Here is a 52,292-nt window from a genome sequence, read left to right on the forward strand (position 1 = left end):
CCCGGCGGCCGCATCGCTCCCACCGGCAGCTGCATCCGTCCTGCCAGCGACCGGATCGGTCCTGCCGGCAGGCATGCGGTCCCGGCCGGAGTCGGCCGTCTCCCACCGGGAGGCACTGGCGCTGTTCGCCTCGGCACGGCAGCGGTTCGCCCTCGGTATCCTCGCCGGGGCCCTCGCGCTGGGGTGTGGCATCGGGCTGACCGCCACGTCGGCATGGCTGATCGTCCGGGCGTCGCAGCATCCACCGGTGCTGACATTGATGGTCGCGATCGTCGGCGTCCGGGCGTTCGGGCTCGGCCGGCCGGTTTTCCGCTATGTCGAACGCCTCACCACCCACGACGCGGCCCTGCGGGGTCTTGCCCGGCTGCGCTCGGAGGTGTTCGCCCGGCTCGTGCCGCTGGCTCCCGCCGCCCTCGGGACCCACCGCCGCGGGGACCTGCTGCGCAGGTTCACCGCGGACGTGGACGGGGTGGGCGAGTCGCTGCTGCGCGGCGCTGGCCCCACCGCGTCCGCGGCGCTCGCCTGCGCCGGCGCGGTGATCATAGTTACCGTCATGTTGCCGGCCGCGGGGATCGTCCTGGCGGCCGGGCTTGCTGTGGCCGCGGTGCTGGCCGGGCCGATAACCGCTCGGCGTACCCGGGCGATGGTCACGGCCACCGCCGTGGCGCGGGCCCGGCGGGATACCGAGATCGTCTCTCTGCTGGACGGGCTGGACGAGATCGTGGCGTTCGGCGCGGCGCGGGCGCGGCTTGCGCGGCTGCGCCACCGTGACGGCGAAATACTGCGACTGGTGGCGTCCTGGCGCAGGTCACCGGCATGGGGGAGCGCGGCCGCAACGTTTGCCGCGGGCCTGACCCTCGTGGCGGTCAGCATCGTCGGGGTGGCGGCGGTACGGCAGCAGGCGTTGTCCGGGGTGATGCTCGGGGTGGTCGTGCTGACCACGGTCGCCGCCTTCGAGCCGTTGGCGGGACTCACCGCTGCCTTCGCCGCCCTTGCCGACGCCCGGGCGGCCGCTGCTCGGGTGTTCGCGGTCCTCGACCGCGAGCCACCGGTCGGCGAGCCGGTCCACGCGCGGCGGTTGCCCGACGGGCCGCTCGACGTCCGCATGCACGGCATCGGGATGCGGTACAGCCCGGACGGTCCGCTGGTGCTCGACGGCTTCGACCTTCATCTGCCGGCGGGCGCCCGGGTTGCGCTCGTCGGCGCCAGCGGCGCGGGCAAGAGCACCGTCGTCGACCTGCTGCTGCGCCTGCGTGACCCGCAGGCGGGACGGGTCGAGGTCGGCGGCGTCGACCTGCGCGACGTCACCACCGACGAGCTGTACCAGAACGTGACCGGCATGACCCAGGACGCGCACGTGTTCGACGCGACGTTGCGGGAGAACCTGCTGATCGCCCGTACCGGGGCGACCGAGGCCGAACTCACCGGCGTCCTCGAGCGGGTCGGGCTCGGCGGCTGGGCTGCGGGCCTGCCGGACGGCCTGGCCACCCGGGTCGGAGCGAACGGGGAGCGGATGTCCGGTGGCCAGCGCCAGCGGCTGCTGCTTGCCCGTGCCCTGCTGGCCGATCCTCGCGTGCTCGTCCTGGACGAGCCAACCGCCCATCTCGACCCGGTGACCGAGGCCGCGGTGATGCGCACGATCCTGGATGTGACCCGCGGTCGGACGGTCCTGCTCATCAGCCATCGCACGGCCGGCTTCGAGGAGCTGGACGCGGTGGTGGAACTGGCGGGCGCCGCGCGGACGCCAACCCTGCGCTCAGCCGCCTGACGGACCGGTGCCGCTCGACCGGTCGGTGCCACCGTCCGGACCGGTACCGCTCGACCGGTCCCTGCCACCGCCTGGACCTGTGCCGTCGGAAGGATCCATGCCACCTGGCGGGTCCGGTGCACGGGTTCGGGCGGACCAGGACAACCGGGTGCCGGCGCCGAGAGGGGAGAACACGATGAACTTGCCCCCGAGCTCCTGCGCCCGGCTGCGCATGTTGACCAGCCCGCTGGAGCTGTCCCGGCCGTCCGGGTTCACGCCACCGACCCCGTTGTCGATCACGTCCAGCCGCACCTGACCGTCGGTGGACCAGACGGTCACGTACACCTGGGTTGCCGACGCGTGCCGGGCGACGTTCGACAGGGCTTCGCGCAGCACGGCCACCAGATGCTCGCCGACGACGTTGCACACGGTGGAGTCCAGCGCGCCCTCGAACCGCAGGTGCGGTGCGAACCCGAGGGAGACGGTCGCGTCATCGACGATGTCGAGGATCTGCCCGCGCAGGCTCGGGACGTCGTTACGTCCGCGCCGCCGCAGCTGGAAGATCGTTGTCCGGATCTGGCCGATGGTCTCGTCCAGATCGTCGATGTAGGCGGCGAGCCGGTCCTCCTGCTTTGCCCCGTCGGTGCGCGAGACCAGGCCCTGCAGTCCGATCGCCGTGGCGAAGATCCGCTGGATCACGTGATCGTGCAGGTCCCGGGCGATACGGTCGCGCTCCTCCAGGACGGCGATGCGGTCGCGGTCGGCTCGGGCCTGGGCCAGCTCGAGCGCCAGCGCTATGTGCCCGACGAAACCCGAGGCCATGTCGATGTCGGCATCGGTGAAAAGCCGGCCTTCGATCCGCCGGCCGAGCACGAGTGCCCCGACGCTTTCGCCCGAGGCGACCAGGGGAATGACCATAAGCGGGCCGTTCTGGCCGGCGAGTGGATCCGACGCGGGAACGACCGCGCCGACCAGACCGTCGGGGTATTCGCCGGTGGCGACCTCCACGATGAGTTCTTCGGCCGACTCACGGGGGAGCAGGACGGCGGAGAAGTCCGCGACGGCGATTTCCTGGGCTCTGCGCGCAATCAGTTCCAGCGGATTCGGACCCTCGGCCAGGAGATGGCGGGTGATGTCGGTGGACGCCTGCAACCAGCGTTGCCGGCGCTGGGACTCCTCGAAAAGCCGTGCGTTCTCGATGGCGACGCCGGCGCTTGCGGCCAGCGCCTGGACGAGTTCCTCGTCCTCGGCGGTGAAACGCGACGCGTTCTGCTTGTCCGTCAGGTAGAGGTTGCCGAACACCTTGGTGCCGATCCGGATCGGGACGCCGAGGAAACTGTGCATGGGCGGATGCCCGGCCGGGAAGCCGTCCGCCCGGTGGTCGGTGGTGATGTCGTCGAGCCGCAACGGGTAGGGCTCCCGGATGAGCAGGCCGAGGATGCCCTTACCCCGCGGAAGGTCGCCGATCCGGCGGACCATGCTCTCGTCGAAGCCGACATGGACGAACTGTTCGAGGTTCTGGTCGTGGGAGATCACGCCGAGTGCGCCGTAACGGGCATCCACAAGATCGCATGCTGCTTCCACGATGCGGGTCAGCACGACGGGCAGGCTCAGGTCCGAGGCAACCATGCGGCTCGCCCGCAACAGACCGCGCAGGCGGCTCTGGGTAACGATCAGGTCCTTGGCCTGGTCGACCCGATGAGTCACAAAATCATCACCATATGGTTGTACGGCGTTCCCGCCGCCAGTCTCTGCATCCATGACGATCTCAACGTATTACGCCTGACGGCCGCGGAGATCTCTCCGTCGGGCAACATCGCGCGAATCATCCTGGGCAGGACGATCGGCGCCCGGCCGTGGCCTTGCGACCTGCTGGTCCGCCAAACCTCCGTGATTTTTTTCACCAACGAATGTTTTCTCCGGCGGACGGCCATGAAAAGAGCTATATGCAGCGGTCAGCCGCGCCCCGACGTGCCGCGGGCTCCTCTGGTGATTGTGTCGACAATTCCGTCCGCGACGTCCGAGAGGTCTTCCTCACCTGTTATGCGCAGGTACTGACGACTGGCGAGGAGACTCGGGAGATGGTCGGGTTCGGCGTCCGAGGTGAGTACGGGCAGCACCATACGGTTGGACCTGTCGTCCAGGGTCTGGCGGATGAACCGATCGATCTCGTAGCTCTGCGCCCGGTCGAGGTAGGGGCCGTCGAAGAGAGCGACGAGATGCCGTGATCGGGCCAGCAGGGTGTCCATCTCACGCTGCCAGTCGGTGCTGATGCCGACACCGAGCTGGCGCAGCCGTGATGGCCTTACCACTCGCAGGGACCGGCGAGCCAGCAGGTCCTCCAGCGACGTCGCGAGTCGGTCGTCCTTACGGGAGCTGCTGATGAAGACATCGATCTCGTAGCCGTCGTCGTTGCGTGATCGCAGCCCCAGCCGGGTGGCCGCGTCCACGAACGAGTCCCTGCTTTCCACGAGCAGTTCGCTGCGGTCCAACCGGTGGGCGATCGTGGCCGCGAGGGTCTCCAGCGAATATCCGATCTTCTCCGGTGTGGGATCCTCCTCCTCGAGTGCCGGCAGGTCCTCGCCGAAACTCCAGTAGGAAACATAGGGGATCGTGAGGAAACCGAGCAGTCGCTCGATCGACACTCCCTCCACGGCCCAGTTCCGGAAAAGTGGAGCGAGCTCCTTGCTGAATCGTTCCTGCCAGTACTGGGCCCGGCGGTACTCCTCCCGGGAGTCGAATCGCGCGGGAACGGGGAGGGTCATCAGCAGGGAGCGATCATAGGGCAGGTCGTCGCGGGCCCTTTCGGCGCGGCGCACGACGTCGACAACCCCACGCAGGCTCTGCTCGTTGGCGGTGAAGAGTACGACCAGGATGTCAGGAAGTTGTGCCGTGCAGATCCCGCTGATATCTGTGATTCCGGTCCGGCTGTCGACCAGGACGAAATCGTAGTCCTCCAACCAGCGTTCTCGACAGTCCTCCAGAAAGGCGCCGAGATCCTTCTTGTCGTACAGGTCGGCCCAGTCGATCTTTTGGGCCTGGGGGACGTAGGAGGGGTCGGACGAGCCGGCGGGAAGCAGATCCAGGGGTATGTCCCGCCCCGGGAGGAATATCCGGCTGACATAGTCACCGACATGCGGATCCCGGCCTTGCGCGAAATCGTTGATAAAATCGACCAGGCCGGTCCTGGGTGGGGACAGCCGCCGGCTGAAGTAGAACGGGATGCCCGGCGCGTCGATGTCCCAGTCGATGCAGAGCGTCCGATAGCCCCACGAGGTGAGCAGCGCCGCGGTGTTGGCCAGGGCGAAGGTGCGCCCCACCCCGCCCTTGTAGGAGTAGAAGGTCACGACCGTGCCGCTCACGTGTTTCACATGTTTCATGTGTTTACAGCCTCGGTACGTCCGCGCGGTGGAGTGGTTCGGGGTCCGGACGCAGTACCGGGAAATCCGGGCGCCAGTCCGGCACCAGCTCCAGCTTCGCCGCCAGCTCCTCCGCGACCGTTCCCACCTGCTTTTCGAACCCGGCGTATGCGGGTGTCTGCTCGAAGGCGGGCGAGGAGACGTTCCACTCCTTCATGTCCTGCTGCTGGGTCTTCTTCGCGTCGCTCGGAAACCTGGTACCGTCCTTGAGCCGTATGGGATATACAAGGCGGCGTGCATCCGGCGCTGTGCTCAGATCGAACATCGCCTCACGGTGCTGCATGCTGCGCCATTCCGCGACGCACCAGTGAGAGCCGAAATAGGACGGAGTCCATACCGCCACCAGCAGGCGTGACCGGCTGTGGGCCTGGGCGAGTGTGTCCGGCCAGTGGTCCCCGACTTCGACCCCGTCGACATCGATGAAGATCTTCGGCCTGCGCTCCAGTTCGTCGGTCAGGCACTTCACGAGCATCCGGTGGAAGTGGTTGTGCACCCATGGCAGGACCGTACCCGCCCGCCGGTAGCTGAGGAACACGTCGAACTGGTAGCCCGACATGTTTCGGGGGCCTCCCTGAGGTGAGTCCCGCTGCTGGCCACGGCGTACGGGACAATAGGACATGACATGTGGGATGCGACATATGTCGGGCCCAGCATACCGTCCGGTTTCAGGGGGCCGGGACGCGCTCGAGTGAGCCGTGGATCGGCTGTGGGTTGATCAGCAGGTTCAGAATCGGACAGGTGCGTTCCACGGCCTGGTGCAGTTCGCTGATCTTCTCGTCGGACGCGGGGGAGGACAGCCGCACGGTGTAGCGGAGGTCGTGCGGGTAGACCGGCACGTGCTCGTACCCGGGTTCACCGGCGCGAGGGTCGAATGTGGCGGTGACGTCGATGTCGAGGGAGTCCAGGGGGACGCTGAGCACGGCTGCCTGGATCAGGAAGGTGTGGGTCAGGCAGCTGCCCAGCACCCCGAGCTGGATCTCGGGTGAGGTCGGGCCCAGATTGTGCCCGGCGAGATCCGGCCCGCTGTCACTGATGATCTGGAATTCGCGGGCACGGATGCGACGCACGCCCGTGCGTCCCTCCGCCGTGACGGTTGCCGAGACGGCCAACGGTTTGACGTCACCTGCGGCAACCTGCTCCCGCTGCGCGAGAACGGCGTCGCGCTTGCCGATCAGGTATTCACTCAAACCGCTCATCAGGCCGTCCTCTCATCGTCGATTGGTACGTCGGGCGTGGCACTGCCGGATCCCCGCGCTGCGTCCCCCCGTGCAGCGCGGGGAGTCCGTTCACCCCGCTCGATGATCTACACCCCTGGTGCCGGGCGCGCTCAGTGGCCAGCTTGCTGATCGAACAGGTCCGGCTTAGTCGAGCAGGTCCGGCTGTTCGGCGGTGATGATGTCCCAGTAGGGGATGAAGCTGAAGCCGCCGAAGGCACGGCTGCCGCCCAGTGGCTCGGCGACTTCGTGCCGGATGAGCTTCGGTGTGCCGGCGGCTTCGGCGAGAAGCTGTGCGTGCGCGCTCTGGTCGGCGGTGATGAACAACCACGCCGCCTCCTCCACGGAGCGTCCGACGGTGAGGAAGCCGTGGTTCTGCAGGATCACGAGCTTGTTCGGGCCCAGAGCCTGGGCGATGTTGCGCCCTTCCTCCTTGTCGAGGACCACACCGTTGAAATCGGCGTAGAGCGAGTGGCTGCCGTAGAACGTGGTGGCGTCCTGGGTGATCGGGTCGAGCAACCGGCCGAGGGAGGACCATGCCTTACCGGCCACGGCATGGGCGTGTGCCGCGGCGACGACGTCCGGACGGGCGGCGTGCACCTGGGAGTGGATGGCGAACGCGGCCGTGTTGACGGGACGGTTGCCGATCACGATGTCGCCGTCGTGGTTGACCAGTAGCAGGTCGGAGACCTTGATCTGGGCGAACGACACGGCGAGTGGGTTGACCCAGAAGTGGTCGGGTAGCTCCGGGTCACGCGCCGTGATATGACCGGCGATGCCGTGGTCGTAGCCGAACTTCGCGAACAGCCTGAAGGCAGCCGCCAGCCGCTGCTTACGGTGTAGCCGTATCTCCTCGACGGATCCCGCGGGTTCGGGGCCCTTCGGCAGCGTCTGGTCGGCCACGCGTAGCGGGGTCTGCCGGAACTGCTCGCGGATGCTGGTGACGAGATTGGTGCCTGTGGACATGCCCTGGTCTCCTTGACGTGACCTTGGAAAGGATCGTTGTCGGTTCACGCACACCGCCCGCCGGCATTTCCACGTGATCCGAACTCATCCGGAGAGCGGATTTTGATGCAGTGACTCCAGGAACACCAGAGTGCTGGCGGCCACTGTCCGGTAGCCGGGTCCGGCGATCACATCATGTTGACCCGGTACCACGGTGAGTTGCGCACGGGGTGCGGTACGAATGATCATCTGGGTGAGCGGTAGCGGGCTCACCTGGTCGTCCACCCCGTGGATCAGCAGGATGGGCAGGTCGGGCAGGGCCCGCGGAACCGGGTACACCGAAGCGCCGGCACTGCCGATATTGCCGGCACCGCCGTCAGCCGTGATGGGACGTTGCAGGAGCGGCAGCCCGAGGAGGACCACGCCGTCCGGGCGCAGAGCCGGGGAGCCCGCGAGGGTCAGCGCGCGCAGCCCGCCGATGTCGGAGCCCAGCAGGATGAAGGGTGCTTCGGGAATACGCGCTTCGGCCAGCGTTGACACGCTGTCACCGGGCTCCTCGGAGATGGTGATCGTATAGCCGTCGAGGGCCAGGCGGAGCCTGAGCCGTTCGAACGAGGCCGCTGTCTCGCCCCGACCGGTCAGGATGAGGACGGATCCCCGGCCGGGCGGCATATCGGGTGGCGTCTCGGACACCGTGGCCAGCGGTGTTGCGCTGCCGGCCGCATACCTGCGGATGCCGATGGGCGGCCGTCTCGACGCAAATGTTGCGGGCGGTGCGGATGTCATTGTGCATCTCCTGTCGTCGGATGGATGCTGTCGCGATGATCGGCGCGGATGCGCATCGTTGTTTTCTTCCGCGTCCCGTAGGGGATGGAAACGAAACGTGTGGGGAACACGTGGTTTCGGCCGGCGGAAGGGGCGCGACAGCCCGTGGGGTGGGTCAGGAAGCGTGCGGGTGCGCGCGGCTATCGACGGGAGGAAGGAAAGCCCGGACAGGCTGCTGAGGCGACCCGCAGCAGATCAATGTGGCCTCGGGTCACGAGCCGAGACTCGGTATGCACGCCGTCCACGATGCGTGTGATGTGGAGTGATGTCAATACTCGCCTCTGCCAGGCGCGGGACATCAGGGACATCAGGTGTCGGCGTTCCTGGCGGGCTGAGGGACTATGGGCCCCGGTGAGTCATGCTCCCATGGCGACCGCTTCCAGCAGCTGCTACTTTCAGTGACTATCGTTCCGGTGAGTGTTGCCTTTGGTTATGATCATCCGGCCGTATGCGACAGCCGTATGCGACAGCCGTATGCGACAGCCGTATGCGACAGCCGTATGCGACAGCCGTATGCGACAGCCGCACGTGACGGGAGGAAGGCGATGGGCGACTTCGTCGGAGCGGTCGACCAGGGCACCACGAGCACCCGTTTCATGATTTTCGATCACGATGGCAGCGAGGTCGCCCGCCGTCAGCTTGAACACGCCCAGATCCTGCCGCGCTCCGGATGGGTCGAGCACAACCCGGTCGAGATCTGGGAGCGCACGGCCGCGGCCGTCGAGTCGGCCCTGGCCGGCGCCGGCCTCGGCCCGTCCGACCTCGCCGCACTCGGCGTCACCAACCAACGCGAGACCACGATCGTGTGGAACCCGCGCACCGGCCGGCCCTACCACAACGCGATCGTCTGGCAGGACACCCGCACCGACCGGATCGCGGCCGCGCTGGAGCGCGACGGCCGCGGTCAGGTGATCCGGCGCAGATCCGGCCTGCCGCCGGCGACCTACTTCTCCGCGGCCAAGGTCACCTGGATCCTCGACAACGTCGACGGGGTCCGCGCCGCGGCCGAGCGGGACGAGGCCGTCTTCGGCACCGTGGACAGCTGGCTGCTGTGGAACCTCACCGGGGGAGTGCATGGCGGGCTGCACGTGACAGACGTCACCAACGCCAGCCGTACCATGCTGATGGACCTGCACACTCTGGACTGGGACGATGAGCTGCTGTCGTTCTTCGGCATTCCGCGGGCCATGCTCCCGGCGATCCGGCCCTCAGCCGACCCGACCGGCTACGGTTCGACCATTGCGTCCGGGCCGCTGCGCGGCGAGGTCGCGCTGACCGCCGACCTCGGAGACCAGCATGCCGCGACCGTTGGACAGGTCTGTTTCGCCCCCGGGCAGGCCAAGAACACCTATGGCACCGGCAACTTCCTCCTGCTGAACACCGGAACGCAGGCGGTGCCCTCCCGGCACGGGCTGCTCACGACGGTCGGCTACCGGTTCGGCGACGACGACCCAGTGTATGCGCTGGAAGGCTCGATCGCGGTCACGGGGTCGGCCGTGCAGTGGCTGCGGGACCAGCTCGGCATCATCAGCAGCGCGTCCGAGAGCGAGACGCTGGCCGCGACGGTGCCCGACAGCGGCGGCATCTACTTCGTCCCGGCCTTCTCCGGGCTGTTCGCGCCGTACTGGCGCTCCGACGCACGGGGCGCGATCGTCGGTCTGTCACGCTTCCACACCAGCGCCCATCTGGCCCGCGCCGCGCTCGAGGCGATCTGCTACCAGAGCCGGGACGTGGCCGAGGCGATGCGGCTGGACTCGGGTGTGGCACTGGATATCCTGCGGGTCGACGGCGGAGTGACCGCGAACGACCTGTGCATGCAGATGCAGGCGGACATCCTGGGCGTCCCCGTCAGCCGTCCGGTGGTCGCCGAGACGACGGCGCTCGGCGCCGCATATGCCGCTGGTCTCGCGGTGGGCTTCTGGAAGGACGCCGGTGAGCTCGCCACGCACTGGCGGGAGGACCGCCGCTTCGAACCCCAATGGTCGCCGGACCGGCGCGAAAGCGGCTACGCCGGCTGGCGCAAGGCGGTCGAACGCACCCTGAACTGGGTGGACGTGGACCCCGGCCGCCGGTGACCCGTGGTTTTTGGACTCGGCCGCACGCGGTCGCGGTGAATATGAACTTCCTGGATGGCGTCTGGTTGCGCGTCGAACATTCTTCTGACTGTCGGGAATAACTATGATTCCGCCCGCCGTCGAATAACCGGAACAATCGGGCCGGCGGCCTGGTGTGTGGTTGGCGACATACGGGCGTGCAGACGCTTTGTCGCAGCCTGGGACGGGTACAGCATACCTCGCGGGAAACGGGCCTCCGCATGGGCATGGCAGCGGTGACGGGTTGCGCCCGACCGGGTGCCCTCTGATTGAAACACGGCCGTTACCGTGTTACCTCGCTGCCGTGTGTCGCTTGTTGTTTCCGTCACGCAGCGGCGTCCCCGGGATCTGGTGCGGGCCACATGCTAACGTCGATCATGTGTTGCCGCCCGGTGCGGTCAACCAGCCAATAATGCAAGCTATCTCGCCGGCTATCTCGTGTACACCTATTCTTCTCCAAGTATTACTCGCGGAGGACCCGTGGCGAAGTCGCAATGGCAGAAACAACTCAAGAAACATGACAGACGGCTGCTTGAGGGTCAATCGTTCGGCGAGGAGCAGAAGACCGACTACCCGCTGGGCTGGTATTTCGCCCGATTCAGCGAGGACCTCGCGCCGGGCCAGGTGCTGCCTGTCGAGTTCATGTCTCACCAGTTCGCGCTCTTCCGCGGAAAGAGCGGCAGGGTCGGCATGGTCGACAGTCAGTGCTGCCACATGGGTGCCGACCTCGGTCGCTGCGGCACCGTGGTCGAGGACCGGATCAAGTGCGGCTACCACGCCTGGGAGTTCCGGACCGACGGTGGCTGCGAGGTCATTCCGGGGCTGGACCAGTCGAAGATCCCCCCGCGGGCGGGCCAGCGTTCGATCCCCGTCCGTGAGCACGCCGGAAACATCTGGTTCTGGTACGGCCCGGAACCGGCCGGTGAGTTCATCGAGGTGCCCTACGCCGACTCCAAGAAGTACCTGAACCTCAAGGGTCAGATCTACATTGCCCGGGGAACGCTGCTGCCGGTTGCGGAACATGTTTCCGACATCTATCACTTCCCGGTTGCGCACAAGGGTGCAGGGCGGCTGGAGTACTCCATCCTGGTGAACAAGGAGGACCGCCTCGAGTACCAGTTGCGGCCCGCCGACGAAACCGGCATGAAGAAGGTCCAGAAGTGGTTCAGGCCGTTCGCCTTCATCGAGATGATCGGGCCGTCCGCCTCGCTCTACCGGACGCAGAAGGACGCCACGGTCGACCGGTCCGGCCCACTGCTGACGATAGTTCTCGGCGGCACCCCCGTCCGCGACGACGTCATGTTCTTCGGGTACCGGGTAATCGTCCGTAAGATCGGCCCCGGCCCGCTGTTCGCACCCTTCAACCATCTGCTTGCGCGTATGATGTGGCTCACGGTCCGGCGGAACGTCTATGCCGACATCGACGTTCTGAGGTGGCTGCGGCATCCCGAGAAAACTCTCTGGGTGAAGCCGGACGGGCCGTCCGTCCGCGAGTTCCGCACTTTCTTCCAGCGCCGTATCGTGCCGGGCTGGCGTTTCGGCGACCCGATGCCGGAAGAATCCGTCGCCAGCGCGTAGACGGTGTCCGCGAAGCCCGCGGGTACCGGCACCGGTCGGACGTCGGGTCCCTGGTAGGAGTGACCGGATATCCAACCGGTGCCGGCGCGGGCCCCCGGACGGTGCGCGCCGACACGTCGACCGCAAGCCCGCATCGCGGCGCCATCTCGGTAAGCGTCATGTCTGTAAGCCGGCAGCCCTTGTGCGGCCACCCCGCGGCCGAGCGCGATCTACCTGCGCTAGAGTCGCTGACCACGCACATCTGGGCTGGGGGGCTACATGCGGGGTTTTTGTGGATTTCTGGTTGTTTTTATCATGATTATCGGATTTGTCGGCCTGATACGCGGTCACCTGCATCAGGCGCGGATCCACAACCGCCGGAGTGCCGGAATCGTCACCGCAGCGAGTTTCCTGGGGCTTGTCGTGCTGGCGGCGCTGGCTCCGAAGAGTGACCAGGCGGCCGCGTCGGCCGCTCCAAGCGCGTCCGTGAGCTCTGCACCCACCTCCGTACCGTCGATTATCAACGCTCTGCTGTCTTCGGCCGAGCCTCTGGCTGCCACCAGCCAGCCGGCGCAACCGCCTGCAGCCGTCGTGACGACCCCTGCCGCCGCGATCTCGACGTTACGACCGGTGCCACACACAGCCGCACCCGGGCAGACACCCGTACGGGCTGCCGCGGCCCCGGCGCGACCGGCGACCACCACGGCGGCTGCACCTCTCGTTCTCTGCAATCTGGCCTATCCAGACGTGTGTCTGAAGGACGGGATCGGTGACTACGACTGCGCGGGCGGTTCCGGGGACGGCCCCAACTACGTCACCGGACCGATCCGGGTGCTGTCCGCCGACCCGTTCCGTCTCGATACCGATCATGACGGCATCGGTTGCGAGAAGCCCTGAAGCCTGTGTGGCCAAGTTGGTCTGGACGGGGCCCACCCGTGGGTCCCGATCCTGCCTGGGCCTGATACATTCGGACCCGTTGCAGCACGCGACACGCGCCGCTAGCTCAATTGGCAGAGCAGCAGACTCTTAATCTGCGGGTTCGGGGTTCAAGTCCCTGGCGGCGCACCCGCTGGCTTGCCATGCTCGCCGATCTCTGATCGGCTTCGCCGAGGGACGTGATGTCTACCCGGGGGACGACCCCCGGACCCCCGGTGTCGCGCTCTGCGTGACCACCATCCACGAGGGCACACAACGTGGGTTCGAATACTACGTGCCGTGTACCAGGCGAGACATTCTGTGCCACCTGGCGGGGAGGGCTACATGCGGGAGTCCGAGCTGCCAGCAGCGCTCCGTGACGTCGAACTTGTTGATTCAACTGCCTGGCTCGACGCAGCGCTCGTGGAGGCGTCCAAGAAGGACCGCGCGCCGCTCTTACCCAGGTGAGCCTGGAGTGGCCCACAGCGCTGAGATCGGGGCGGCTCGCATGTGTGGGCCGAAGCGGAGCACCTCGCCGCCCGCGTAGAGGACGTATCCGGCGTGGAAGCGGTCGCCGGTCTGCTCCGCCAGTTGGCGGAGCCCGCGGAAATCGTCGGCGCGTACCGTCTCGGCTGCTTTTACCTCGATGCCGACGATTTCACCCGATGCCCGTTCCAGTACCGCGTCGACCTCGTGGCGATCCCGGTCCCGGTAGTGGAACAGCGACACCGGCTCCTCGGACCAGGTGAGCTGCCGGGCCAGTTCGCCGAGCACGAAGTTCTCGATGAGTGGCCCGACGGCGGCTGTCGGATGAGAAGCCCGCCGCAGCGACATGCCCGTCAGATGGCCGGCCAGCCCCGAATCGACAAATATTATCTTTGGTTTCGCGGTGGCGCGGGCCGTCAGGTTCTTCGACCAGGCGGGAACCCGTCGGACGATGTATATGAGCTCGAGCGCCGCAAGATGCCTTCGGACGGTGGTGACGGGTACTCCGAGGTCGTTGCTGAGCCTGGCAGACACGAGGATTCCCCCTGCCGTGGCGGCCAGCGCCTGAACAAGGCCGCGCAGTTCCGCGACCCGTTCGATCTCGGCGATCTGGCGGATGTCGCGTTTGATGAGATCCGATATGTACGAGTCGAAGAACCGTGCTCGCCGCCGGGCGTCGGCCCGGCGAACAGCCTCGGGGAAGCCGCCTCGGAGCGCGCGCGCCACGTAGTCCGTACGGCGCAGGTCACTGCGCGCCAGGGGCGGTTCGGCGTCGGTGAAGACCGCGTCGACAAAACCGTCGGGCTCGCCGTCGATCTCACCCTGGGAGAGCGGCCACAGCTCGACGGTCTCGGACCTCCCGGGCAGCAGGTCCGGAATGTCACGCAGTGCCCACAGCTGAGCGGACCCGGTGAGCAGAAAACGACCGGGGCGAGGACGCCGGTCGACCTCGTGCTTGATCGGAAGCAGCAGTTGCGGGACGCGCTGGATCTCGTCGATCATTACCAGGCCGTCATGGTTCACGAAGCCGGCGGGGTCGTACTCCGCGGCCGCCCGCACCGCGTCGTCGTCCAGGTAGAGCGCGAGCGCGTCGGCCCGTGCGTCGGCCGCCATCTGGGCGAGCGTGCTCTTGCCGACCTGCCGCGCGCCGCCGACGACGACCACTCGGGTGTCTCCAAGCGCCGCCGACACAAGGTCCGTGGCATGTCTCGGGAAGAGGCCAGGACTCGGCTGCCCGACTGCCATCCCGCCCTCCTCCGGCCGGCCCAAACACACGCTCGCGGTCAGTTTAACGCCATGGTCACGGTTGTTCCGCGACCATGGTCACGGTCAGTTTGAAGCCATGGTCGCGGTCGTTTCGCGGGCATGGCCGTGACGGCCGATCCGGTCGGACAGTCCGCCCGCGGGAAAGGACGCGGCCGTCGCTGCGATGTTGTAGGCGATGTACAGCGTGATCCCGATCCGGGTGGCCGCGTCCGTGCCGTGGCCGGCGGCCAGGAGATCGGTGGCGCGCAGGATCAGCAGGGTGCCTGCCACATTGCCGACCTCGAAGGCGCTGAACCCCGCCAGCACTCGGCCGAGCTGCCCGCGCAGCACCGGCCGGATCTGGAACCGCAACCGGCGGCGCCCGGTGGCCCGTGGCAGCTTTGCCTGCCGGATCGCGTAGACGATCGCGAGCGCCGCCAGCAGACCGGGAACGACCGAGATCAGCATGGCGGCGCGCACGCTGACCAGCGACACCAGACCGAGCGCCAGCAAGGGGCCGATGATCGCGCCGAGGTTGTCCATGGTCCGTTCAAACCCGTAGGCCCGGCCGTAGGCGACGGCGGGCACCACGTCGGCGAGCAGCGCGTTGCGGGCCGGTACCCGCAGTCCGCGGGCCGCCCAGGCGCCAGCCCGCAACATCCCCGCCTGGGCTACGGAGGTGGTCGCCCCGATCAGTGCGGAGAACACCGCCGTGGTGGTGTAGCCGCCGACCGCGACCGCGCGCCGCCGACCGCGACCGCGCGCCGCCGGCCGGGATCGTCCGCCAGCGCGCCGCCGACGAACCTGCCCGCCCCGGCCAGCCCTTCCGACACTCCTTCGATCGCGCCCAGTGCCGCGGCCGGCGCGCCCAGGGTCGTGGTGACAAAGTTCGCCATCAGCGAGGTCGGCACCTCATGCCCGACATCGGCGAGGAAGCTTGCCGTCCCAATCCCTCCGACACCTGGTGTCAACCACGGCCGCCGCCCCGAGGCGATAGATGTCTCGGCAGGAGTTTCGGCTGGCGCTGTGCGGTCAACTGCGGAGAGCCTGACTGGGATAGATTTTACGTTGTCCTTGCCGAAATCTTCATCCGTGCGGCTCATGCAGCATGCCGCAAACCTGGCAGGATCAGGCACAGCACTGCCGCGGCGGCGGCCGTGGCGGCGAAGGCGCCCACCGCCCAGGCGCCGGACACGTGCTGGACAAGCAGCCCAGCGGTCAGCGGCGCCAGCGCAGCCAGCGCGGTAGTCGCCATGACCACGGTGTTGATGACCCGGCCGCGCATTTCTGCCGGTGCACTGCGGAGCGTCACGGCAAACAGCGCGGCGTTCACGGCCGGCGCGAGCAGCAGCGCTATGGCGATCGGCGCCGCCACCAGCGGCGACGGGAGAAGCGGTGCCGCAGCGCCGAACAGCAGGGCCCCAGCCAGGGTGATCGTGGTGGCCAGGGCTCCCAGGCGCATGCGCCCCTGCAGCCGGGGTGCCACTATGGCGCCGAGCAGCCCGCCGGCCGCGATGGTCGCCTGCACCAGGCCGATCACCGCAGTGGAGGTACCGTGATGACGCAGCGCGAGCGTGACGGTGAAGGTCACGCCGGTGAAGGCGAAGTTCATCAAGGGTGCCGTTATCGCTACCGCGCGCAGGATCGGCACCTGCCAGACGAACTGCAGGCCATCGGCCACCTCACGCCACAACGCCTTGCGCTCGGCCGCGTTCTCCGGTCGGAACTGCCCCCGGATCCTGTTCACCGTGCCGAACGAGACAACGTAGGAGACGGCATTGGCGAGGAACGGGACGGCTTGGCCTAGCCCGAAAAGAGCCCCGCCGAGCGCCGGGCCGGCCAGGGCAGCAGCGTAGGTCCTGGCCTCGGTGGCGGCCGACGCCTGCTCCAGTTGCCCGTCCGGCACGATCCCCGGCAGTGCCGCGGCAGCCGCCGGGTTGAAGATGGCGCCTGCGCCTCCCTCGATCAGGCACACGACCAGGACGACCGGCCAGGACGCGAGATGGGTCACGATCAGGATGCCGAGCAGGGCCAGCAGGACCGCGCGCATGGTGTCACAAATGATCATCGTCAGCCGCCGGTCGAACCGGTCAGAGAGCGCCCCGGCGGGCAGCTGCAGGCACAGCAGGGTAATTGCCCGCGACGTCCCCACCACCCCGGCGAGCACCGCCGAGTGGGTCAGCGCCAGGATAAGCAGCGGGTAGGCGAGCAGGCCGATCCCTGAGCCAGTATCGGAGAGCAGCTGGCCGATCCACAGCATACGGAAGCCCTCGTTGTGCCGGAGAGGAACCTCTTGTTGCACATCGGCGTCTGTCTCGATTCCGGTGGCATCGCTCACCTTTGGAACAGTATGCGCCAAGGGTCAGGAGCAGCGTTTTGATCGTGTACTCGGGGTCGGCGGCACGGCCACGGCGACCGCGGAGCCGGTGGGTGGCCCGGCGGCGGACGTCGCCGACCGCCTTGTTCGCGAGCTGGGCGACGTGGAATGGGTCGACCGCGACCATCGGGTGCGGTAGCGCGGCCCGCGCGGCGGTCCGGTAGACGGTGGACATGTCGATCGTCACCGCCCGGACGTCGGCCCTCCATGGTGTGCTCGACGGTCTCCTGGAAACTCCCCCGCGCCCCTACCGGCACGACCGCCGCGCCGAGCCGGTCAAGCAGGACACCCAGCGCCGGGTCATCGCTGCCCGCCAGCCGGTACACCCTTTCCGGCTCCAACAGGCGCGCCGCGGCGATCGCACCCTCACCGGCGACCCGCGCCCGCCGCCGGTCCGCCATCGTGATCACTCCGGCATCCGCCAGATAGCGATAGGCCCGCACCACCGTCGACGACGTCGTTCCCGGCGTCCGGGCGTACTCCCGCACGCCGGGCAACTCGTCACCCGCCGTGATCTCCCCTGACCGCACACGACGAGCCAAATCATCGGCAATCTGCGTATAACGGGCCATGGCTGCCAACTCTATGATCATCGGGCCGTCCGAGGCGCCGGCACCGGCGCGCGACGAAGAAGCCCCGCCGATCAAGGGTTGCTATGGCATCTGTTCCCCCTGAAATCGAAGGATGTGAGTCCAGCGCTGTCACAGCAGCACTGGACTCATATCCTTCGATGCCCGCCGACCCGATTTGACGAAAGTCAGCAGACGGCCTTCTGGCACCCTTGAACCGGCTGGCTGGAATGACCTTTCCGTGTACATGGCATGCCTATACCCGGCAATTGATCGCAGCTGTCCCAGAGTATAATAGATGACAGCTTTTGAGCGCAGGCCGTTGCTTCCGGCTGGGCGCAGAGTTCAAACTCAACCGCGTACAGGGAGAACGCCAGACCCCGCAGCCCCACACAGGCGTAAGGGTCCCGTGATTTCGACTCCTGGCGCCCGGAGTTCGACGCAGGGTGGCATTCCCGTCATGACAATGGGTCAAAGCTGACGTCGTACCGTTCGGTGGTCGTGTTCGGCCAGGACAGCCTGCGTGAGGTCGTGCAGCCGGCGGGCCTCGGTCGCGTCCCAGGCGCTCGGCTCCAGGGCCAGGCGCAGTCCTTCCCGCACCGCTGTGAGGCGGTCACCGCCGGGCCGCAGGAAGGGCAGGATCTCCGCGACCGCCTGGCTGACCGGCTTGCCGACGACGCGAAGCTCCTCGACCTGGCTCGCGGTGACCGGGGAGTGCTCGTATTCCCCGGCAAAGCTCGTGACAACGACGCCGGGCAGATTGATCACATACCTGATGTCGGTGTCGGCGTGCCGGTCGAGGAAGTCCACGGCGAGCAGGTCGTTGAGCCGGCCGGCGTGGCCCATCGCGCTCACGCCGTGATACCCGTGCTCCAACTGAAGATCGTCCCATCGGATCGGTGTTGTCAGGCCGGCGCCACCGAAGTTGAGCACGACCGGGTGCTCGGCTCGGCGCAGCGGTCCGGCCAGCCCGTGGCTGAACAGGAACCTGCTCAGGTAGAACAGCGCGAAGTTGCTCTCGATACCGTCGCCGGTCACCGTCCTGGCCGAGCGGTGGTATCGCGCGCCCAGCACGAGCACATCGATCTTCGGGAACCGTTCCGCGATCTGCCCGATGACCCGGCGGTTCGCCTCGATCAGGCTCAGGTCCGCCGGCAGGAAGTGAGCATGCTCGCTCAGGCTCGCGAACGCCTCGCCCTTCGCTTCGCTCCTTCCAACGACGAGCACGTCGTACCCGTCATCCAGACAGTGCTCGGCGAGCCCGCGGCCGATGCCGTCGGTGCCTCCGGTGATCACGATGGTCTTCATGGGGGACATCCTGAACCAGCGCGGGTCGAGAACCCGACTACCGCCCAGGGAATCGCGTCGGCCGTCATTCAGGAGAGCCGCTTTGGCGAAAGTCGGCAGACAGCTTCTAACGCTGGGTGCCGCCGGGGTCGGGTGGGGTGGTCCGGGGGTCGGGGTGGTGTCGGCCGGTGATGATCCAGGTGCCGGCAACTGTCAGGAGGGCGAACAGCAGGAGTCCGGCGCCGAGGAGGACGAGGAGGAGCGCGCGGTCGCGCAGGGGCAGGGTGCCGGTGAGGGTGATCTGGAGTGAGCCGACGGCGAACGCGATGGCCGCGGTGAAGACGGTGACGAGTTCGACGGCGCGGATGGCGGAGGTCTGGAGGGTCCGGCGGAGGTCCCGGTTGGCGGTGTCCTGGTCACGCCAGCGGGTCTGCTGGTCGCTGGTCCAGGCGGCGCGGTCGAGCCCTTCCAGGATCGTCGCCCGCTCCCGCAGGTACTGCCCCTGGAGCAGTTCGTGGCTGATCCTGGCGCCGATCGCGGGCAGGAGCCGCAGCGCGGTGTCGATGGTGGCCAGCGCGTCGGTGTAGTCGCCGCATATGCGTTGTCCGCTGGCGAGGCGGAACCGGAAGAGGTGGTCGTCAGGGTACTCCGCGACGGCCTCGGCGGAGTGCCGGCGCAGCTGTTCGCCCTGGCCGGGGAACGGCGGGGCGGCCCACAGGGCGTTGAGGCAGACGTCGACGACGGCGCGGGAGCGGGGCGCCGCGCTCCAGGCGGTGTCGAGGAGCTCGAGCGCGTGGCTGGTGGTGATGGTGCGGCTGCCGAAGGCTGCGAACGCGCGTAGACCCGTGAACAGCGGGTCGTCGCGGTGCTGGCCGGCGGCGACAGCGAGCAGGGAGGATTCGAGGAACTGGTGGAGTTCGTCGAACCAGAAGTTCGCGCGCAGCTTGCCGGCGTGGTAAAGCGTGGCGAAGTAGCAGATGTCGCTGGAGTCCTGAAGGTCTCGACGATCCGGCCGGTGGCGAGGGTGAGGTCGTGGCGGGACTCGACGGTGTCCTTGGTGATGAAGGCGTAGCCCAGCGATCACTTCTCGATGATGTCCGGGCGGACGGGCGGGTCGGTGTGGTCGTGTAGCCAGCGGGCGCAGCGGGCCGCGACTTCGACGGTGGGCTGATGGAGCAGCCGGCGGCGCCAGTACCGGTCAGCGCAGATCAGCCAGGGGTCGGTGACGAAGTCCGCCGACGGGATGCGGAAGGGGGGCTCGACGTCCGCGTCGATCAGTTCGGCGGCGACCTCCTCGCAGACCCGGTCCAGCTCGCGGGAGTCGGCTGAGGCCACCCGGCCGAGTCACGTGTTGATCGATGCGACGTCCATGTGTCCCCTCCGCTGGACCTTATCGGCATATCTATCACACGAATTCGACTCGGACTGGTACACATTGCGAACATGTGGGTGGATGTGGTCACCGCGGTACACGCCGAGTACGCCGGATACCTGCCGGCGGCGTGGGAGTCGCTGCACCGCCAGCGCCATCCCCACTGGACGTGGCGGGTCCAGGTCGACGGGCCTCCCGGGGAGGTTCTCGACGCGCTGGCCGCCTGCGGAGCGGCGGACGACGGCCGGGTCCGGATTGCCGCGCACGGCACCGAGGAAGGCCCTGCGGTCACCCGCAACATCGCCCTCGGCTCGTGCACCGCGCCGCTGGTGCAGAACCTCGATGCCGATGACGAGCTCGAACCCGGCGCGCTCGCCGCCCTCAGCGGCGCGCTCGCCACCCACACCCACGCCGGCTACGCGGTCGGCCACGCCCGCGACCTGCATGCTGACGGGACCCTGCGCACCGCGCCGCTGGCCGTGCCCGCCGGACCGCTGGCACGCGGAGCGCTCGCCGTCGCCTGGGCGTCCGCCCTACCCGACCGCACGCTGCCACCCGTACATCCGGCAGGGGTGATGTGGCGGCGGAACCTGCTTCTCACCGTCGGAGGATGGGCCGCGCTGCGCGGCGTCGAGGACACCGCGACCCTCATCGCCGGCTCCGCGCTCGCCACCGGCATTCTGCTCGACGTCCCAACGTTGCGCTACCGCCGCCACGACGCCCAGCGTTCCCGCCGGAACAGCAACTTTTCGGGGGGGGGTCTCAGTATTTGCTTATTTGGCAGCGCGCCTCCCTGCTCGCGGCCGGACCTCCCTGGGAAGAGTGGGACTGAGAGTTTCACCCCGACGTCCGGGTCCACCACCAGCTTCAGTCCGCGCCACGCGCACCGCCCCCCGTCCTCGCCCGTGCCGGGTCGACCTGGTTGAAATCGACGACTTTTACCGTCGGCGGCCAAACCGCCACAGCGACACCCGCGCGCCGTGCTGGGAATCGGGTGCCTTTGCCGTGAGGAGCACCTTCCGCTGCTTTCGGACCGTCGGAGGTGCGAGGACGCCCACGTGCCGAGATGCTGAGGTGCACGGCCCGGTTGGCCGGTTGGGCTGGTCGGCCGGTTGGCCGGTCGACTGGTTGGCGGACGATCGCGGCCGCTGACGGCGGTGAGGATGCGCGGTCTGGAGGGAGTCATGCCCAGGAGCCGACGCGCGCGCGGTGACGGGCGTACCCCTCGGCCATCCGACGGCGCCGGCGGAGCCGTCGACGTCCGTGGCGCAGGCGGTGCCGCCGCGGACCGGATACGGCGACTGTTCGGGCGGATGGCGACGGCTGTCCGGCGTGTTCGGGCGCGGCTGCGGGGCAGCGCGGCGGAGGATCTGGCGTCCAGGCTGCGTCAGGGTGATCTGATCAACGGTGCGATGAACCTCGCCGCGCTCATTCTGATGATGTTCTTTCCGTTCATCATCGCGCTGGCCGCGTTGTCGCCGCTGCGCTCCGGGGGCGCGGCAGAAGTGATCATCAGGCGGATGGGTCTGAGTCAGGAGGCCGCGCAGGCTGTCGAACGGCTTTTCGCGCCACAGGACGGGACGGTCCGCAACGGCTGGTCGATACTGGGCGCGCTCTGGCTGATTCTCGGCGGCCTGAGCCTGGCCACGGCCGTGCAGTCCGTCTATGTCAGGGTTTTCGGGCTTCGGCCGCTCGGGCTTCGCGGTGTCCCGGCCCAGGTCGGCTGGCTCTGCGGGCTCATTGTCTTTCTCGCCGGCACCACCGCTGCCGGGGCGCTGCTCACCGGCACCATTCCCGGTCAGATCGGCTACGGCCTGCTCAACACCGCGGGGCTGTTGCTCTTTCTCTGGGCCGGTACCAGAATTCTCACTCTCGGCCGGCTCGGGTGGCGCGAGGTCTGGCCGTCCGCCGCGTTCACGACGGTCGGCCTGACCGGCCTGGGCGTGGTGAGCAGACTGACCTTTTCCGCGTCCATCGTCTCGAACGAGCGGAACTACGGGAGTATCGGCGTCGTTTTTACGATTCTTTCCTGGCTGATCGGTTTTGGTGTTGTTCTCACCGGAGGGGCGATCGTCGGAATGTGGCGCAACGAGACGCAGAAACCGGCCACCCGCACCATGACGAGAACACGTGCCAAACGGGATTCCGGCCGCGGCGGCCGGAACCAGAATCGGGAGTCCTGACGTGACCAGGTGCCAGGGCGGGCGTGCCGACCGATGACCCGTCGGACTGCCGGGAACCAGGGCCCCGGCGCCAGGGCGGGAGGAGCCGTCGCGGCGGGCCGGGCCGTTCTCCCCACGCTGGCGGCGGCGCAGTTCCTCATGACCCTGGACAGTTCGGTCATGAACGTGTCGATCGCCACCGTGGCCGCTGACGTCGGCACCACGGTGACCGGAATCCAGACCGCCATCACCTTCTACACCCTGGTGATGGCCGCATTCATGATCACCGGAGGCAGGCTGGGGCAGATCCTCGGGCATCGGCGCGTGTTCACCCTCGGCTGCGTCGTCTACGGCTGCGGGTCGCTGACGACCTCCGTCGCCGGGAACCTTGCCGTCCTCATTTTCGCGGGCGAGGTCCTCGTGGTGGGCGTCATCCTGTGGCTGACCCGGGGGATGGCGGCTACGCCTCCGATGACGGCGCCTCCGACGACGACGACGGCGGGCGGGCGTCTCGATCTCGTGGGCGCCGCGCTGTCCGCGACCGGTCTGGCTCTCGTCGTGTACGGCGTCCTGCGGTCGGGGAGCTGGGGCCTGGTCCGGCCGGCGCCCGGCGCGCCCGTCTGGCTGGGCCTCTCGCCCGTGATCTGGCTGATCATCACCGGCGGGGCCATCCTGTGGCTCTTCGTCTGGTGGCAGGAGCACCGGCTCGCCCGGCACGCCGTCGCGCTGCTCGACCCGGCGCTGCTGCGTGACCGGACGCTGCGGGCCGGGCTCACCTCGTTCTTCTTCCAGTACCTGCTCCAGGCGGGTCTCTTCTTCGTGGTGCCGCTGTACCTGTCGGTGGCACTCGGGCTCTCAGCGGTCGCGACCGGCGTCCGCCTGCTGCCGTTGTCCGTCGCCCTGCTGGTGGCCGCCGTCGGCATCCCCCGGGCCTTCCCTCGGGCCTCGCCCCGGCGCGTCGTCCGGAGCGGTTTCCTTGCCCTGCTCGCCGGTATAACGATCACGACTGCGGCGCTCGACGTCGGCGCCGGGCCGGAGATCGTGACATGGCCGATGCTGCTCGCGGGCCTCGGGGTGGGCGCGGGCCTCGGGGTGGGCGCGCTCGCGTCGCAGCTCGGCAGCGTCACCGTGTCCGCGGTCGCCGACGAGCACAGCGGTGAGGTCGGCGGGGTGCAGAACACGATGACGAACCTGGGCGCCTCGATCGGTACCGCGGCGGCTGGCGCGGTGCTCGTCTCCGTGCTGACAACGTCGTTCCTCACCGGCGTCCAGCAGGACCCCGCCGTGCCGGCGGACCTGGCCACGCATGCCGAGGTGCACCTGTCCGAAGGCGCCCCCTTCCTGTCCGATCAGGACCTGAAGAGCCGCCTCGACGAGGCCGGCGTCCCACCTGACACCGCCGAGGCGATCACCACCGACAACGCGGGCGCCCGTATCGACGGCCTGCGGGCCTCCCTGTCGCTACTCGCCGTCATCGCCCTGGCCGCCCTGTTCCTCACCCGCCGCATCCCGTCCCGACAACCAGTCCCGACACCAACACCGGTCGGAACGTGAGAAAAGGAGATCACGACAACGAGGGAGCAACTGGCTGCTGTAGCAGCCACTTACGTACTCGTTCCGGGCTCGTGGCGGTCGCGCTCCGGCTGGTGGCTCTCGGCGCCGCTGTCTCCGGCGTGACAAGCCCGCCGGATCCGTAGTTCGGATGCCTCCGGATCCGGTGCTCGCCCTCCTCCAAATCCGGCACTTACTCCCCTCCAGATCCGGCATTCACCCCCCTCCAAATCCGTAGCTCGGGTAGAGTCTCGGCCGTGAGTACGCGGTTGCGCGGCCTGGTGCCGCGGCGGCTGGCGCCCATCGTCGCGAGCCGGATGCTCGAGGAGTCCGTGGTCCTTCTTCAGGGCCCCCGGTCGGTGGGCAAGTCGACCCTGCTCAGAAACCTCGCCGGTGAGGTCGGCGCGGAGTTGGTCGACCTGGACGACGTGGCCATACGCGACGCGGTGGCCCGGGACCCGGGCACGTTCGTCGCGGGCCCACGACCGGTCTGTATCGACGAGTACCAGCACGTCCCGCTTGTCCTCGACGCGATCAAGGCTGAACTCAACCGTGACGGTAGACCCGGTCGCTTCGTTCTGACGGGCTCGGCCCGCCACGAGGCATTGCCCCGGGCTGCCCAGGCGCTCACTGGCCGTCTGCACCGGCTGCCGGTCTATCCGCTGTCGCAGGGTGAGCTCCGGGGGGTTCACGAGCACCTGTTGGAGGACCTGTTCGCCGACCCGGCCGCCGCCGTGGCCGCGGCCCGGCCGTCGGTGACCAGCCGTGAGGAGTACATCGACAGCGTCACGGCGGGCGGGTTCCCGTCGGTGCTCGCGCGGGCCTCGCTCGCGTCACGGAGCCGCTGGCTTGACGACTACGTCCGGCTCAGCCTCGAACGCGACGTCGGGGAACTGAGCAGGATTCGTCAGGCGGCTTCGTTGCCGATCCTGTTCGAGCGGCTGGCGAGCCAGACCGCGCAGATACTCAACATCACTCGTGCGGCATCGAGCGTCCGCCTCGACGAGAGGACCGCGCACAGCTATCTACGGCTGCTTGAGGCGGTGTTTCTGCTCTACCGGCTTCCGGCATGGGGAAACACGCTTACCGCACGCTCCACGGCGTCACCGAAAGTCCATGTTCTGGACTCCGGGGTAGCGGCTCGGCTGCTGCGGCTGACACCGCGGAAACTGGCCGCCCGTAACCCGACCACGCTCACCGAGTTCGGACATCTCCTGGAGACGTTTGTCGTCACCGAGCTGCTCAAACAGGCATCCTGGACGGACTGGGTCAGCGGGGCCGGCCACTGGCGCACCCGTGACGGCGACGAAGTCGACCTTGTTGTCGAACGTGATGACGGGATGCTGGTGGCGTTCGAGGTCAAGGCTGCCGGTCGGGTACCGGGTGAGGATCTCGTCCCGCTCCGCAAACTCCGCGCAGCCACCGGCGACGCCTTCGTGGCCGGTGTCGTGTTCTACCTGGGAACACGCTCGTACACGTTCGAGGACCGCCTGCACATCCTGCCCGTCGACACGCTCTGGGCCCCGTAGTCGACCGGGGCCGTGGAGTCGCCTCCGCTGACTGACGGTCCGTCCGGTCAGGTCGCTGGTTGCCAGGCCGAGAGAAGGGCAGACGGGCCCTGTACGAGAGTCACCCTGGCCGGATCCAGGCGTGGGCTGGTACCGGAGCGGGACACGATGATCAATCCTGTGCCGCCGTGTGTGAAGCCGGGCACCGCGGTCGCGTTTCGCATGAGTTCCGCGAGGTCGTGGTCGTCGAACGGGGCTGTAAGCCATTTGATCGACCCGACGAAGTGGATGCGCTTCGCGACGGGCGATCGGTCGGCTCCGACCAGGTCCACCTCCGGGTCGAACCGGCGGTTCCACCAGCCGCCTACCGCTTCGGCGTCGGGCCAGGGCAGCCTGCCCGCGGCTGAGGCAAGCTCGAGTGACTGGCGGACCAGCGGCTCGACCGCCCTACCTCGCCATGCCGACCAGCGGCGTTGCACGAGCCGGAAGGCCGCTTCGGGCCGTCCGCGGCGTGCCTGCTCATGAGCGGATCGCAGTACGCCGAGGTACAGCCGCAGGTTGCTGTCGGCGATCCGGTACAGCGCGGGCTTACCGGGTTGCGTCGAAAGGGGTTCGTCGACGGCGAGCACCCGTTTCTCCTCGACAAGTCGGCGCAGCAGTGGCGACAGCGACCCCGAACGTAGGGCACCCTGCCGGCTTCCTGCCGATGCGGCGATGTTGGTGTGGGTGCGGTCCCCGCTGCCCACCGCTTCGAGAACACGCCGCGCCTGGTCAGGCGTGGGGAATTCGGCCATCAGCGTGGACTCCGGCACGCTGAACAGCGGCGAGGCCGGGTCTGCGCATTCCTGCTCTATGAAGGGCAGCGGTGGAGTCGCGTGCGGCCAGCTTCGCAGGATGCCTGGCAGCCCGCCGGAGACCAGGTGGGCATCGATGGCGTCGGCCGCGTCCAGGCCGAGGGCACGAGCGGTTTCCGCCGGGTTGAGGGGGCCGAGGACGAGGTTGTCTGCTCGTCCGAAGAACGGGCGGTCGTAGGCGGTGAGCCGTTCCATCATGTGGATGTCGCTGCCGAGCAGCAGCAGGAGCACGGGCCGCCCGGCGAGCAGCCGGTCCCAGGCCGTTTGCAGCGCGCCGTCGAACAGATCGTCCTGCTCGGCGAGCCAGGGAAGTTCGTCGAGGACGACGATCGCCGGTGAGTCCGGTAGGACCTAGGCGAGGATACGGAAGGCGTCCGGCCAGCTTCCCGCGGATCGCGCGGGAACGAGTTCACGATCGGTCGGCAGGGACGATTCCTTGAGGTCCGCGAAGAAGGCGGCCACCGATTCGACCGGCGAGGCACCCTTGGTAGCGGTGAAGAACAGGTACGGGATGCCGGCCTGATCGCAGAACTCCTGCACGAGGCGTGACTTTCCTACCTGGAGGCGGCCTCGGATGGCGAGCGCCGCTCCGGAACGCGAGGTGGCGACTCGATCCAGACGTTTCCGTAGGAGGGCGAGCTCGGTCGCTCTTCCGACAAAGCCCGTCGTCACAACTTGATCCCATTTATGTAGATCCCATCTACGTAGATGCATGCTACCGAAGGGCTCGGCGGGTTGCCTGGAACCTCGCGGGCGGTGTTCGTCGCCGGACGGTGACCCCTCCGGGCGCCACGGACCGGAGCCGGAGTCCTTGATCCTCGACATACTCGCGACCGCGCCGCCCGCCGGGCCGGGGTTGGGTCGGGTCGGGGCAACACGAGCTGTGGTCGAGATCTGGGTATCACAGGACCACGCTGTCGGCAGCAGCGCGCCAGCACCTGCGGGCGGGTCGGGCTTGGTACCGGACGTTGGAAGAGATCTTCCATAGTGCCCGCCGCGTGCCCGTAGCATCTGATGCGAAGATTCGCCACGGTTTCGGGCGTGCTTGAGTCCTCCGGGACTTGCGCTGCGCGGGTCGCTGGTCGTGAGGTGGGTTCAGGAGGCGTCGGCTATCCGAGAACGTACGACTTGTCGCTGACTGCTGGTCGTTCTGCTGTCGATGCTGCTGGACTTCCTGCCGCCGCGTTCGGTGGTGGTTGGTGGAGCTGATGTCAGGCGACGATGTAGCTTGAGTCGTCGAACTCGGCCGTGACCTTCAGTCGTCCGCCGAGAGCCTCGACGTAGGCGCGCAGGACCGACACCGACACCACATCCAGCTTTCCGCGTTCCACGTCGGAGATGCGGGGACCGGATACGCCCATGGTTGCGGCGACCTCGCGCTGGGTCAGGGCACGGCTGCGTCGGACCTCGGCCAGTCGGTAGGCGTGGATCTCGTCGTCGAGACGGCGCTGCCCGGCCTCGCGGTCGGCGTCGGTCCGTACCGGGTGGCCGGCGGCGACACGTGCCTGCTCGGCCTGGCGTTTGACGTCGTCCCATCTCGTCGTTGTCATCGGTAGCCCCTCCTCTCGATCTCGGTCAGGTGCAGGTCGTAGCGTTCGTCCGCCACGGGTATCGCGGTCTCATACCAGCGGTGCCAGTTGCCGGACTTGTCTCCGACCACCAGCAGCACTGCGCGGCGGAGCGGGTCGAAGGCGAACAGGATCCGGATCTCGCTCGTGCCTGCCGAGCCCGGTCGTAGCTCTTTCATGTTGTGATGACGTGAGCCCTTGATCCGGTCGACCAGAGGCCGGCCGAGGGTCGGGCCTGCGGCGGCTAGTCGGTCGATGGCGTCCTCGACGAGGTCGGCCGATTGGGGGTCGTTCTTGGTCAGGTCGACGAACCACTCGGCGACCTCCTCGACCAGGAGGACTTCCCAGCTTTGTAGTCGAACAGTTTAACCCAGGCATTAAGTTCTCGTTGGCCTGAGCATGCCACGGCGTGCCCGTAGCAACGGTGACCGTCTGGTCCCATCGATTGGTGCCGACGAAGATCGGATGGCCGTTGACCTGGGCCGGAGCAGGCCGGTCGGAGGTCGGCGCTGGTGACCGTCCAGGTTTCCCGAACTTGTGACGTGCGGTGAACTGCCGCCGGTTCGGGTATCTGGCGCCGGCTCTGACAGCAACCGCTGACAGCAACGTGAGCGGATGCCGGCGGACGGCTCGGGTCGGTCGCCCTTCGAGGGCCTGCATGGCCAACACCGCCCGGTACCGCTGCTCGACGCGTGACGACTCCACCAGGACCAATCCCGGCCTCCCGCTCTGCGACGCCCCTCAAACGCCACAGAGCAGACAGACCGACGAGGGCCGTCAAGCGGGAGGCGGAACCGGGAACGTCAAGCATGTCCCGGGACAGGACGCTGACATCAGCTCCAGCCTCAGCTGGACAAGGCCGCACATCAGAGCGGAAGCCGCGCTCAGTGGATGCGACCGGAGTAGGCGAGCGTGCCGCAGACGTGCACGTATCCCACCTCCCGAACTGCGTGAGCTGCCGACCCGGGCGGCGACACCACGACACGTGGTAACCAAACGTGTGTCATATTGTTACTGTAGGTGACGCTGGCGAGATGCTCGCCAGGAGGTGAGACCGAGGTGGCGGAGCCTGGCGGTCTCGCTGTCCGGACAGATGCTGGGAGGGGTGTGACCCGTCTCGGGAGCGGGATCTGCGAGCAGCAGATCACGAGAGGAGTTGTCCATCAATGCGTGTAGTCGTCACCGGCGGGGAAGGGTTCCTTGGTAGTCACCTGTGTGAACGTCTCTGGCGGACGGGCGCGAGGCGGTCTGTTTCGACAGCTTCCTCATCGGACGGCCGGGCAACGTTGAGCACCTGCTCTCCGAGCCCGGTTTCCGGCTGGCGTGTAGAGACCTGCCCAGACCGGTGAATATCGGGAACCCGCACGAGATGAGGGTCCTCGCCCTGGCGGGGCCCGTGATCGAGCTGTGCGGAGCCGGCGTCCCGATCAGCTTCGTCCCGCGGCCGCCGGACGACCCCACCGTCCGCCAACCTGACATCAGGCTGGCCCGGGAGAGCCTCAGCTGGGAGCCAAAGACCGATCTTCGGGGCGGGCTGACCGCCACGATCGCACGGTTCGCAGTCGAGTTGGGCGTCACGCTGGGAAGTCACACCACGCATAGCCCCCTCAGCGCCCCCGCGATGCGCCGCGCGGCCACACTAACCCGCGCCCGGTGAGCGTGGCTCATGTGCGGAGGGGGCAGAGCGGCCGCGGGTTACCGTGATCGGGACTGGCTATCTCGGCGCGACTCATGCAGCGTGCATGTCGGAGTCGGGCTACAACGTGCTGGCACTCGACGTCGACCGGACCAAGATTGACCAGCTTGCCGCTGGCGAGGTCCCGTTTTCGAGCCGGGTCTCGACGAGCTTCTCTGGCCGCAGATCAAGATCGGTCGGTTGCGGTTCACCACCTCGTTTGAACAGGTGGCCGACTTCGGCGATGTGCACTTCATCTGCGTTGGGACCCCGCAGCAACCGGGTGGGAACGATGCCGATCTGAGCTACCTGCACGACGCGGTCGGCCGGCTCGCTGCGAGCCTGCGCCGCGGTTGCCTGGTCGTCGGAGGATCCACCGTGCCGGCAGGTACGGCGGGCGGTCCTGGACGCAAGGCTCGCCCGAGAGGCACCGGACGGCCGGGCGGGCACCGAAGGCGTCGACCTCGCCTGGAATCCGGAATTCCTGCGTGAAGGCTTCGCGGTCGAGGACACCCTGCGGCCCGACCGGCTCGTCTCCGGTGTCGTGTCCCGCTCGGCGGAGCAGCAGCTGCGGGCGGTCTACACCCAGCTGATCGAGGCCTGCACCCCAATGATCGTAACCGAACAGATTGGAAATCACCAAACGATGGAAGTACACGGCTCGTCCGGCGACATCCCTCACCAGGATGGCCGCGAAGGCGATTCGGATACGACTGCATTTCCGGCAGATCAGGCTCGCATTCGCTCGGCGGAGGGCGGTGCCCGAAACGCGCTCGCAGTGGCGAATCCTGTCGACACAAGCGAGCTCAAAAATTTGATTCCTCGGCAGGCGACGCTGCCGGATTCTGGGCGATCAGCCAGGAGCGGCGCGGGAAGTGGCGACTCGGCGCCTGTGGTACCTGGCGGGGTCACCGCGGCGCCGGTAGCCGTTCCGCCTGTTCCGCCGGGTGGGAAGGTGTCGGTACCGCCTCCAGGGCTCGTCCCGCGGACAGACCCGCAGCAGGGCATCCGCGAGCCAGAGTTCGACCACCTCCCAACCTTCGTGCCAGCTCTTGGCCGAGGTACCCGGGTCGCCTCGATCTTCTTCATGTTGTGCTACGTCGGTGTGCTGATGCTTTTCTGGCGCTCCTGGTTCCGCCCGGCACAGTTGGGCTTTCTGGGCTTCCTCGGTGTCCTGGGATCCATCGGAGGCTCCCTGACATACATTGTGATCACCTCGGTGAAATTGCGTCGGGTCAATCCGGCGTTGCCGTTGGGGGATTTTCGCGTCGCCTTTGTCGTGACAAAGGCGCCGTCCGAGCCGTGGGCTGTGGCCCGTCAGACGCTGTCCGGTATGTTGGGGCAGAATTTTCCGTATCACTATGATGTATGGATCTGCGACGAGGACCCGTCACCGGAGTGCTACCAGTGGTGCGAGGCCCGGGGGGTGGGTGTCTCCACGCGAAAAGGCTTTCAAAACTATCATCGTCAGGAGTGGCCGAGAAGGACCAAATGCAAGGAGGGGAACCTGGCTTTCTTCTACGACCACTGGGGCTACAAGTACTACGACATAGTCATTCAAATCGACATCGATCACATGCCCGGACCGGGCTATCTGACCGAGATGGTCCGGCCCTTCTCCGACCCGTCCATCGGGTACGTCGCCGCGCCGAGTGTCTGTGACACCAACGCGGCCGACTCGTGGGCGGCCCGGGGACGCCTCTACCGGGAGGCGAGACTGCATGGTCCCGTGCAACTGGGCTCGAACGGCTGGTTTGCCCCGGTGTGCATCGGCTCGCACTACGCGGTACGGACCGCCGCCCTGCGGGACATCGGCGGCATCGGCCCGGAGCTCGTGGAGGACTTCAGCACCACCTATCTGCTGTGCGCCGCCGGATGGGATGGCGCGTTCGCCGTGGATGCCGAAGCCCACGGCGAAGGTCCGCCCACCTTTGCAGCCATGCTTACCCAGGAGTTCCAGTGGGCGCGAAGCCTCACAGCGCTGTCTCTCGGGGTAGTCCCGAGGTACTTGCGATCACTTCCATTGCTGCTCAAAGCACGGTTCATCTTCGCGGTGTGCTACTATCCCGCACTGGTCTATATAATGATCTTTCTCATGCTGTTCCCACCAGTGGGGTGCTGGACCAGTCTTTCCTGGGAAGAAACGTTTGACGTCCGGCCCCTCGTACTTGGATGCCTCGGTTACCTGAGCGTGTTGAGCCTCAACGTCTATCTCCGCCGTCGCGGGTTCCTGCGCCCAGCCAATTCCAAGCTCGTGGCCTGGGAGATGGTGCTCTTCGTGCTGACTCGATGGCCCATCGTTGGCTTCGGTCTTGTCGCTGGGATCATCCAGAAGGTCCGATCAAGATCCGTCACCTTCAAGGTGACAGTCAAAGGTGATCAGCCGATCGAACAGTTTCCGCTGAAGTTGGTCGCACCTTTTATAGCCCTATGCGTGATCTCGATCATCGGCTCAATAGCCGGCGCCCTTGCCCGGCATTCAGGAGGCTATGTACTGCTTTCTCTGCTGATTGGCGTCACCTATTTGTCAGTGCTCTTGGCCGTGTCGCTCCTGCACGCTTGGGAAGGCTCTCGTACCACCGCCGTCCCGTTCGGCGTGACGCTGCGGACGATCCGGCGCCCACTGTCGGCTTTCATGCTCCTCCTGCCTTTTTTCTGCGTTTCCCTCGTGGTGGCCGGTAACAGCTATCTATGATGGTGATGTCGATCCGGGAAGGTGCCATTGGCATGCCAGTAGCACCGGTCAGCATCTGGCCCTACCGGTCGACAACGGAAGAGAGCGGACGGCCGCTGATCTGGGCAGGAGCGTTCCGGCCCAGATCAGCGGCCGTCCGGATCACAGGAACTCGGTGTGGTGACAGGTCTCGCCGATCTTCTCGGCTACCCGGATCGACTGGGTGTTGTCGGCGTCGATGACGGAGACGACCTGGTCAACGGTCAGGCGCTCGAAGGCGAACCAGGGGGAGGCGCGCGGTTTCCGGCGCGAATCCGCGACCCCCAGTAGGGCCGGGCGATGAACCATGCCGCCTCGACCCCGGGCCATCCCGGCTCGTGTCCGCCCCGGGCGCGTGAGGAGGGGGAACAAGTTGGCGCAGACTGAGGACGTGGCGGACGTCCACGGACGACGGCAAGGTCGATTGAGATCATCTTTATGATGTGGGAATCAGGTCGACAACGTCATGGTGGAGCTTGGCCAGACCCTGATCGAAACTTGCGAGGCGACCGTCATGTATACGGGCGAGCTGCGCGAGGTACGCATCGGTGACCTGTCGGTGTCCGATGACCCCTTTCATTGATACGGCGTCGTATGAGATCTCGTCCGGCCAGAACTCATGGCGGGGGTCGCTCGTCAGCGCAGACACGACCGCTGTTGCCGTCTGCGCTGACTGACCTTCGCGCATGAGCAGGCGTACCAGACTGCCCTCGGTGATCGGGCAGGTCGCAAAACTACCGGCGGTGCTGGAGAGCCATGCTTCGGCGGCGTCGTGGTGGACATGGTCGCTGACAATGAGCGCGATCAGCACGTTGGCATCCAGGAGAGTGGTCACTGATCGTCATCCAGGGCACGAACGTTTTCGGTCGTGATGACCGTGCCGAGGTGCACCACGGGAAGGCCGGTCCGTTCACTTCGGGATATCTCTGCTGTTCCACCGTGTCCCAGGCCGCGACGTATGAGATCGGCAACCGTCTCGCTCAGCGTCCGTGAGGTATCCCTGGCGATCGACATGGCCTGCTTATGAAGATCGTCCGGGATGTCGATGGTGGTGCGCATGCCGTCATCCTAGCATCCATGCATCATGATGTTGATCATGAATGATTGCCCTTCGGAGGATCAACGGTGAAGGCCCGGGACTAGGGAGTGTCTGAGGATGTCCGCCTCCCACCGGATGGCCGGCGGCAAGGGTGGGGAGTAGGCCTGCGGCCACGCCGTCGGACACCGCTGCCTCGCCGGGATGGAGTTGCTTCACCCACCACCGAATCAGCTTGGTGATCTCGTCAAGGGTGAGGAGAGCAGCGTCGCGGCCGGGCGGGAGCCGGGGATGCGTCGCAGTCGGTCCTCGTCGTCCGCCGGGGGGCCGATCTGCTGGTCCTACCTCTCCTGCAGCCGGGCCAGCAGGGACAGCTCTCCCGGGGCGTCCGTCGAGATGTACGAGCGGTACAGCTCGCCCAGCAGGGTCCGGATCTCCATCTCTGCACCCACACCCACCTGCGTGCTCATGGCCGGGATCATATGCCTGGGTCGGAGCAGTTGAACAATATAAACAGCCCCGATAAAGCGTCACCGTCCGCTGTTGGCAAACTTAGCGAGCGGGTTCTGATGTTGCTGGGAACGTCGAGAGCCCCCCGTCATGTGACGGGGGGCTCTGCGTGGGACCGAGGCTGCGGGTGCAGGCGTGAGTCGTAGGCCCCGTCTCCCTCGTAGGCCCCGTCTCCCACCTGGGAGTGCGGGGCCTACGCGCGTCAGGTCGGGCCGGGTGGTCCGGAGTCGGGCGGGTCGGTATCGACCGGGGCGTCTCTGCCCAGACCATCCGGCAGTGTGGGCAGTCGTCTCGTCGCCGTAGGAATCCCATGGCGTCCTCTCGTAGCGAGCCATTGCTGTCACCGCCAGGCTACGGATATATCCGACATTTTGACGTACGGCAAGGACAGGCCACGGCGTGGTCCAGGCACAGCAAAAAGCCGGCATCCCGCTCGGCCGAGTTTGGTGACCTCACCCGCCCGTACGCGTCTTCCACTCGGCCCGGGTGATGGCGTAGATGGCGTCGCCGCGGAACGTGCGGTGTGTGTCGGCCAGGCCGAGCTTGCCAGCAACCCGGATCGACGCGGCATTGTCCGGGTGGATCAACGAGATGACCTCGTTGGCCCCGACACGGGTGAAGGCGAAGTCGAGGACTGCCGCTCCGGCTTCGGTCGCCAGCCCCCGTCCCCACAGGTCCCGTCGGATCGTCCAGGCCACTTCGAGACCGGGCCAGCCTTCCGGCTGGTACAACCCCGCACGGCCCACGAACTCACCGCCCGACCGGTCTTCCGCGGCCCACATGCCGAACCCGCACAGGTGCCAGTGACCGGTCAGGGCCGCTTCCATGTCCCAGACGGCTTCCCGGTTGCGGGGACTGCCGGTGTAGCGGGACATGTCGGGGTGCGCTGCCATCGCGGTGTACGGGCCGATGTCCTCCGGCCGCCAGCAGCGCAGGATCAGCCGGTCGGTGACGACTGTGGGAATGGTGACGGTCGTCGGCTCGCCGAAGCGGAGGGTCATGTTCCGGCGGTCAGCATGAGCCGCGGTGCCTCGGTCGCGAGTCGTTCCCGGAAGTCCACCACCGGAGGTAGCTCGCGGTGTTCGGCGAACAGGCCGGACAGGTCCCGGGCGCGTTGCACGACGGTGCGAGTCGGGAATGTGGCGACTACGTCTAGCGCGCGCATCGCGACAGCAGCGGCTTCCTCCGGTTCCGGGCGTGGGCGCAGCAGCAGCGCGACGGACAGCGCCGCAAGGGTGTTGCCGTAGTCCTCTGGGTAGCCGTTCCGCGTTTCCAGGATCGCGATGGACTGCCGGGCATGGGCCTCGGCACGTTCCCCGTCCCCGAGGCGTCCGGCGACTACTGCGGTGAACCCGGCGACCGCTTCGACGTCGAACGGGGGCTCACCGAACATCGGCGCCGAGTCGAACACGGCATCGGTCATCGCCGCGAGTGCGGCCCGCGCGCCGTCGACGTCACCAGTCGCGGCCCGAGCGCGGGCTTCGTAGGCGGCAAGCCGGGCCCGCATGTAGGGATGGGCGGACCGCCGCGCCTGCGCTGCCAGGCCGGCCGCCATGTGGAACCGGCCGCCGTAGTAGGCGATCGACGAGCGAAGCCCCGCAACCGACCCGGTCAGCAGCGGGTCGCCGACATCGTCGGCGTACTGGGACGCCAACACCGCGAACCGCCGGGCCGCGACGTCATCGCCGGTGTTGAACGCCAACCGGGCCAGGTAGTAGCTGTACTGACCGGCGAGCACCGTCACCCGCTTGCGGGACGCCAGACTGACCCGGCCGGCAAGCGCCGTCTCGGCACCACGCCACCCGTCCAGCACCCGCGGTGTCAGGACCTCGTGAGGTGTGGTCATGTACGTCGCCGCGATGCGGTCGACGTCGACCTCCATCTCCTCCAAGGTCAGTGGGTCGGGATCCGCCGAGGCGATCAGCCGCGACACCTCGGCCGCCATGCCCGCCGCCGCGGCCAGGGCCCCTGACTGGACGAACTCTCGCCTGTCCGTGTCCGTCACCTCCCGCGGGTCGGGCAGGCCGTACCGGTGTGCTTGTTGCTCCCGCCGCGCCTGTTCACGCAGCGTACGCAGTTCCCCGGCTCCATCCAATGCCCGTTCGAGGGCAGCGACAAGATTCTCCGACGGCACGTCCCGGCCCGACTCTGCCTGCGACACGTAAGCGCGTTTGAAGCCGATCGTGGCGGCAGAGAAGGCGTTCTCCGCCGAGCTGGAGTTCGCGTTCTCCCGGGAACAGGAAGTCAACGGGCTGATGATGTGGTTCACCGCCACCCTTACCGAGGACGTCTCGCTGTCGTGCGCACCCGACAGCGAGACCTGCTGGGGGCGGACGGTCGCCCCGTTCCGCCACCCGGTCACCGTGCGGCCCGGCGTCCCTCTGCGTGTCGAGGTGCAGGTGGAACCGGCGGGACCGGGCTTCGTCTTCACCCACTGGGTCTACTCGCTGGGAGGCATCCTCCTCGGTGAAGGAGACAACAGGAAGGCGCTGATCTAGGCCTCGTCGAGCACCGTGATACCCACGGCTCCGGCCAGGGAGTAGGCCAGCGCCACCATGTCCCGGCTGGCCACTGCGGCCCCGGCCATGCTCATCACCCCGTTCACCCCCACCAGAACACAGTTGAGCAGCCGGGTGCCGTCCATCTTCGCTCCGGAGAACTGCACGCCGGTCAGGTCACAGTCCTCGAACGTCGCCCCGCGCAGGTCGGCATCTTGAAAATCTGCCTGCCTCAGGTTGGAACCAGCGAACAGCACGTTCGACGCAGTGGTCGACCGGAAACGAGCGAGATCCAGCCGGCAGTCCCAGAAGGTGACATCACGCAGTCGCCCGTTCGTCCAGGAAATGCCCGTCATCCGGTTCGTCGTCAACTCGACCCGGATCAGCGACGAGTTCATCGCCTGCAGATTCGCCAGGTTCGACCTGTCGATGACGGCGTTCGTCACCATGGCCCGGGTAAGCCGACCACCACTCAGATCGACGCTCGACATGCGGCACGTATCGATCTCCACGGACTCGGCCTTCCGACCGGCCAGGTCGCAACCGTCAAAAAGACTATTCGTGTAGACACCGTCATCGGTAATCTCCGAGACAGTGCCCGTGAGCGACGCCGGAACCGTAGGCGCTGCGGGTCGCCGCGCACCCGCCGCGCGCGGAACTCTGCTTGGAGGCGTGTAAGGCATGAGACGCAGCGTATTCCCGGTGCACCCGCGTTCCGCCGGCAACACCCCGGTCTCTCCGCTGCCAGGCGATGCCAGGACGCCATCACCTCGTCGAGTTGGTGTACACCGCCTGCTGGCACGGCAACGACGCCCGAATATTGTCTACCCGTCGTTCAATACGACGGGCGCCAGTTGCCGGTCCGACATGCTACGGTGAACGCCCGGCAAGGCAAGCGCATGCGGCACCGAAGTTACTCTGGCCTGTGTAGGTGCCCGCGAGATTCACCTCTGCGATACGGCGGTACAATCTCAACCATTCATGTTCGCAGGGGGCGCCGCGCGGCGCAGCCGTTCATCGAGCTCGCGCACCACCATGCTGCTCTGGAAGCGATCCGGAATGCCGGCGCGCAGGCCTCGCACCCTTGCCACTATCCGGGCCGAGCGTGTTCGTGTCGCGATGTCGAAGGCGTCGCCGAGCAGTCCGCACGCCGCGTCCAGCTCGCCGCAGGCAAGGAGAGCCTCCGCCAGATGTCCGAGGAACTGCGCCCGTTCGCGCACGAGATGGCCAGGATGCCGCGCGAGTGCTTCCTCCAGCGCCCGCGCCGCGTTCCGGGCCTGTCCGAGTCCCAGATACGCGCGGCCGGCCGAGGAGGTCAGGTGCGCCGGCGGATGGAAGAAAGACAGCCAGCCGGGCGTCGGCTCATCGGACGGCATCGCGCTGAAATCCTCCGCTGCTCCGTAGGAGCGCCATGCTGCGGCGCCGTCCCCAAGACGGGCGTACGTATGGCTGGCCATGGCGGCCAGCCAGGCCTGAGTCGTCGACTGCCCGGCCCTCACCGCGACCTTCTCTGCTCCGGTGAGAACATCCGCGGCTTGACCGTCCTCCCCGAGGTGAATTAGCGCGAGGGCCTCACTCCCCAGCACCCACGCCTGCAGTTTCTGATCGCCGCCGCGCTGCAGCACTGCTGGCACAGCGTCGATCCCATCGTCCGGTCCTGGCTGCACTGCGTGTCCTCCGAGATCGAAGCCAGAAGCGGCGCCTCGGCGACCAGCCGCCACCAGATCGACCTCGCCGAAGCATCGCTACCCGACGGTCCCAGCGATCTCGCGTGGTTCGACTTCTACGACGCGGCTCGCCTCGATTCCTTCGCCGGCTATGCCGCCCTCACCACCGGAGATCACCCGGAAGCCGCTCAGCGGCTGGCCTCGGCGGCGGACCGACTCGGCGCGCAGGGAAGCAAACAGCGCAGCGTCATCCTGGCCGATCTCGCCGGAGCGCATGGCCGGGACGGCGACCGCGTCGCTGACTATCTCGGCCAAGCGATCGACGCGCTCACCGTCGACTGGTACGCGACCGGGATGGACCGCGTACGCGCGATCCGGCCGCTCCTGGCAGACAGCAAGCACGGTCGACACCTCGACGGCCAGATCAGAGCGCTGTCGCCAGCGTCGTGACCTCCAACCTGTGAAGTGTCAGTTCGCCTCGTTGTGTTTGCGCACCAGATCCGGTGGCTCGGTCAACGAGTCGAGGTGGAACAGGCAGCGATCGTCGACTGCGGGGTCCTCAAGGATGTGGCCCCACGGACCCCGGCGGATGAGGGCAGTCGCCAAGCCAACGGCCTGCGCGGGACGGATGTCATTGTCGAGCCGGTCACCGACGTAGAGCACCTCCCGGGCCGGGCAACCCGCTTCGGCGACGACACGCTCGAAGAACTCCGCCGATGGCTTCTCCACACCCCAGCCGTCCGACGTGCCGATCACGTCGACGGGGAGATCCAGCGCCCGCAGGATGGCTTCGGCTCGGGCGGTCTGGTTGCCCGCCAGGCCGACCAGCCAGCCCGACGGGCCTGTCCTGTCGTTCTCTCGTGAGGAATGGCGGGCCTTCACAGACGGCGCGAAGGAAGGCGAGTTCGACATCTGAGCCGCCCCACAGCCCCCGGGTCATTGCAAAGTCGTGTTTGTGCTGGTCATGGGGGTGATCGCCTGGTCGGGCGAGTCCGCCATCCTCGCGGCACGTCGAGCGCGCTGACCAACCTGGGAGCCGACCGGCGGTCGGTCACCGAACTCGCTACAGCGCTGGGAATGCCGACTGCCACCGTCTACACCTGGATCTACCGGGGATGGGTCACCGCACGCCACGATCCGGACGGCAAAAACTGGATCATCACCGCTGACGCCACCGAGATCCAGCGTCTCCGTGAACGCCGGGCCCGTCCACCCGGTTACCACACCCGGGCCCGCTGGACCGAACCCGACGAACACGCGGAACCGAGCCAGGAAGAAACCCAGACGTGAAAGACAACCACGGCTTGAGGCACACCACCGGTGGCTCATCTCATGTTCCCAGCGCATCGCGTCGAGAGCGGCTCTGGCGCTACTCCTGACGTCCGACGCACAAAAGCCCGGCCCCGCGTTTCAATCTCTCGCAGGGGGGCCGATGAGGACTGCGGATGCCCTCAGCGGGACGATGAAGGCGTCAGCGTAGCGCATCCTCCGGCGAGGTGACAGCTTCAGCGTCTCGCAGGGATCGGACCAGCGCGAAGTAGGTCGGGGCGGTGTCCCATGGTCGCAGGTGTCCAATTGTCTGATATCCCCATGACGCATATGCGGCACGCGCCGGGGCGGCTTCCGGTTCGGGACGGGCGAGAAGGACTACCCGGGCCTCCTCGCGGTCGGCGAGGAGTGCTGTGTGGAGGGCTCGGCTGAGGCCCTGCCGGCGATAGCCGGCGAGCACTGCGAGTTCGATGATGGCGTACGAACGACGGCCGTTCTCGATGGTGAACTCGGGTGGCGCGGGCTCGAGGAGGCCGTCCCACCAGCCGGTTTCGGCGGTGAGCCGATGTCCGAAGGTCATCCCAACCGGCCGGTCGTCGATGGTGGCTGTGACCGCGCGGAAGCCGGGGGCCTTGACTCGGCGGGGCCAGTCGGCGGCGAACTCGGCGACGTCGTCCGGGCCCTCGCAGTAGGGGGGTTCGGCGTAGACCTCGGCGTAGACGGGTCGGATCAGCTCGAGCAGCAACTGCGGATCCTGGTCGCCGTCGTGGACCGTTAGCGTCCAAGGGGTCGTCACGTAGTCGCCCCTGCGAGCGGGTAGGCGCGGGCCCACTCCACGAACCCGCGGACCGTGGAGCTGGCGTCCCGGGCCTCGAGGATATTGACGGCCTGCCCGATATGGCTGCGAATGCGTGCTGAGTCCACCCCGGCAGTACGAAGGATCGCCTGGCCGGTGACCTCCATGGCCTCGTCTGGCCGGCCGGCGGTAGCGAGGACGCGGCCGTGGCTGGCGAGGTAGGCGGCATGGTTGCGGGCGAATCGCGGGTCAACCGCGGTGACTGCCTCACCGGCAGCGGTCACGGCGGTGTCAATATCGCCGAGGATCTCCGCAGCTTTCATCCTGTGACAGGCAAGATCAGCCTGCCCCCAGAACTCCAGCCAGTATGGATCCGCATCCGACTCGGTGCCGATGAGATTATCGGCCTTCGCCAGTGCGGACCAGGCAGCTTTCGGCTCCCTTTGAGCGGCACGGCCGACGGCCTCACGGGCGAGGAGGAGGGATCGAAGCCGGGGGGTGTTACGGGTTGCTGCGCAGCGCTGCGCAGCACGAGCCAGATTGACCACGTCGCGGGGAGTACCGACGGTGGATGCGGCCAGTGACATGGATGCGAACGCGACCGTGGAAACGTCGTCGTCATCGGCGGTCTGTGCGGCGTGCAGTGCCTCCAGCCACCAGTAGCGGGCGTCCTGCTCGCGGCCGGCGTCATGGGCGAGCCAGCCGGCATGTTCGGTGGCTTCGCCGAGCACCCGGGTGAGCGCATCGCCAACGTCTGGCGTGTGGCTGGAGGTTTGGAGTGCCCGCCGCATCTGGTTGACTGCGGCAACGGTGAGCCGGTAGGCGGCACCGCCACCGTAGGTGTTGTCCAGTTCGTACAGGTAGCCGAGGTGGCGCCGGTACATGGCCACATCCGCGGTGCCGATGCGGGCGGGAGCGTCAACGGCGTCCGGAGGTGGTGTCGGCACTGACCATGCCGCGTCGGGCCAGTCGAGCGCGGCACCGGCAAGAACGCCGACGGCAAGCTGATGGAACTCCCGTCTCTGCACATCCTCATCGTGTATCGCGCTGGCGGAATCGTCCATGGTTTCGGGGGCGAGCCCCAGCAGATGTCCGGGGATGTTGAGGCCGGAGGCGATGCGTTGGATCAGGTCGAGGCTCATGACCTGTTCTCTGCCGCGTTCGATGGCGCTGATCCGCGGTTGGGCGATTCCGCCGATGAGCTCGGCGAGATCCTGCTGCGTGGACCCAGTCCACCGCCGATAGATCCGGAAGATGGCACCGATGTCCTTGCCTGCGAGCGCGGGGGCCATGTCCGGCCGTTGCCAGAGGTCGGGCGGAGGGGCCCTGCGTTCGCGTGGCATTCGTGTATCCCCGTTCGATCACGTCTGTTGATACGGATCGTAATAGATGCGCCACGTATACGGCGCTGGGATTGGACTCGACACGTGGACGGTAGATCGTCTAATCCGTCAGATCCCATCCGGACGAGCAGGAGGCGCCGTGGCGAGTTCCACCTTTTACGCCGTCGCGGTACTTGAGCAGCCATTGGCTGGCGGGGCGGACCTCGCCGAAATCGTTCTGATGTTCGAAAGCCGGATGGCTGCGCAGTCGTACGGTGCCGCTAACTGCCCGGATCGATATGCAATCGCTCCGGTCCGGTTCAACCTGCCCGAAGCTGGAGGTGCGCGATGGACCGGGCCATGACCTCGACACAGGGCGGATCTACGCCCCGGCACCCATCGAGCCACCGGACAGCACGCCCCGCAGCCGTTGCAGCCGATCATTGGCGGTTCGGACACGCCCTACGCGGTCATCGCGCTCAACCCGTCAGGCGAGCCGGAACGAGTTCTGATCATCTTCACCAGCCAGGCGCAAGCGGAAGCGCACGCCCTGTACCACCGGCTCGACTCCTACCGGATCGTGCCCGCCCAGTTCTCCCTCGGCGACCCGGGAACCTGACCTGAAGGGACCCGGGAACCTGACCTGAAGGGAAGCCATGCCCCAGCCGAAAACCTTCACCCGGCGACCGCCAATGTCGGCCCGGATAGCCGGGCACGCCTTACCGCCAACCGGAACCGACATCCGTTCTGAGGTCCCGGTGGACGCCGTGCTGTACGCCTTTGTGGTCTACGGGCCGGACCGGCAGCCGGTCGAAGTGCTCCTGCCGTTCCCGAGCGTGGCTGCCGCCGACCATCACGCGCAGGGCCGCAATCTCGACGGCCGCGTGGTGCCGATCACTTTCCCGTTTCACTCTCCCCGTACGGGGACCTGAGACCAGGCCCCCGCCATCCGTATCTGGTGAGCAGGGCGGGGGCCTGCCACACGCGCGCCGGCCCGGCGTGTACCCGCCCCTCCCTTGTCAGCAGTGGGCGTGGCCGTGGGCCGGCGCGTGCACCACCATCCATCCACCGAAAGGAAAGATTCGTGGCCGACATCCGTAACCTGAAGAAACCCGATGTCGACGAGATCGTCGTCGGCAACTTGGGCTGGATCACGTCCAGCTACTCCAACGGCGCCGGTGGTATGTGCGTCGAAGTCGCGAAACTCGACGACGGAGTCATCCTCCGGGACTCCGTCCAGCCCGACGGGCCTGTCCTGTCGTTCTCTCGTGAGGAATGGCGGGCCTTCACAGACGGCGCGAAGGAAGGCGAGTTCGACATCTGAGCCGCCCCACAGCCCCCGGGCCCTCGCTGCGCCCCTCCACTGCAGCGAGGGCCCGGTACAGGTCTCCGTCTTTCGCCAGCCTGAGGGCTGACCGACAAGTAACCTGATGTGTTCCAAGCGTCGATAATCAGAGGTGGGTTGACCGGGATGTTTCCCTTAGAAGATCGTCTGCCGGCCTATCCGGTTGCGTCTCGGCTACCTGAGACAGGTCTGCCGGTACGCCCTTGGGGTGTTACTCAGGCTCGACCCTGTCGAGATCAAGCGGCCCCGCCTGAGGTGCCGGAAATTGTGCGCATTGAACTGGACCCGGTCACGCAGCTATCTGTCTGTTATGACGCCGATGGACGAGTGATAACCGACGCCGGGAAGCATCGGAAGACCTACGAGTGGCGCGAGCGATCGCGCCAGACCCCTGATCCCAACGACGGCAGCGGCCAGACCGTTGCCGATCATGAGCGAGTTCAGGTCGAGGTCGACTGATTTATGTCCGACCGTCAGGTTCTCGTGATTACGTCGCTTCAGGATACGACTGCCGATGATGTGATCACCGAGCTTGGAAGGCGTGGCGTTCCCGTAGCTCGGGTTGATCTGGCAGATTTTCCCTGCAACGTGACTTTGGCGGCGCGAACGCGGTCGGCCCCCGATACGCAGTCTGTGCATGTCGGGACGCTTCGCAGCGCGTCACGGAGCATCGATCTCGGCAACGTTCGCGCCGTGTACTATCGACGTCCAGAGCCGTTCCATTTCCCATTGATGGAGCCAGAGGATCGCCGGTTTGCGGTTATGCAGGCGAACTATGGATTCGGTGGCGTCCTCGCCGCCCTCTCCGGCTGCCTCTATGTCAATCATCCCCAACGGATCGCGGACGCGGACGTGAAGCCGGCTCAGCTCGCGGTCGCCGCCGATGTCGGGTTTAACGTTCCCGAGACGTTGATAACGAACGACCCGGACGAGGCACGCCGGTTCGCCGCCGAGGTTGGGGCCATCGTCTACAAGCCGTTTCGTGTCCCGCTGCTGCATAGCCGCGATAACGAACCGTTGACGATGTATGTCCGCGAAGCGAATCCGACGGACTTCGACGAGTCGATCGGGCTTACCGCCCACATGTTCCAAGCACTTGTTGACAAGGTCGCAGATATACGCGTAACCGTTATTGGCTCACACATTTTTGCCGTCCGTATAGATAGCGATCTGCTTGATTGGCGTGCAGATTTCAGCGTACACAGGTACACTGTTATTGATACACCTCCGCTACTCGTCCGAGCGATGCGCGAGTACCTTAGACGGTTTGGATTGGTGTTCGGCGCGTTCGACTTTGCGTTGAGCGAAGACGGAGCGTGGTCATTTCTTGAATGCAACGCCAACGGGCAATGGGCATGGTTGGAGGAATCTACCGGCCTGCCGATGACCGCGGCGCTTGTCGACCTTCTTCAGAGGAAGCACGTTTCATGATGGCGGACGACGGTTTGGTCGATGATGTTGGTGTACGCCTGGCTCGGCTCGCGACGACGCTGACCGCACAGGGAGCGCTTCGCTCCAACACATGGCGGGAGGCGCTGCTTGCGGTCCCCCGCCATGTCTTTCTTCCGCGGTTCTATCGAAAGAAACCTGGCACCTTTGATTATGAGCCGGTGATTCGTGAGCCAATCGGCGACCGGGCGTGGTTGGATTTGGTCTACTCCGACGAGACGTGGGTCACGCAGGTTGACGGCAAGGACGATCTGTGGTCCGATCACCCGCGGGCTCTCAGCGGACGGGGTACGTGCTCATCCACGATGCCGAGCCTGGTCGTCGGGATGCTGGAATCCCTCGACCTGTCCGACGATCACACGGTGCTGGAGGTGGGCACCGGCACCGGATATTCGACGGCCCTTTTGTGCCGCCGACTCGGCCCGGACCGAGTGGTGTCGGTGGAAGTGGACCGCACCCTTTCGCAGCGTGCAGAGGTCGCGCTCGCCCAACTCGGGTTCGCTCCCACCCTTGTTGTTGGAGACGGCGCCCTAGAATTTCCTGATCGGGCGCCGTACGATCGGATCATCGGATCGTGTTCATTCACCCACGTCCCTTACCGCTGGGTAGAGCAGACCCGCCCGGGAGGGCTTATCGAGGTAATTCTTACAGGCAGCATCACCGGCGGCCCGAGAGTCATCCTCGAGGTGAAGGACGATAAAATGGCTGCCGGGATGCTGGATGCGCAGATGCTAGGATTCATGGTTTCACGGCCACAGATACAGCCACCGCCACCACCCGGCATCATTCCGAAGCGGGATCCTTCACACGAGCGCATTAGCGACATCGATCCGTCGATTTTCGACGACGATCGGTTCCAATTTCTATTGCAGTCGCGTATCCCCGGCCTGACCTACAGCGGGCTGTTCCACCCTCCTGACCACGACGCGCTCTTCCGTACCCACGATCCGGAAAGATGGGCGTATGTGTATATCGACGATGATGATCGGCTACGGGTCCAGGAGAGTGACAGCGGAGCGCCTTCCTGGACGATCATCGAGGACACCGCACGTACCTGGGACCGGCTCGGCCGCCCAGGACTCAACGCTTTCCGTCTCACCGTGGCCTCGCACCAGCAGACCTTGACCATTCCTGGCGAAGACACGAGATGGCAGGTGTTCTTCTAGCGCGTGTCTCCCCGATTATGTGCGGAGCCAGATCACGAGAACGGCAGCGGTGACGGTCCACTCGACCACCCGCGCCATCCGTATGACTGAGCGCAACAGCTTGTATCGTGTGCCCTCGCGTCAGTCAGGCAACTTGAGATCGTTTATACCGACACGGGTGAGAGACTTCGCCTATGGGCCCGGGACCTCGGCCAACGTGCCGATCTGGTCCCAGTGTCGCATGACCATCTTCAAGATCTCCTACATGTTCATGTGCCCTGCCTGGGTAAGAAACAAGCCCTTGACCGAGCAGACGCGCAGAAGGCGCTTCTCGATCAACCGACAGCGGATACGCCTGTCACGGTTGATCAGGAGGAAAGGGGCCTCCCCGACGATCGGAACCCACACGTCATCGAGTAGACCTCGCGGTCCAAGACGGTGATCCTCATGTCCGCGTCATGCCTCATGTCCGCGTCATGCCGCATGTCCGCGTCATGCCGCATCGGTGCCATGGCATGACGCACGTCGCACGGCTTTGGGCCGGTGGACGTCAGCTGGGCTGGTTCGTCGGGACGCCTGTGGCCGTCACCGGCGCATCCCAGTCGATGTGGTGCTGGTGCATCCAGGCCAGCGATTCGGCGCCGGTCCCGGCAGCGTGCTTGAGCACCAGCGGCAGCACGAGGCTTCGGGCCAGCCGCCCGACTGGCCCGACCGAGCGTAGCCGGCTGGACTTCCGGCCCTCGGCCACGACCCGCTCCACCCGTGGTCGGCGCAGCGCCTCGAACCGGGCGAACGCCCGCGGCGCCGGCAGGTCGCGCAGGCACTGCCCGAGTACGACCGCGTCCTCGATCGCCATCGACGCGCCCTGGCCGGACGACGGCGAGGTGGCGTGCGCGGCGTCGCCGATCAGTACGGTCCGGTCGTCGTGCCAGACCGGGACGGCGGGCAGGTCGTACGTCGTCCAGCCGGTCAGCGGCCCGGGGGTGGCATCGATCAGATCCACGATCGGGGACTGGTCGACCTCGTAGAGCCGGCGCAGCGAGTCCCGCCATTCCGCGTCGCCGATCCGTCCCAGCTCGCCGTCGGCCGGCTCGTCCCGCCGTGGCGGGTTGGCGAACCACCACGTCTGCCCGGCGGGAGTGACGATGCGCCCGGAGAACGCCCGCCTGCCGAAAGCCATTGTCAGTACGCCGGGGCGGTCACCGGGCGGCACCAGGTCGGCGTAGCCACCCACGTTCAGCGCCGGGACGTAGCGCGCCCGCGGGCCGGACGGGTTCAGCAGCTCCCGTACCCGCGAGCGGATGCCGTCGCAGCCGACGAGCAGGTCGCCCGCCGCGGTGCTGCCGTCGGTGAAAGAGGCGACGACCCCGTCGACGTCGCTGGTCATGCCCACCAGACGCCGGCCGTGCCGGATCGTGATTCCCCTGCGGGACGCTTCGTCCCGTAGGGCGCGGTGCAGGTCGGACCGCTTTATCGACAGCCCTGTGCTCCCGCCCGGCAGCGGTCGGCCGGTCGGGATCTCACCAAGCGGCCTGCCGGCGCTGGTACGGAAGGCGATCGACGCTGTCGGGACGCCAAGTTCACTGACGGTACGGTCTGCGCCGATCGCCCGCAGCGCATCCAGGCCGTTGGTCTGTAGGCCGAGCCACGAGCCGACGTCCGTGGTCGGGGCCGGGTACGCCTCGTACACGACGACGTCGATCCCGGCTCGCTGCAGGGCCATCGCGGCGACCGGGCCGGCGATCCCGGCACCGATGATTAGCGCTGTTGGCATGATTGCCTTGCTCCCCCCGGAACTGTTCATCGCTAGTGATGTCTTCAGCACTCACAGCGTTCAACGCCACGAGTGTAGAGGCTAAAGGCGTCTGCCCGACAGCGGTGAGTGATGGAAACGCTGGCGGATGTTGGTGGACGTGCGCGAACGATGGATGCCTGTGCGGCCTGTGCGGCCTGTGCGGCGGATGTGGCGGATACTGACGCGTGCCTGCAGTGGTTGGGCTTCCGGCGCGGGCAGCAGCACCGGCCGGAGGGGCTCGTCCGGTCCGCCTCGTGCCGGTGGTCGAGACCGGCCAGCAGCCCGGCATGCAGGATCGAGGACCTGCCCACTCCGGAGGACCCCACGAGCACCACCGGACGATGATCGCCCCTGCTCCAGCTCCCGGCGGCCCCGTTTGGCGCCGGATACTCTGGGATGTTCTCTTGACGCCGGACCGGGTGGGGTTATGGCACAAACAGTGACGGTGTCCCCGCGACGGACCGGGGCGTATCCGACGATCCGGGATGCTTTGGAGATCGCGACGGACGGCGCTGTGATCTCCATCGAGCCCGGTGTCTACCTTGAAGCCCTTCGGCTGCGGGGGAGGCGTCTGACTCTGACGGCGGAGGCCGACCCGGGATCGGTGACGATCGACGCGACGGCTGCGGATGGCTCCGCGGTGGCCTGCGACAGCGCGGAGGTGACGCTGCGCGGGCTGGTTCTGGCGGCAGGCGACTATCCGGCGGTGGCCGCGGCCGGCGGCCGACTCCAGATCGACACATGTCAGGTCAGCGCCGGGTACGCGGCCGGGGTCAGCGTGAGCGACGGCGGGCACGTCCAAGCCTGCGACGTCAAGGTGGTTCAGGGGCAGTACGGCATCGTCATCGAGGACGCCGGCGGCATCCTGGACAAGTGCGAGGTGCGCAATATCGCGGACGACGGGATCATCGTGCGCCTCGGCGCGGACCCGACCATCCGCAACTGCACGATCGGGGGCTGCGGCTTCCGCGGGATCTACGTGTACCAGGCGGCGCGGCCGACGATCGAGCGGTGTGACATCTCCGGGACCGGGGACGTGGGCATCTCGGTCGCGCACCACAGTTCGCCGACCATCACCAACAGCTGGGTGCACGGCACCCACGGTGTCGGCATCATGTTCGGCCGCGGGTGCGGCGGCCTCGTTGAGGGCACCCGGGTCGAGGACACGGCCGTGCCCGGCATCCACGTGGATGAGGGCGCCACACCGGTCATCCGTGAGGCCGACGACACCGCGCACAGACCCAAGGTCGGCGTCAGCGCCATCGAGGGGGCGACCGGCCAGGACACGGAGAAGGTCGACAGGCTGCTCGCCGAACTGGACTCGATGATCGGACTGGGTGGGGTCAAGGCCGAGGTGCGGGCACTGATCGACGAGATCCAGGTCAACGAGTGGCGGCGTGACGCCGGTCTGGCCGTCGGCGCGGTCAGCAACCACCTCGTCTTCACCGGCGCCCCGGGCACCGGCAAGACCACGGTCGCCCGACTCTACGGCCAGCTGCTCAAGGCACTGGGGGTGCTGCCCAACGGCAAGTTCAAGGAGGTTGCCCGGCGGGACCTGGTCGGCCAGTACATCGGTCACACCGCCGAGAAGACCACGTCGGTTTTTGAGGAGGCCATGGGCGGCGTCCTGTTCATCGACGAGGCATACACTCTGTCGCGCTCCAGCGGCGCCAGTGCCGACTTCGGTCAGGAGGCCATCGACACGCTCGTCAAGCTCATGGAGGACCACCGTGACCAGGTGGCCGTAATCGTGGCTGGCTACACCGCCGAAATGGCGGACTTCCTGGACGCCAATGCCGGTCTCGCCTCCAGGTTCGCCAAGACACTGGAGTTCGAGAACTACTCGCCGCAGGAACTGGTGCTCATCGCCGACCGCATCGCACGGAACGACGACTACATGCTCGCATCAGGCGTCGACGACGCTCTCTTCGAGTGGTTCAGCCAGATTGAACGCGACCAGAACTTCGGCAACGCGCGCGAGGCGCGCAAACTGTTGGAGGGCATGCGCAAGGCGCAGTCCGGCCGGTTGCGGGCGCTGGGCCGGGTGCCCGGCCGCGACGACCTCCGTACGCTCGTGCTCGACGACCTGCTCGCCGCCACCCGGTAGGCGGGGAGCTGCGCCGGCCGAATCGAGAAGACATCGTATTGGATCTGGACCGGAACGGTGGCGCAAACTGATGGCGCCCGACCCGCCCGCACGACGAGTGGCAGCAGCGGTCCGGCATCGACGAGGCCGATTTCGTGTTCGACGGTGCTGACTCCGATAACCGCCGGTCGCTCGCGGGAACTGGAGCCGGAGTTCGTGAGGCGGGCGAGGGAGATCATGGGGTAAGGGCCCGGCTATCGGCGGGTATCTGCTATGAGTTTTGTTCGTATTGTGCGTTACGGCATACGCTGGACGCGACCGCCAGGTCACGAGACGTGGCGCATGACCTGCGTGCGCTTACCAGGGGAGGCTCCTCGCGGGGGGCACAACACAGGAGCGGGGTGAAAACCATGACGGGTACTCCGGGGATGGGTCAGGTTCACGCGACCCAGGCGCAACTCAACTCGATGGCGTCGAAGTGCGAGGAGACCGGCCAGAGCATCGCGAGTGGCATGGCACAACTCATCGACCGGATCCAGGCGCTGAGCGGTGCCGGCATGGCCGGGCGAGCGAACGTCGCACTGCAGGACGTGTCGTTCCAGCTCAATGAGGGATTGACGAAGATCTTGAACGCGCTGGATGAGCTTGCCGGCAAGATGAGCAGTGCCTCGTCGCAGTATGGCGTGCACGACGACGACGCGGCTCAAGAGATCCGTGCTGCCGCGGCCGCCACCGGCGACAGCTCCGTCATGAGTGTCCTCCGCGGCTGACCGGGTCCGCGACGAGACTTCCGAAAGGTAGGCATATCAATGAGTGGACCGAGCTACGGCGCGGACGGCAGCATCACCTACAACTTCGGCGCTATCGGGGACGTCGCGGCGGCCATCGGTACGTTCGAGGGGACCATGGACGGCTCGCTGCAGGAACTCTACACGGACTTCACCCGGCTCTTCGCCCAGGACTGGACCGGTGCCGCCGGTACAGCCTGCGACGAGGCCCGGACGAAATGGAACCAGGGCGCCGCGGAGATCAAGACAGCGCTTGGCCGGGTCGGCGTGAAGCTCGGCGCGTCCGCGGAGCGCATGCAGCAGCTTGACAACCAGATTGCGGCCAACATGTAGGTTCGCCGATCGCGTCCAGGTGGAGGCTCGACGCCTGTACCTGGACGCGCCGTACCTTGGAAAGACGACATCACGGTCGGTTGGGGAAGTGAATGGTGCGTGATGGGGGTGGCGGCGGGGCGCCGTCGGACTACGAGCACTTCGACGGTCCCGAGGTCACGGTCAATGTCAACGATCTCGTCGGTTACTACGATGAGATGAACAAGATCCAGTTGGCCGCCGCCGGGCCGGCGACCATGGAGGTCTCGGCGTTAACGTTGATGATCCAGAATGGCCTGGCGAAGCCAGCCGCCGACGTCGGCGTCTTTCCTGAGGGCGCGCAGGCCGCGCGGCTTATGCAGCAGCGGCAGAGCGACTTCCAGCACTTCATGACGGATGTGCTGCAGGGCATCCGCAACATCGGCTCTGCCGCCGCGGTCATCGCGGAGGTGTACGAGAACGGTGACAATGAGAACGCGGCCGACCTCGACGACGTTGCGTTCGTGTTCTCCGACCCCAACGCGCGGCCGCCCGCTGGTTTCCGGCCGGTGGAGACCTGGGCGGAATATCAGCAGAAGCTTGCCGAGCAGAGCGGCTCGAACGCGACAGCCCTCACAGGTGACGAGCGCTTTGCCAAGGCGGACCATCCGTCCGGCGGTGTTGTCGTCTACACGTTCGGAGACGACTCCAAGAGGATGATCGCGAGCTACACGAAGACCAACGCCGCGGGCGAGCTCGTGACGGTGAAGGAGACCACGATCTTCGGGGCGGACGACAAGGAGCTTCAGAAGACGACTGAGGAGAGCTACGCCTTCGGCGGCTCGCAGGTGCAGGTCGCCACGGTCACCCGTGGTGACAGCCAGAACGGCAGCTCCTCCACGACGAAGACGGTCACCGGCTCCGATGGTGGCGTCACCGTCACCAACACCACGACCACGACCACGAACGGCAAGCCCGGCGCCGCGGTGGACTCCAAGCCGGTGACGATCGAGCCGGGCGACCACAACTCGGATTCGTCCACTGCCGGCCCGGTGGAGCAGGCCGAGCAGGAGACCGATACTTCAGGCTCAGACCAGTATGTCCAAGCATGGGGCCCTGGATATTGAGGATTATGTCATGGGGGACGACGGAGCATACTTCGGGTACACGACATCCGGCAACGATCGGCTCATGGAGGCATGGCGGATGGCTGCCCGTATGGGCGAGGACATCCGCTACTACCCGCCGGTTGACAGCGGCCAGTACATCGAGCCCACGGTCAATTGGGACGACCCGCATTTCAACAACCAGGACGCCGAGAACGCGGCGTACAAGAATGACACCATTGAGCGGATCTACAAGCGGATCATGGCGCAGGACGCCGGTGTGGTCTACCAGCTCGGCGAGCAGTGGTACAAGGTCGTCCTAGTTATTGATGACCTGATCGGGCGGGTGCTGAAGGCCGCGAACGGCCTCAAGCACGGTGGCGACGGCTCGCCCGGCAACAGGGACGGCTGGACCGGCGCAGGTGCGGACAGCTTTCTCAGGCGCGGTCCCGGTGCCACGCTCAAGTCGCTGGATGACTGGCGAAACGCCGCCGTGAAGAACTGGATCGGGACGTGGTCGTTGTCCTACGCCATCACCAGGCACAAGTCCAAGATGGACGAGCTGTGGAAGCAGTACGAGGGCGCGATGGTGCAGGCGTCACACGACTGGTGGGAGCGGCACGGCAACGCCTACTACTTCCAGGACAGACCGCAGACGCTGGACACGCTCGAGAACGGTCCCACGCACGAGAAGGAAAGCTACGTCGACTATCTCCGCACGATGTCGAACATGTGGAACGAGAGGGCGCAGAAGATCCAGTGGGAGATGGCCCGGGAGTACTGGCAGATCATGGGCGAGGAGCTCGCCGGTGGTCGCGGCGAGGTATATGAGGGCCCGAGCGACGCGGTCCGGGAGAACCCGAAGTTCATTGCCCAGTACCGCGCAGCCCAGTTCGGCGTGCCGAACATCACCGTGCCGAACGTCACGGCACCGAGGGTCACGGCACCGAACATCAGCACGCCCAGCATCAGCGCGCAGAACCTCAGCGCGCAGAACCTCAGCGTGCAGAACCTCAGCGTGCAGAACCTCAGCGTGCAGAACCTCAGCGTGCAGAACCTCAGCGTGCAGAACCTCAGCGTGCAGAACCTCAGCGCGCAGAACCTCAG

53 protein-coding genes, 1 tRNA gene and 5 pseudogenes are annotated in these 52,292 nt (G+C 66.9%); 28 read left to right on the forward strand and 31 right to left on the reverse strand.

From position 1 onward, the window contains the following. Positions 1 to 1,768: thiol reductant ABC exporter subunit CydC (gene cydC, locus CV1CTNOD_RS06375; protein ID WP_207386231.1), on the forward strand; the 1,768-nt coding region annotated here is incomplete at its 5' end. Here cydC and CV1CTNOD_RS06380 read toward each other — a convergent pair. From CV1CTNOD_RS06380 to CV1CTNOD_RS06405, 6 genes are all read right to left on the reverse strand, one after another. Next, positions 1,757 to 3,508 (reverse strand): sensor histidine kinase, encoded by a 1,752-nt coding sequence (locus tag CV1CTNOD_RS06380; protein ID WP_131785243.1) that lies wholly within the window; start codon positions 3,506 to 3,508, stop codon positions 1,757 to 1,759. The two genes, cydC and CV1CTNOD_RS06380, sit on opposite strands and share 12 nt — an antisense overlap. Positions 3,509 to 3,702: 194 nt before the next feature. Continuing rightward, positions 3,703 to 5,109: a KGGVGR-motif variant AAA ATPase gene (locus CV1CTNOD_RS06385; protein ID WP_165485343.1), complete on the reverse strand. Its 1,407-nt coding sequence runs from the start codon at positions 5,107 to 5,109 to the stop codon at positions 3,703 to 3,705. Positions 5,110 to 5,131: 22 nt separating this feature from the next. Continuing rightward, positions 5,132 to 5,722 carry a toll/interleukin-1 receptor domain-containing protein gene (locus CV1CTNOD_RS06390; RefSeq protein WP_165485344.1) on the reverse strand — a complete coding sequence of 197 codons (591 nt, stop codon included), beginning with the start codon at positions 5,720 to 5,722 and terminating at the stop codon, positions 5,132 to 5,134. Between the two features lie 109 nt (positions 5,723 to 5,831). Then, positions 5,832 to 6,362: an OsmC family protein gene (locus CV1CTNOD_RS06395; RefSeq protein ID WP_131785246.1), complete on the reverse strand. Its 531-nt coding sequence runs from the start codon at positions 6,360 to 6,362 to the stop codon at positions 5,832 to 5,834. 165 nt (positions 6,363 to 6,527) lie between these two features. Continuing rightward, complete coding sequence (locus CV1CTNOD_RS06400; RefSeq protein ID WP_131785247.1) at positions 6,528 to 7,346, reverse strand: class II aldolase/adducin family protein; 819 nt, start codon at positions 7,344 to 7,346, stop codon at positions 6,528 to 6,530. A gap of 84 nt (positions 7,347 to 7,430) precedes the next feature. Next, on the reverse strand, positions 7,431 to 8,111 hold the full coding sequence (locus tag CV1CTNOD_RS06405) for an alpha/beta hydrolase (RefSeq protein WP_131785248.1): 681 nt from the start codon (positions 8,109 to 8,111) through the stop codon (positions 7,431 to 7,433). Between the two features lie 584 nt (positions 8,112 to 8,695). Between CV1CTNOD_RS06405 and glpK the strand changes: the two genes are divergently transcribed. The 4 genes from glpK to CV1CTNOD_RS06425 all read left to right on the forward strand — a co-directional run bounded on the left by glpK (position 8,696) and on the right by CV1CTNOD_RS06425 (position 12,865). Then, a complete protein-coding gene (glpK, locus tag CV1CTNOD_RS06410; RefSeq protein WP_131785249.1) occupies positions 8,696 to 10,225 on the forward strand; it encodes a glycerol kinase GlpK in 1,530 nt (509 codons plus the stop codon). A gap of 498 nt (positions 10,226 to 10,723) precedes the next feature. Beyond that, positions 10,724 to 11,821 (forward strand): Rieske (2Fe-2S) protein, encoded by a 1,098-nt coding sequence (locus CV1CTNOD_RS06415; protein WP_131785250.1) that lies wholly within the window; start codon positions 10,724 to 10,726, stop codon positions 11,819 to 11,821. Positions 11,822 to 12,115: 294 nt separating this feature from the next. Then, on the forward strand, positions 12,116 to 12,697 hold the full coding sequence (locus tag CV1CTNOD_RS06420; protein ID WP_131785251.1) for a hypothetical protein: 582 nt from the start codon (positions 12,116 to 12,118) through the stop codon (positions 12,695 to 12,697). A gap of 95 nt (positions 12,698 to 12,792) precedes the next feature. Beyond that, positions 12,793 to 12,865, forward strand: a tRNA-Lys gene (locus CV1CTNOD_RS06425). A 306-nt stretch (positions 12,866 to 13,171) separates the two neighbouring features. Here CV1CTNOD_RS06425 and CV1CTNOD_RS06430 read toward each other — a convergent pair. The 9 genes and pseudogenes from CV1CTNOD_RS06430 to CV1CTNOD_RS26335 form a co-directional block, all read right to left on the reverse strand. Then, a complete protein-coding gene (locus tag CV1CTNOD_RS06430; protein ID WP_131785252.1) occupies positions 13,172 to 14,446 on the reverse strand; it encodes an ATP-binding protein in 1,275 nt (424 codons plus the stop codon). An 84-nt stretch (positions 14,447 to 14,530) separates the two neighbouring features. Continuing rightward, positions 14,531 to 15,154, reverse strand: coding sequence for an MFS transporter (locus tag CV1CTNOD_RS26315; protein WP_242606416.1), 624 nt, complete (start codon positions 15,152 to 15,154; stop codon positions 14,531 to 14,533). After that, positions 15,139 to 15,342 (reverse strand): hypothetical protein, encoded by a 204-nt coding sequence (locus CV1CTNOD_RS26320; protein WP_242606417.1) that lies wholly within the window; start codon positions 15,340 to 15,342, stop codon positions 15,139 to 15,141. The genes CV1CTNOD_RS26315 and CV1CTNOD_RS26320 overlap by 16 nt, the downstream gene beginning before the upstream one ends. Before the next feature lie 203 nt (positions 15,343 to 15,545). Then, positions 15,546 to 16,784 carry an MFS transporter gene (locus tag CV1CTNOD_RS06440; protein WP_278043866.1) on the reverse strand — a complete coding sequence of 413 codons (1,239 nt, stop codon included), beginning with the start codon at positions 16,782 to 16,784 and terminating at the stop codon, positions 15,546 to 15,548. A gap of 106 nt (positions 16,785 to 16,890) precedes the next feature. After that, positions 16,891 to 16,998, reverse strand: a pseudogene (locus CV1CTNOD_RS26325) (transposase); the annotation flags it as partial. Positions 16,999 to 17,257: 259 nt separating this feature from the next. Then, positions 17,258 to 17,416, reverse strand: a pseudogene (locus tag CV1CTNOD_RS26330) (GntR family transcriptional regulator); the annotation flags it as partial. Between the two features lie 447 nt (positions 17,417 to 17,863). Next, a complete protein-coding gene (locus CV1CTNOD_RS06455) occupies positions 17,864 to 18,700 on the reverse strand; it encodes an SDR family NAD(P)-dependent oxidoreductase (RefSeq protein ID WP_131785254.1) in 837 nt (278 codons plus the stop codon). A gap of 106 nt (positions 18,701 to 18,806) precedes the next feature. Continuing rightward, positions 18,807 to 19,763 (reverse strand): hypothetical protein, encoded by a 957-nt coding sequence (locus CV1CTNOD_RS06460; RefSeq protein WP_242606418.1) that lies wholly within the window; start codon positions 19,761 to 19,763, stop codon positions 18,807 to 18,809. Then, positions 19,760 to 20,014, reverse strand: a complete 255-nt coding sequence (locus tag CV1CTNOD_RS26335; protein WP_242606419.1) for a hypothetical protein — start codon at positions 20,012 to 20,014, stop codon at positions 19,760 to 19,762. The genes CV1CTNOD_RS06460 and CV1CTNOD_RS26335 overlap by 4 nt, the downstream gene beginning before the upstream one ends. Before the next feature lie 108 nt (positions 20,015 to 20,122). Here CV1CTNOD_RS26335 and CV1CTNOD_RS06465 point away from each other — a divergent pair, with 108 nt between their 5' ends. The 4 genes from CV1CTNOD_RS06465 (at position 20,123) to CV1CTNOD_RS06480 (ending at position 25,293) form a co-directional block, all read left to right on the forward strand. Next, positions 20,123 to 20,977, forward strand: a complete 855-nt coding sequence (locus tag CV1CTNOD_RS06465) for a glycosyltransferase (protein WP_242606420.1) — start codon at positions 20,123 to 20,125, stop codon at positions 20,975 to 20,977. Positions 20,978 to 21,235: 258 nt separating this feature from the next. Further along, the gene (locus CV1CTNOD_RS06470) at positions 21,236 to 22,234 is read left to right on the forward strand and encodes a ribonuclease BN (RefSeq protein ID WP_131785255.1); all 999 of its coding nucleotides are present in this window, start codon (positions 21,236 to 21,238) and stop codon (positions 22,232 to 22,234) included. 33 nt (positions 22,235 to 22,267) lie between these two features. Next, complete coding sequence (locus CV1CTNOD_RS06475) at positions 22,268 to 23,767, forward strand: MFS transporter (RefSeq protein WP_131785256.1); 1,500 nt, start codon at positions 22,268 to 22,270, stop codon at positions 23,765 to 23,767. A gap of 254 nt (positions 23,768 to 24,021) precedes the next feature. Continuing rightward, entirely contained in the window at positions 24,022 to 25,293 is a 1,272-nt protein-coding gene (locus CV1CTNOD_RS06480) for an ATP-binding protein (RefSeq protein WP_131785257.1), read from the forward strand. Between the two features lie 47 nt (positions 25,294 to 25,340). On the opposite strand, the pseudogene CV1CTNOD_RS06485 reads toward CV1CTNOD_RS06480, so the two are convergent. The 3 genes and pseudogenes from CV1CTNOD_RS06485 to CV1CTNOD_RS06495 form a co-directional block, all read right to left on the reverse strand. Beyond that, positions 25,341 to 26,798, reverse strand: a pseudogene (locus CV1CTNOD_RS06485) (AAA family ATPase). A gap of 539 nt (positions 26,799 to 27,337) precedes the next feature. Then, a complete protein-coding gene (locus tag CV1CTNOD_RS06490) occupies positions 27,338 to 27,676 on the reverse strand; it encodes an XRE family transcriptional regulator (RefSeq protein WP_131785258.1) in 339 nt (112 codons plus the stop codon). Beyond that, entirely contained in the window at positions 27,673 to 28,029 is a 357-nt protein-coding gene (locus CV1CTNOD_RS06495; RefSeq protein ID WP_131785259.1) for a type II toxin-antitoxin system RelE/ParE family toxin, read from the reverse strand. Before CV1CTNOD_RS06495 ends, CV1CTNOD_RS06490 begins: the two co-directional genes overlap by 4 nt. A gap of 831 nt (positions 28,030 to 28,860) precedes the next feature. Between CV1CTNOD_RS06495 and CV1CTNOD_RS27650 the strand changes: the two genes are divergently transcribed. The 4 genes and pseudogenes from CV1CTNOD_RS27650 to CV1CTNOD_RS06510 all read left to right on the forward strand — a co-directional run bounded on the left by CV1CTNOD_RS27650 (position 28,861) and on the right by CV1CTNOD_RS06510 (position 32,064). Beyond that, the gene (locus tag CV1CTNOD_RS27650) at positions 28,861 to 29,043 is read left to right on the forward strand and encodes an NAD-dependent epimerase/dehydratase family protein (protein WP_347402899.1); all 183 of its coding nucleotides are present in this window, start codon (positions 28,861 to 28,863) and stop codon (positions 29,041 to 29,043) included. Further along, positions 29,040 to 29,351, forward strand: a complete 312-nt coding sequence (locus CV1CTNOD_RS27655) for a hypothetical protein (RefSeq protein ID WP_347402900.1) — start codon at positions 29,040 to 29,042, stop codon at positions 29,349 to 29,351. Before CV1CTNOD_RS27650 ends, CV1CTNOD_RS27655 begins: the two co-directional genes overlap by 4 nt. Before the next feature lie 85 nt (positions 29,352 to 29,436). After that, positions 29,437 to 29,861 (forward strand): annotated as a pseudogene (locus tag CV1CTNOD_RS06505) (hypothetical protein). Positions 29,862 to 29,913: 52 nt separating this feature from the next. After that, positions 29,914 to 32,064: a glycosyltransferase family 2 protein gene (locus CV1CTNOD_RS06510; RefSeq protein ID WP_242606426.1), complete on the forward strand. Its 2,151-nt coding sequence runs from the start codon at positions 29,914 to 29,916 to the stop codon at positions 32,062 to 32,064. A gap of 141 nt (positions 32,065 to 32,205) precedes the next feature. On the opposite strand, the gene CV1CTNOD_RS06515 is transcribed toward CV1CTNOD_RS06510, so the two are convergent. The 6 genes from CV1CTNOD_RS06515 to CV1CTNOD_RS06535 form a co-directional block, all read right to left on the reverse strand. Then, complete coding sequence (locus tag CV1CTNOD_RS06515; RefSeq protein WP_131785260.1) at positions 32,206 to 32,391, reverse strand: GNAT family N-acetyltransferase; 186 nt, start codon at positions 32,389 to 32,391, stop codon at positions 32,206 to 32,208. A gap of 127 nt (positions 32,392 to 32,518) precedes the next feature. Continuing rightward, positions 32,519 to 32,917 (reverse strand): TA system VapC family ribonuclease toxin, encoded by a 399-nt coding sequence (locus CV1CTNOD_RS06520; protein WP_131785261.1) that lies wholly within the window; start codon positions 32,915 to 32,917, stop codon positions 32,519 to 32,521. Beyond that, positions 32,914 to 33,141 (reverse strand): antitoxin, encoded by a 228-nt coding sequence (locus CV1CTNOD_RS06525; RefSeq protein ID WP_131785262.1) that lies wholly within the window; start codon positions 33,139 to 33,141, stop codon positions 32,914 to 32,916. The genes CV1CTNOD_RS06520 and CV1CTNOD_RS06525 overlap by 4 nt, the downstream gene beginning before the upstream one ends. A gap of 318 nt (positions 33,142 to 33,459) precedes the next feature. Next, positions 33,460 to 33,588 (reverse strand): hypothetical protein, encoded by a 129-nt coding sequence (locus CV1CTNOD_RS27270; RefSeq protein ID WP_278043867.1) that lies wholly within the window; start codon positions 33,586 to 33,588, stop codon positions 33,460 to 33,462. 492 nt (positions 33,589 to 34,080) lie between these two features. Beyond that, positions 34,081 to 34,629, reverse strand: a complete 549-nt coding sequence (locus tag CV1CTNOD_RS06530; protein ID WP_131785263.1) for a GNAT family N-acetyltransferase — start codon at positions 34,627 to 34,629, stop codon at positions 34,081 to 34,083. Further along, positions 34,626 to 35,789 carry a DNA-binding protein gene (locus CV1CTNOD_RS06535; protein ID WP_131785264.1) on the reverse strand — a complete coding sequence of 388 codons (1,164 nt, stop codon included), beginning with the start codon at positions 35,787 to 35,789 and terminating at the stop codon, positions 34,626 to 34,628. The genes CV1CTNOD_RS06530 and CV1CTNOD_RS06535 overlap by 4 nt, the downstream gene beginning before the upstream one ends. Before the next feature lie 22 nt (positions 35,790 to 35,811). On the opposite strand from CV1CTNOD_RS06535, the gene CV1CTNOD_RS06540 reads away from it, so the two are divergent. Continuing rightward, the gene (locus CV1CTNOD_RS06540; RefSeq protein WP_165485345.1) at positions 35,812 to 36,126 is read left to right on the forward strand and encodes a hypothetical protein; all 315 of its coding nucleotides are present in this window, start codon (positions 35,812 to 35,814) and stop codon (positions 36,124 to 36,126) included. On the opposite strand, the gene CV1CTNOD_RS06545 is transcribed toward CV1CTNOD_RS06540, so the two are convergent. After that, positions 36,123 to 36,638, reverse strand: a complete 516-nt coding sequence (locus tag CV1CTNOD_RS06545; RefSeq protein ID WP_207386235.1) for a pentapeptide repeat-containing protein — start codon at positions 36,636 to 36,638, stop codon at positions 36,123 to 36,125. The genes CV1CTNOD_RS06540 and CV1CTNOD_RS06545 overlap by 4 nt on opposite strands. Positions 36,639 to 37,097: 459 nt before the next feature. After that, positions 37,098 to 37,793, reverse strand: a complete 696-nt coding sequence (locus CV1CTNOD_RS06550; RefSeq protein WP_131785267.1) for a hypothetical protein — start codon at positions 37,791 to 37,793, stop codon at positions 37,098 to 37,100. Between the two features lie 3 nt (positions 37,794 to 37,796). Here CV1CTNOD_RS06550 and CV1CTNOD_RS06555 point away from each other — a divergent pair, with 3 nt between their 5' ends. Continuing rightward, positions 37,797 to 38,243, forward strand: a complete 447-nt coding sequence (locus CV1CTNOD_RS06555; RefSeq protein ID WP_242606421.1) for a hypothetical protein — start codon at positions 37,797 to 37,799, stop codon at positions 38,241 to 38,243. 18 nt (positions 38,244 to 38,261) lie between these two features. On the opposite strand, the pseudogene CV1CTNOD_RS06560 reads toward CV1CTNOD_RS06555, so the two are convergent. Further along, a pseudogene (locus CV1CTNOD_RS06560) lies at positions 38,262 to 38,630 on the reverse strand (HAD family hydrolase); the annotation flags it as partial. Between CV1CTNOD_RS06560 and CV1CTNOD_RS27660 the strand changes: the two are divergent. Both CV1CTNOD_RS27660 and CV1CTNOD_RS06570 read left to right on the forward strand, forming a co-directional pair. Further along, positions 38,578 to 38,709 carry a DUF397 domain-containing protein gene (locus tag CV1CTNOD_RS27660; RefSeq protein ID WP_131785268.1) on the forward strand — a complete coding sequence of 44 codons (132 nt, stop codon included), beginning with the start codon at positions 38,578 to 38,580 and terminating at the stop codon, positions 38,707 to 38,709. The pseudogene CV1CTNOD_RS06560 and the gene CV1CTNOD_RS27660 sit on opposite strands and share 53 nt — an antisense overlap. Positions 38,710 to 38,870: 161 nt before the next feature. Beyond that, a complete protein-coding gene (locus CV1CTNOD_RS06570; protein ID WP_131785269.1) occupies positions 38,871 to 39,083 on the forward strand; it encodes a hypothetical protein in 213 nt (70 codons plus the stop codon). A gap of 181 nt (positions 39,084 to 39,264) precedes the next feature. Here CV1CTNOD_RS06570 and CV1CTNOD_RS06575 read toward each other — a convergent pair whose 3' ends face one another. Then, entirely contained in the window at positions 39,265 to 39,858 is a 594-nt protein-coding gene (locus CV1CTNOD_RS06575) for a GNAT family N-acetyltransferase (RefSeq protein ID WP_165485347.1), read from the reverse strand. Beyond that, positions 39,855 to 41,201 (reverse strand): helix-turn-helix domain-containing protein, encoded by a 1,347-nt coding sequence (locus CV1CTNOD_RS06580; RefSeq protein WP_131785271.1) that lies wholly within the window; start codon positions 41,199 to 41,201, stop codon positions 39,855 to 39,857. Before CV1CTNOD_RS06580 ends, CV1CTNOD_RS06575 begins: the two co-directional genes overlap by 4 nt. Positions 41,202 to 41,610: 409 nt before the next feature. Between CV1CTNOD_RS06580 and CV1CTNOD_RS06585 the strand changes: the two genes are divergently transcribed. The 6 genes from CV1CTNOD_RS06585 (at position 41,611) to CV1CTNOD_RS06605 (ending at position 45,140) form a co-directional block, all read left to right on the forward strand. Further along, on the forward strand, positions 41,611 to 41,799 hold the full coding sequence (locus CV1CTNOD_RS06585) for a hypothetical protein (protein ID WP_131785272.1): 189 nt from the start codon (positions 41,611 to 41,613) through the stop codon (positions 41,797 to 41,799). Positions 41,800 to 41,938: 139 nt separating this feature from the next. Next, a complete protein-coding gene (locus CV1CTNOD_RS24480; protein WP_165485348.1) occupies positions 41,939 to 42,112 on the forward strand; it encodes a hypothetical protein in 174 nt (57 codons plus the stop codon). A gap of 152 nt (positions 42,113 to 42,264) precedes the next feature. Beyond that, entirely contained in the window at positions 42,265 to 42,504 is a 240-nt protein-coding gene (locus tag CV1CTNOD_RS06590; protein WP_431607080.1) for a DUF397 domain-containing protein, read from the forward strand. Between the two features lie 147 nt (positions 42,505 to 42,651). Next, the gene (tgmA, locus tag CV1CTNOD_RS27275) at positions 42,652 to 42,984 is read left to right on the forward strand and encodes a putative ATP-grasp-modified RiPP (RefSeq protein ID WP_278043869.1); all 333 of its coding nucleotides are present in this window, start codon (positions 42,652 to 42,654) and stop codon (positions 42,982 to 42,984) included. Between the two features lie 3 nt (positions 42,985 to 42,987). Next, the gene (tgmB, locus tag CV1CTNOD_RS06600) at positions 42,988 to 43,956 is read left to right on the forward strand and encodes an ATP-grasp ribosomal peptide maturase (protein WP_131785274.1); all 969 of its coding nucleotides are present in this window, start codon (positions 42,988 to 42,990) and stop codon (positions 43,954 to 43,956) included. Continuing rightward, on the forward strand, positions 43,953 to 45,140 hold the full coding sequence (locus CV1CTNOD_RS06605; protein WP_165485349.1) for a methyltransferase domain-containing protein: 1,188 nt from the start codon (positions 43,953 to 43,955) through the stop codon (positions 45,138 to 45,140). The genes tgmB and CV1CTNOD_RS06605 overlap by 4 nt, the downstream gene beginning before the upstream one ends. Positions 45,141 to 45,669: 529 nt before the next feature. Here CV1CTNOD_RS06605 and CV1CTNOD_RS06610 read toward each other — a convergent pair. Together CV1CTNOD_RS06610 and CV1CTNOD_RS28140 are read right to left on the reverse strand one after the other, a co-directional pair. Beyond that, positions 45,670 to 46,893 (reverse strand): FAD-dependent oxidoreductase, encoded by a 1,224-nt coding sequence (locus tag CV1CTNOD_RS06610; protein ID WP_131785276.1) that lies wholly within the window; start codon positions 46,891 to 46,893, stop codon positions 45,670 to 45,672. A 44-nt stretch (positions 46,894 to 46,937) separates the two neighbouring features. Continuing rightward, on the reverse strand, positions 46,938 to 47,249 hold the full coding sequence (locus tag CV1CTNOD_RS28140) for a hypothetical protein (protein ID WP_431607081.1): 312 nt from the start codon (positions 47,247 to 47,249) through the stop codon (positions 46,938 to 46,940). Positions 47,250 to 47,341: 92 nt separating this feature from the next. Here CV1CTNOD_RS28140 and CV1CTNOD_RS06615 point away from each other — a divergent pair, with 92 nt between their 5' ends. The 5 genes from CV1CTNOD_RS06615 to CV1CTNOD_RS24485 form a co-directional block, all read left to right on the forward strand. Then, complete coding sequence (locus tag CV1CTNOD_RS06615; RefSeq protein ID WP_131785277.1) at positions 47,342 to 49,021, forward strand: right-handed parallel beta-helix repeat-containing protein; 1,680 nt, start codon at positions 47,342 to 47,344, stop codon at positions 49,019 to 49,021. 389 nt (positions 49,022 to 49,410) lie between these two features. After that, a complete protein-coding gene (locus tag CV1CTNOD_RS06620; RefSeq protein WP_207386240.1) occupies positions 49,411 to 49,770 on the forward strand; it encodes a WXG100 family type VII secretion target in 360 nt (119 codons plus the stop codon). Between the two features lie 39 nt (positions 49,771 to 49,809). Next, positions 49,810 to 50,121 carry a WXG100 family type VII secretion target gene (locus CV1CTNOD_RS06625; RefSeq protein WP_131785278.1) on the forward strand — a complete coding sequence of 104 codons (312 nt, stop codon included), beginning with the start codon at positions 49,810 to 49,812 and terminating at the stop codon, positions 50,119 to 50,121. A 95-nt stretch (positions 50,122 to 50,216) separates the two neighbouring features. After that, positions 50,217 to 51,206 carry a hypothetical protein gene (locus tag CV1CTNOD_RS06630; RefSeq protein ID WP_207386238.1) on the forward strand — a complete coding sequence of 330 codons (990 nt, stop codon included), beginning with the start codon at positions 50,217 to 50,219 and terminating at the stop codon, positions 51,204 to 51,206. A gap of 10 nt (positions 51,207 to 51,216) precedes the next feature. Continuing rightward, positions 51,217 to 52,292: hypothetical protein (locus tag CV1CTNOD_RS24485; RefSeq protein WP_207386239.1), on the forward strand; the 1,076-nt coding region annotated here is incomplete at its 3' end.

The sequence above is a fragment of the Protofrankia symbiont of Coriaria ruscifolia genome, assembly GCF_900634745.1.
In the GTDB taxonomy this organism is placed as follows: domain Bacteria; phylum Actinomycetota; class Actinomycetes; order Frankiales; family Frankiaceae; genus Protofrankia; species Protofrankia californiensis.

What these genes read in the sequence shown, in the direction of transcription:
- CV1CTNOD_RS06380 (WP_131785243.1), bottom strand. Translation starts at nt 3,508, where the DNA reads ATGGATGCAGAGACTGGCGGCGGGAACGCCGTACAACCATATGGTGAT.
- CV1CTNOD_RS06390 (WP_165485344.1), bottom strand. Translation starts at nt 5,722, where the DNA reads ATGTCGGGCTACCAGTTCGACGTGTTCCTCAGCTACCGGCGGGCGGGT.
- CV1CTNOD_RS06395 (WP_131785246.1), bottom strand. Translation starts at nt 6,362, where the DNA reads ATGAGCGGTTTGAGTGAATACCTGATCGGCAAGCGCGACGCCGTTCTC.
- CV1CTNOD_RS06400 (WP_131785247.1), bottom strand. Translation starts at nt 7,346, where the DNA reads ATGTCCACAGGCACCAATCTCGTCACCAGCATCCGCGAGCAGTTCCGG.
- CV1CTNOD_RS06405 (WP_131785248.1), bottom strand. Translation starts at nt 8,111, where the DNA reads ATGACATCCGCACCGCCCGCAACATTTGCGTCGAGACGGCCGCCCATC.
- glpK (WP_131785249.1), top strand. Translation starts at nt 8,696, where the DNA reads ATGGGCGACTTCGTCGGAGCGGTCGACCAGGGCACCACGAGCACCCGT.
- CV1CTNOD_RS06420 (WP_131785251.1), top strand. Translation starts at nt 12,116, where the DNA reads ATGATTATCGGATTTGTCGGCCTGATACGCGGTCACCTGCATCAGGCG.
- CV1CTNOD_RS06430 (WP_131785252.1), bottom strand. Translation starts at nt 14,446, where the DNA reads ATGGCAGTCGGGCAGCCGAGTCCTGGCCTCTTCCCGAGACATGCCACG.
- CV1CTNOD_RS26320 (WP_242606417.1), bottom strand. Translation starts at nt 15,342, where the DNA reads ATGGCGAACTTTGTCACCACGACCCTGGGCGCGCCGGCCGCGGCACTG.
- CV1CTNOD_RS06455 (WP_131785254.1), bottom strand. Translation starts at nt 18,700, where the DNA reads ATGAAGACCATCGTGATCACCGGAGGCACCGACGGCATCGGCCGCGGG.
- CV1CTNOD_RS06465 (WP_242606420.1), top strand. Translation starts at nt 20,123, where the DNA reads ATGTGGGTGGATGTGGTCACCGCGGTACACGCCGAGTACGCCGGATAC.
- CV1CTNOD_RS06470 (WP_131785255.1), top strand. Translation starts at nt 21,236, where the DNA reads ATGCCCAGGAGCCGACGCGCGCGCGGTGACGGGCGTACCCCTCGGCCA.
- CV1CTNOD_RS06475 (WP_131785256.1), top strand. Translation starts at nt 22,268, where the DNA reads ATGACCCGTCGGACTGCCGGGAACCAGGGCCCCGGCGCCAGGGCGGGA.
- CV1CTNOD_RS06490 (WP_131785258.1), bottom strand. Translation starts at nt 27,676, where the DNA reads ATGACAACGACGAGATGGGACGACGTCAAACGCCAGGCCGAGCAGGCA.
- CV1CTNOD_RS27650 (WP_347402899.1), top strand. Translation starts at nt 28,861, where the DNA reads ATGCGTGTAGTCGTCACCGGCGGGGAAGGGTTCCTTGGTAGTCACCTG.
- CV1CTNOD_RS06515 (WP_131785260.1), bottom strand. Translation starts at nt 32,391, where the DNA reads ATGGTTCATCGCCCGGCCCTACTGGGGGTCGCGGATTCGCGCCGGAAA.
- CV1CTNOD_RS06525 (WP_131785262.1), bottom strand. Translation starts at nt 33,141, where the DNA reads ATGCGCACCACCATCGACATCCCGGACGATCTTCATAAGCAGGCCATG.
- CV1CTNOD_RS27270 (WP_278043867.1), bottom strand. Translation starts at nt 33,588, where the DNA reads ATGAGCACGCAGGTGGGTGTGGGTGCAGAGATGGAGATCCGGACCCTG.
- CV1CTNOD_RS06530 (WP_131785263.1), bottom strand. Translation starts at nt 34,629, where the DNA reads ATGACCCTCCGCTTCGGCGAGCCGACGACCGTCACCATTCCCACAGTC.
- CV1CTNOD_RS27660 (WP_131785268.1), top strand. Translation starts at nt 38,578, where the DNA reads ATGGCTTCGGCTCGGGCGGTCTGGTTGCCCGCCAGGCCGACCAGCCAG.
- CV1CTNOD_RS06570 (WP_131785269.1), top strand. Translation starts at nt 38,871, where the DNA reads ATGCCGACTGCCACCGTCTACACCTGGATCTACCGGGGATGGGTCACC.
- CV1CTNOD_RS06580 (WP_131785271.1), bottom strand. Translation starts at nt 41,201, where the DNA reads ATGCCACGCGAACGCAGGGCCCCTCCGCCCGACCTCTGGCAACGGCCG.
- tgmA (WP_278043869.1), top strand. Translation starts at nt 42,652, where the DNA reads ATGTTTCCCTTAGAAGATCGTCTGCCGGCCTATCCGGTTGCGTCTCGG.
- tgmB (WP_131785274.1), top strand. Translation starts at nt 42,988, where the DNA reads ATGTCCGACCGTCAGGTTCTCGTGATTACGTCGCTTCAGGATACGACT.
- CV1CTNOD_RS06605 (WP_165485349.1), top strand. Translation starts at nt 43,953, where the DNA reads ATGATGGCGGACGACGGTTTGGTCGATGATGTTGGTGTACGCCTGGCT.
- CV1CTNOD_RS06610 (WP_131785276.1), bottom strand. Translation starts at nt 46,893, where the DNA reads ATGCCAACAGCGCTAATCATCGGTGCCGGGATCGCCGGCCCGGTCGCC.
- CV1CTNOD_RS06615 (WP_131785277.1), top strand. Translation starts at nt 47,342, where the DNA reads ATGGCACAAACAGTGACGGTGTCCCCGCGACGGACCGGGGCGTATCCG.
- CV1CTNOD_RS06620 (WP_207386240.1), top strand. Translation starts at nt 49,411, where the DNA reads ATGACGGGTACTCCGGGGATGGGTCAGGTTCACGCGACCCAGGCGCAA.
- CV1CTNOD_RS06625 (WP_131785278.1), top strand. Translation starts at nt 49,810, where the DNA reads ATGAGTGGACCGAGCTACGGCGCGGACGGCAGCATCACCTACAACTTC.